This window comes from Nanchangia anserum, assembly GCF_015240065.1.
GTDB classification, from domain to species: domain Bacteria; phylum Actinomycetota; class Actinomycetes; order Actinomycetales; family Actinomycetaceae; genus Nanchangia; species Nanchangia anserum.
Genome location: NZ_CP060506.1, coordinates 1,777,534 through 1,834,713, shown reverse-complemented (window position 1 = coordinate 1,834,713; position 57,180 = coordinate 1,777,534). Strand labels below are relative to the sequence as shown.

General features: G+C 69.2%; 48 protein-coding genes, 4 tRNA genes and 4 pseudogenes (2 of these 56 cut by a window edge). 23 read left to right on the top strand and 33 right to left on the bottom strand.

The genetic code is table 11. The features are described from left to right. Positions 1-865, top strand: partial view of a variant leucine-rich repeat-containing protein gene (locus H8R18_RS08575; protein WP_191071606.1) — the 3' portion only. Its footprint begins 311 nt before the window's first position; only the last 865 of its 1,176 coding nucleotides appear in the window; its start codon lies beyond the left edge, outside the window; the stop codon is at positions 863-865. Between the two features lie 75 nt (positions 866-940). Beyond that, on the top strand, positions 941-2,326 hold the full coding sequence (locus H8R18_RS08570) for a methyltransferase (protein WP_194189259.1): 1,386 nt from the start codon (positions 941-943) through the stop codon (positions 2,324-2,326). An 18-nt stretch (positions 2,327-2,344) separates the two neighbouring features. On the opposite strand, the gene H8R18_RS08565 is transcribed toward H8R18_RS08570, so the two are convergent. From H8R18_RS08565 to H8R18_RS08540, 6 genes are all read right to left on the bottom strand, one after another. Next, positions 2,345-2,665, bottom strand: a complete 321-nt coding sequence (locus tag H8R18_RS08565; protein ID WP_191071604.1) for a thioredoxin family protein — start codon at positions 2,663-2,665, stop codon at positions 2,345-2,347. 2 nt (positions 2,666-2,667) lie between these two features. After that, a complete protein-coding gene (gene trxA / locus H8R18_RS08560) occupies positions 2,668-2,991 on the bottom strand; it encodes a thioredoxin (RefSeq protein ID WP_191071603.1) in 324 nt (107 codons plus the stop codon). Between the two features lie 88 nt (positions 2,992-3,079). Then, positions 3,080-4,000, bottom strand: coding sequence for a thioredoxin-disulfide reductase (gene trxB / locus H8R18_RS08555; protein ID WP_191071602.1), 921 nt, complete (start codon positions 3,998-4,000; stop codon positions 3,080-3,082). A 21-nt stretch (positions 4,001-4,021) separates the two neighbouring features. Further along, the gene (locus tag H8R18_RS08550; protein ID WP_191071601.1) at positions 4,022-6,025 is read right to left on the bottom strand and encodes a protein kinase family protein; all 2,004 of its coding nucleotides are present in this window, start codon (positions 6,023-6,025) and stop codon (positions 4,022-4,024) included. Continuing rightward, positions 6,015-8,162, bottom strand: a complete 2,148-nt coding sequence (locus H8R18_RS08545; RefSeq protein WP_191071600.1) for a DUF6049 family protein — start codon at positions 8,160-8,162, stop codon at positions 6,015-6,017. The genes H8R18_RS08550 and H8R18_RS08545 overlap by 11 nt, the downstream gene beginning before the upstream one ends. Next, complete coding sequence (locus H8R18_RS08540) at positions 8,159-8,671, bottom strand: NUDIX hydrolase (protein WP_191071599.1); 513 nt, start codon at positions 8,669-8,671, stop codon at positions 8,159-8,161. Before H8R18_RS08540 ends, H8R18_RS08545 begins: the two co-directional genes overlap by 4 nt. 91 nt (positions 8,672-8,762) lie before the next feature. On the opposite strand from H8R18_RS08540, the gene H8R18_RS08535 reads away from it, so the two are divergent. Next, positions 8,763-10,226 (top strand): CCA tRNA nucleotidyltransferase, encoded by a 1,464-nt coding sequence (locus H8R18_RS08535; RefSeq protein WP_420826897.1) that lies wholly within the window; start codon positions 8,763-8,765, stop codon positions 10,224-10,226. 38 nt (positions 10,227-10,264) lie between these two features. Then, the gene (locus H8R18_RS08530; RefSeq protein WP_191071598.1) at positions 10,265-10,978 is read left to right on the top strand and encodes an SOS response-associated peptidase; all 714 of its coding nucleotides are present in this window, start codon (positions 10,265-10,267) and stop codon (positions 10,976-10,978) included. Here the strand turns inward: H8R18_RS08530 and H8R18_RS08525 are convergent. After that, a complete protein-coding gene (locus tag H8R18_RS08525) occupies positions 10,975-12,225 on the bottom strand; it encodes an ROK family protein (protein ID WP_223875120.1) in 1,251 nt (416 codons plus the stop codon). The genes H8R18_RS08530 and H8R18_RS08525 overlap by 4 nt on opposite strands. A gap of 85 nt (positions 12,226-12,310) precedes the next feature. Here H8R18_RS08525 and xylA point away from each other — a divergent pair, with 85 nt between their 5' ends. After that, positions 12,311-13,492 (top strand): xylose isomerase, encoded by a 1,182-nt coding sequence (gene xylA, locus H8R18_RS08520; protein ID WP_194189258.1) that lies wholly within the window; start codon positions 12,311-12,313, stop codon positions 13,490-13,492. A gap of 7 nt (positions 13,493-13,499) precedes the next feature. After that, on the top strand, positions 13,500-14,813 hold the full coding sequence (locus H8R18_RS08515) for a xylulokinase (protein WP_191071596.1): 1,314 nt from the start codon (positions 13,500-13,502) through the stop codon (positions 14,811-14,813). 7 nt (positions 14,814-14,820) lie between these two features. On the opposite strand, the gene H8R18_RS08510 is transcribed toward H8R18_RS08515, so the two are convergent. Beyond that, positions 14,821-15,750: a DUF808 domain-containing protein gene (locus tag H8R18_RS08510; RefSeq protein WP_191071595.1), complete on the bottom strand. Its 930-nt coding sequence runs from the start codon at positions 15,748-15,750 to the stop codon at positions 14,821-14,823. Between the two features lie 124 nt (positions 15,751-15,874). Between H8R18_RS08510 and H8R18_RS08505 the strand changes: the two are divergent. Together H8R18_RS08505 and H8R18_RS08500 are read left to right on the top strand one after the other, a co-directional pair. Next, positions 15,875-17,358 (top strand): annotated as a pseudogene (locus H8R18_RS08505) (carboxylesterase/lipase family protein). A 53-nt stretch (positions 17,359-17,411) separates the two neighbouring features. After that, a complete protein-coding gene (locus tag H8R18_RS08500; protein WP_191071593.1) occupies positions 17,412-17,981 on the top strand; it encodes an isochorismatase family protein in 570 nt (189 codons plus the stop codon). Between the two features lies 1 nt (position 17,982). Here the strand turns inward: H8R18_RS08500 and ppk2 are convergent, their stop codons facing one another. Then, positions 17,983-18,855, bottom strand: a complete 873-nt coding sequence (gene ppk2, locus H8R18_RS08495) for a polyphosphate kinase 2 (protein WP_191071592.1) — start codon at positions 18,853-18,855, stop codon at positions 17,983-17,985. Positions 18,856-18,962: 107 nt separating this feature from the next. Between ppk2 and udk the strand changes: the two genes are divergently transcribed. After that, positions 18,963-19,664 carry a uridine kinase gene (gene udk / locus H8R18_RS08490; RefSeq protein ID WP_227712806.1) on the top strand — a complete coding sequence of 234 codons (702 nt, stop codon included), beginning with the start codon at positions 18,963-18,965 and terminating at the stop codon, positions 19,662-19,664. A 63-nt stretch (positions 19,665-19,727) separates the two neighbouring features. Here the strand turns inward: udk and H8R18_RS08485 are convergent. The 3 genes from H8R18_RS08485 to H8R18_RS08475 form a co-directional block, all read right to left on the bottom strand. Beyond that, positions 19,728-19,804 (bottom strand) — tRNA-Pro (locus H8R18_RS08485). A 47-nt stretch (positions 19,805-19,851) separates the two neighbouring features. Continuing rightward, on the bottom strand, positions 19,852-20,967 hold the full coding sequence (locus H8R18_RS08480; RefSeq protein ID WP_191071591.1) for a metallophosphoesterase: 1,116 nt from the start codon (positions 20,965-20,967) through the stop codon (positions 19,852-19,854). Then, positions 20,967-23,180, bottom strand: coding sequence for a transglycosylase domain-containing protein (locus tag H8R18_RS08475; RefSeq protein WP_191071590.1), 2,214 nt, complete (start codon positions 23,178-23,180; stop codon positions 20,967-20,969). Before H8R18_RS08475 ends, H8R18_RS08480 begins: the two co-directional genes overlap by 1 nt. Positions 23,181-23,340: 160 nt before the next feature. Between H8R18_RS08475 and H8R18_RS08470 the strand changes: the two genes are divergently transcribed. Genes H8R18_RS08470 through H8R18_RS08460 form a run of 3 tightly spaced genes read left to right on the top strand, consistent with a single transcriptional unit; the run spans position 23,341 to position 24,443 of the window. Then, positions 23,341-23,673 (top strand): WhiB family transcriptional regulator, encoded by a 333-nt coding sequence (locus tag H8R18_RS08470; RefSeq protein WP_191071589.1) that lies wholly within the window; start codon positions 23,341-23,343, stop codon positions 23,671-23,673. A 42-nt stretch (positions 23,674-23,715) separates the two neighbouring features. After that, complete coding sequence (locus H8R18_RS08465) at positions 23,716-23,877, top strand: Sp36 family protein (RefSeq protein WP_191071588.1); 162 nt, start codon at positions 23,716-23,718, stop codon at positions 23,875-23,877. A gap of 2 nt (positions 23,878-23,879) precedes the next feature. Continuing rightward, positions 23,880-24,443 carry a RidA family protein gene (locus H8R18_RS08460; RefSeq protein ID WP_191071587.1) on the top strand — a complete coding sequence of 188 codons (564 nt, stop codon included), beginning with the start codon at positions 23,880-23,882 and terminating at the stop codon, positions 24,441-24,443. Positions 24,444-24,502: 59 nt separating this feature from the next. On the opposite strand, the gene H8R18_RS08455 is transcribed toward H8R18_RS08460, so the two are convergent. From H8R18_RS08455 to pflB, 15 genes and pseudogenes are all read right to left on the bottom strand, one after another. Then, positions 24,503-25,192 (bottom strand): Crp/Fnr family transcriptional regulator, encoded by a 690-nt coding sequence (locus H8R18_RS08455; RefSeq protein ID WP_191071586.1) that lies wholly within the window; start codon positions 25,190-25,192, stop codon positions 24,503-24,505. A gap of 131 nt (positions 25,193-25,323) precedes the next feature. Continuing rightward, positions 25,324-25,662, bottom strand: a complete 339-nt coding sequence (locus H8R18_RS09665; protein ID WP_265087373.1) for a biotin transporter BioY — start codon at positions 25,660-25,662, stop codon at positions 25,324-25,326. 23 nt (positions 25,663-25,685) lie between these two features. Further along, positions 25,686-25,856 (bottom strand): annotated as a pseudogene (locus tag H8R18_RS09660) (biotin transporter BioY); the annotation flags it as partial. A gap of 62 nt (positions 25,857-25,918) precedes the next feature. Beyond that, positions 25,919-26,374 carry a holo-ACP synthase gene (locus H8R18_RS08445; protein WP_194189256.1) on the bottom strand — a complete coding sequence of 152 codons (456 nt, stop codon included), beginning with the start codon at positions 26,372-26,374 and terminating at the stop codon, positions 25,919-25,921. After that, positions 26,371-28,716: a beta-ketoacyl synthase N-terminal-like domain-containing protein gene (locus tag H8R18_RS09400; protein WP_227712805.1), complete on the bottom strand. Its 2,346-nt coding sequence runs from the start codon at positions 28,714-28,716 to the stop codon at positions 26,371-26,373. Before H8R18_RS09400 ends, H8R18_RS08445 begins: the two co-directional genes overlap by 4 nt. 1,703 nt (positions 28,717-30,419) lie before the next feature. Further along, entirely contained in the window at positions 30,420-31,973 is a 1,554-nt protein-coding gene (locus H8R18_RS09395; protein WP_265087418.1) for an acyltransferase domain-containing protein, read from the bottom strand. A gap of 598 nt (positions 31,974-32,571) precedes the next feature. Next, the gene (locus H8R18_RS09800) at positions 32,572-32,841 is read right to left on the bottom strand and encodes a hypothetical protein (protein WP_476738964.1); all 270 of its coding nucleotides are present in this window, start codon (positions 32,839-32,841) and stop codon (positions 32,572-32,574) included. A 143-nt stretch (positions 32,842-32,984) separates the two neighbouring features. Next, a pseudogene (locus H8R18_RS09385) lies at positions 32,985-34,130 on the bottom strand (fatty acid synthase subunit beta domain-containing protein); the annotation flags it as partial. A 1,424-nt stretch (positions 34,131-35,554) separates the two neighbouring features. Continuing rightward, positions 35,555-37,134: pseudogene (locus H8R18_RS08435) on the bottom strand (acyl-CoA carboxylase subunit beta). Between the two features lie 18 nt (positions 37,135-37,152). Continuing rightward, positions 37,153-38,928, bottom strand: a complete 1,776-nt coding sequence (locus tag H8R18_RS08430; protein WP_191071581.1) for an acetyl/propionyl/methylcrotonyl-CoA carboxylase subunit alpha — start codon at positions 38,926-38,928, stop codon at positions 37,153-37,155. Beyond that, positions 38,925-39,674, bottom strand: coding sequence for a biotin--[acetyl-CoA-carboxylase] ligase (locus H8R18_RS08425; protein WP_191071580.1), 750 nt, complete (start codon positions 39,672-39,674; stop codon positions 38,925-38,927). The genes H8R18_RS08430 and H8R18_RS08425 overlap by 4 nt, the downstream gene beginning before the upstream one ends. Before the next feature lie 163 nt (positions 39,675-39,837). Then, positions 39,838-40,662 carry a TetR/AcrR family transcriptional regulator gene (locus H8R18_RS08420; protein ID WP_191071579.1) on the bottom strand — a complete coding sequence of 275 codons (825 nt, stop codon included), beginning with the start codon at positions 40,660-40,662 and terminating at the stop codon, positions 39,838-39,840. Between the two features lie 51 nt (positions 40,663-40,713). Further along, complete coding sequence (gene pflA, locus H8R18_RS08415) at positions 40,714-41,613, bottom strand: pyruvate formate-lyase-activating protein (RefSeq protein ID WP_191071578.1); 900 nt, start codon at positions 41,611-41,613, stop codon at positions 40,714-40,716. 61 nt (positions 41,614-41,674) lie between these two features. Further along, entirely contained in the window at positions 41,675-41,926 is a 252-nt protein-coding gene (gene grcA2 / locus H8R18_RS08410) for an autonomous glycyl radical cofactor GrcA2 (protein ID WP_191071577.1), read from the bottom strand. Between the two features lie 58 nt (positions 41,927-41,984). Further along, complete coding sequence (gene pflB / locus H8R18_RS08405; RefSeq protein WP_191071576.1) at positions 41,985-44,087, bottom strand: formate C-acetyltransferase; 2,103 nt, start codon at positions 44,085-44,087, stop codon at positions 41,985-41,987. Between the two features lie 385 nt (positions 44,088-44,472). Between pflB and H8R18_RS08400 the strand changes: the two genes are divergently transcribed. The 9 genes from H8R18_RS08400 (at position 44,473) to H8R18_RS08360 (ending at position 50,038) form a co-directional block, all read left to right on the top strand. After that, a tRNA-Glu gene (locus H8R18_RS08400) sits at positions 44,473-44,548 on the top strand. Between the two features lie 28 nt (positions 44,549-44,576). Further along, a tRNA-Asp gene (locus H8R18_RS08395) sits at positions 44,577-44,653 on the top strand. Positions 44,654-44,674: 21 nt separating this feature from the next. After that, positions 44,675-44,747 (top strand) — tRNA-Phe (locus tag H8R18_RS08390). Between the two features lie 67 nt (positions 44,748-44,814). Next, positions 44,815-45,621, top strand: a complete 807-nt coding sequence (locus H8R18_RS08385; protein WP_191071575.1) for an ABC transporter ATP-binding protein — start codon at positions 44,815-44,817, stop codon at positions 45,619-45,621. Then, the gene (locus tag H8R18_RS08380; RefSeq protein ID WP_194189255.1) at positions 45,618-47,276 is read left to right on the top strand and encodes an FtsX-like permease family protein; all 1,659 of its coding nucleotides are present in this window, start codon (positions 45,618-45,620) and stop codon (positions 47,274-47,276) included. Before H8R18_RS08385 ends, H8R18_RS08380 begins: the two co-directional genes overlap by 4 nt. After that, on the top strand, positions 47,237-48,142 hold the full coding sequence (locus H8R18_RS08375; RefSeq protein WP_194189254.1) for an ABC transporter permease: 906 nt from the start codon (positions 47,237-47,239) through the stop codon (positions 48,140-48,142). Before H8R18_RS08380 ends, H8R18_RS08375 begins: the two co-directional genes overlap by 40 nt. An 85-nt stretch (positions 48,143-48,227) precedes the next feature. Continuing rightward, positions 48,228-49,364 carry a phage holin family protein gene (locus tag H8R18_RS08370; RefSeq protein WP_191071573.1) on the top strand — a complete coding sequence of 379 codons (1,137 nt, stop codon included), beginning with the start codon at positions 48,228-48,230 and terminating at the stop codon, positions 49,362-49,364. Beyond that, entirely contained in the window at positions 49,361-49,678 is a 318-nt protein-coding gene (locus H8R18_RS08365; RefSeq protein WP_191071572.1) for a DUF3618 domain-containing protein, read from the top strand. The genes H8R18_RS08370 and H8R18_RS08365 overlap by 4 nt, the downstream gene beginning before the upstream one ends. A gap of 159 nt (positions 49,679-49,837) precedes the next feature. Continuing rightward, positions 49,838-50,038, top strand: coding sequence for a DUF3073 domain-containing protein (locus tag H8R18_RS08360; RefSeq protein ID WP_191071571.1), 201 nt, complete (start codon positions 49,838-49,840; stop codon positions 50,036-50,038). A gap of 57 nt (positions 50,039-50,095) precedes the next feature. Here H8R18_RS08360 and H8R18_RS08355 read toward each other — a convergent pair whose 3' ends face one another. The 6 genes from H8R18_RS08355 to H8R18_RS08330 are packed head-to-tail and all read right to left on the bottom strand — an operon-like array spanning position 50,096 to position 55,406. Next, the gene (locus tag H8R18_RS08355) at positions 50,096-50,911 is read right to left on the bottom strand and encodes a hypothetical protein (RefSeq protein WP_191071570.1); all 816 of its coding nucleotides are present in this window, start codon (positions 50,909-50,911) and stop codon (positions 50,096-50,098) included. After that, positions 50,908-51,909 carry a vWA domain-containing protein gene (locus H8R18_RS08350; protein WP_191071569.1) on the bottom strand — a complete coding sequence of 334 codons (1,002 nt, stop codon included), beginning with the start codon at positions 51,907-51,909 and terminating at the stop codon, positions 50,908-50,910. Before H8R18_RS08350 ends, H8R18_RS08355 begins: the two co-directional genes overlap by 4 nt. Further along, entirely contained in the window at positions 51,906-52,925 is a 1,020-nt protein-coding gene (locus tag H8R18_RS08345; protein ID WP_191071568.1) for a vWA domain-containing protein, read from the bottom strand. Before H8R18_RS08345 ends, H8R18_RS08350 begins: the two co-directional genes overlap by 4 nt. Beyond that, the gene (locus H8R18_RS08340) at positions 52,922-53,506 is read right to left on the bottom strand and encodes a hypothetical protein (protein ID WP_191071567.1); all 585 of its coding nucleotides are present in this window, start codon (positions 53,504-53,506) and stop codon (positions 52,922-52,924) included. The genes H8R18_RS08345 and H8R18_RS08340 overlap by 4 nt, the downstream gene beginning before the upstream one ends. After that, positions 53,503-54,375: a DUF58 domain-containing protein gene (locus tag H8R18_RS08335; RefSeq protein WP_191071566.1), complete on the bottom strand. Its 873-nt coding sequence runs from the start codon at positions 54,373-54,375 to the stop codon at positions 53,503-53,505. Before H8R18_RS08335 ends, H8R18_RS08340 begins: the two co-directional genes overlap by 4 nt. Continuing rightward, a complete protein-coding gene (locus H8R18_RS08330; RefSeq protein ID WP_338089193.1) occupies positions 54,375-55,406 on the bottom strand; it encodes an AAA family ATPase in 1,032 nt (343 codons plus the stop codon). The genes H8R18_RS08335 and H8R18_RS08330 overlap by 1 nt, the downstream gene beginning before the upstream one ends. Positions 55,407-55,542: 136 nt before the next feature. On the opposite strand from H8R18_RS08330, the gene purD reads away from it, so the two are divergent. Together purD and H8R18_RS08320 are read left to right on the top strand one after the other, a co-directional pair. Next, positions 55,543-56,805: a phosphoribosylamine--glycine ligase gene (gene purD / locus H8R18_RS08325; protein ID WP_191071564.1), complete on the top strand. Its 1,263-nt coding sequence runs from the start codon at positions 55,543-55,545 to the stop codon at positions 56,803-56,805. 45 nt (positions 56,806-56,850) lie between these two features. After that, a protein-coding gene (locus H8R18_RS08320) for a hypothetical protein (RefSeq protein WP_191071563.1) crosses the window boundary here: on the top strand, positions 56,851-57,180 show its 5' end (the start). 534 nt of this gene lie beyond the right edge of the window; the window shows 330 of its 864 coding nt (coding positions 1-330); the start codon lies at positions 56,851-56,853; its stop codon lies beyond the right edge, outside the window.

Genomic DNA, 57,180 nt, shown 5'->3' with positions numbered 1-57,180 from the left:
GGCCGAGGAAACGGACTCACCCGCGGCCCCGGAGGACGCCGCGACCGAGAGCCTGGCCAGCGAGCCCGAGCCGGTTAATGCCGATGACATCCAGGCCACCCAGGCCATCGCCCCCGTGAGTGTTCCCGATCCCACCCCAGCACAGGGCTTCGAGCAGCCCCCGGCGATCGCCCCGGCGGGGCAGGGGCCGCAGCAGGGATACGGCTACGTTCCTCAGAATCAGCAGGGCTACGTCCCGCAGCAGCCCTATGCCGCGCCGGCCTATGCACAGCAGCCTTACGCGCAGCCGCAGGCGAAGAAACCGATGGGACTCATCCTGTTGGCTATCCTGCTTGCGCTCGTGCTCATCGGCCTGATTGCCACGTATTTCCTCGTGTTTGCCAAGGATGGTTCGTCGCCCGAGGCGGCACCGACGGTCTCGTCCTCCCAATCCGGTCGCGAGGGGCCCAGCACCCCCGCCACGAGCGAGACCCCCGAGGAGACCACCGAGACGCCCTCGGAACAGGCACCCCGCTACCCGGCTCCCGCGGGTGCGGCGCAGTCGCGGAATTTCCACATGCCGTCGAACAACATCAACTGCCAGATCGATGACGACAACACGCGCTGCACGATCTTCGAGCAGGACTTCACCTCGTGCGGCGGGGATCCGGTGACCGTCACTCTGTCCGAAGACGGGGTGTCGCAGACGTGCTCGACCGGTCGCGCCGTCGAGTCCGGCTCGGGCGGGGTCCTCGTCTACGACACGTCGACGACGTACAGCGACTTCGCGTGCACGTCGACGCCCTCCGGGGTCAAGTGCTGGGATACTCGTTCCGGCCGCGGCTTCACGCTGGCGCGCCAGGGTGCGGCGACCACTCAGGAATAGCCCGCACGTGTCCGGCCGTGACTATGCCCGCTTAGCCGAGGCCTTTCGCCGGGCCGGCTGGGTGCCCGATGGCGGGTGCCTGGCGCTGGCGTCACCGGGCGAGCGAGTGCGCGCCGACCTGGACGCGCGCGCCCACGCGGGGTCCTGACCCGGCTGTTCGAACTTGGCCACGACGTCGACGCGGCTGCGCTTCGCGAAGCCCTGGGCGAGGACGCACTGGCGGCGGCACGCGCGGTGGGAGTCGTCGAGGATGCCGGGGCGGGACGCGTCCGCTGCCCGGGCGTCATCGCTCGCGTCGGCAAGGGGCCCGATGGGCTGTGGCTCATGGGGGATCGCGATCTCGCGACCTCGCGCGGTGCGCTGGGCGGTGACCACGTGAGCGCACTCACCCACGCCAGCCTGACCCTCCATCGTCTTCTCGGAACGACGGCGCGCGGGCGCGTCCTCGACCTCGGGTGCGGTTCCGGCGTGCACGCTCTGTGGGCTGCCCGCCACGCCACCCACGTTGTCGCCACCGACGTGAGCGAGCGAGCGCTGGCGATCACGCGAGCGAATGCCCGGCTAAACGGCCTCGACGTCGAGACCCGCTCCGGATCCCTGTACGAGCCGGTTGCCGGTGAGCGCTTCGACGTCGTGTGCTCGAACGCCCCGTTCGTCATCACGCCCCCGAGCGCGGGCGAGCGGCTGGTCTACCGCGACGCGGGCTTCCCGGGCGACACATTCGTCCGCGATCTCGTGCGCGGCCTGGCCGACCACCTCAATGAGGGCGGGCGCGGCTACGTCCTCGCCAACTGGTTTATCACCGACACCGATGCGCCGAGCGCCGGCGTAGAGGGCTGGTTGACCGACCAGCCGGTCGACGCGTGGATTCTCGGTCGCGACCAGATGGATGCTGCCTCCTATGCGGCCCACTGGGTGCGCGACGCAGGCTACGAGGGGCCGCACGCGCACGAGCGGGCTCGGGCGTGGGCGCGGTGGCTCGAGGAACAGGGGATCGCCGCAATCGGGATGGGCATCATCGCCGTGCGGCGCGTGGGAAGCGCACGGCGCGGAGCCATCCGCACGGACTGGGCTCACGCCGGTCAGCCGCTGCCGCACCCCGAGCAGATCGAGCGCGTGTGGACGGGCATCGCCGCGCTGAGCGACGCCGACGATGCGAGCCTCGACGCCGCACGTCCGCGACCCATCGTCGAGCTGAAGGAGTCGCGCGTCCTCGCCCTGGGAACCGGGCGGGCCGACACGCACACCCTCGTGCCCGCCCCGGCCGATGCGGCACTGGGGCAGGTGGTGACAAACGCGCCGGCGCTGGCGGTTCTCGGCGCCCTCGACGGCGACTTGACGCTGCGTCAGGCTGCCGTCGCCGTCGCGACGCTCATGGATCTCGACGCGCAGGCCGTGACCGATGCGGCCCGTGACCTGCTGCGCGAGGTCGTCGCGCGGGGGATGTACGTCCTGGACTAGCCCCCGCCTCCGACGGCATCAGCTGGCGTCGGCGATGGCCTGAAGCAGCGCCTTCTTCGTCTGCGACCCGCGGATGACGTGTTGCGTGCCGCCGGCAAAGAGCACGTAGGACGGAATCGTCGCGATCCCAAAGGTCTCGCGCGCCGTCGGGTTGTCATCGACATTGAGGCCGAGGACCTCGACCTCGTCAGCGTGTTCCTTCGCCAGCTCCTCGACGATCGGCATGTTCCTCATGCAGTACCCGCACCACGGTGCCCACAGGTCGACGAGGACGGGCTTGTCGGCGGCGGCGACGCGGGCGTCGAGCTCGTCGAGCATGATCGGTTCGAGATTCGACATGACTACTTCGCCATCTTCTCGAACTCGGCGACGAGCGCGGCCTTGGGGCGCGCACCCAGCAGCGACGCGACCTCCTCGCCGTCGCGGAAGAACATGAAGCGCGGAATCGACGTAACGCCGTACTTGGCGGCGGTCGCCGGGTTCTCGTCGACGTTGAGCATGTAGACCTTGGCGGTGCCGTCGACCTCGTCGGAGATCTCCTCGATGACGGGGCTCATCTGGCGGCACGGCGGGCACCACGGCGCCCAGAAATCGACGAGAACGGGCACGTCGGATGCAAGGACGCGTTCGGCGAAGTCGGCATCGGTAACCGGTTCGGCGGCCATGAGTTTCCTCCTGACGTAGACAACGCCTCCATTGTCACCCGCCCCGGGCGTTAGTGCCACCGCATCGACGGGCGACGGCAGCGAGCGGCTAGCGCAGGCTGCGTTCGGCGTCAATCGCCGCGCGCGCCCCCGTTCCAGCCGCCGTGATCGCCTGGCGGTACGTGTGATCGACGAGGTCGCCGCACGCGTAGACCCCCTCAAGGCTCGTGCGCGTCGAGGGCTCGTCGACGATGACGTACCCCGCGTCGTCGGTCTCGACCTGCCCGGCGACGAGGCCGGAGCGCGGATCGTGGCCGATGGCAATGAACACGGCGGTCGCATCGAGCGTGCGCAGCGAATCGTCACCGGTGTCACGCAGCGTCACCGATTCGACCCTGTCCTCACCGTTGATCGAGTCCACTGTCGAATTCCACGCGACCTCGATCTTGTCGTGGTCGAGCGCGCGCTGGGCCATGATCTGCGAGGCCCGGAAGGAGTCGCGGCGGTGGATGATCGTCACCTTCGAGGCGAAGTTCGTGAGGAACAGGGCCTCTTCCATCGCCGAGTCGCCACCGCCCACGACGGCGATGTGCTGGTCCTTGAAGAAGAACCCGTCGCAGGTCGCGCAATAGGACACGCCCTTACCCGACAGCCGCTCCTCGCCGTCGACGCCGAGGTGGCGGTAAGCCGACCCCATCGCCAGGATGACGCGCTTGGCCTGGTAGGTGCCGTCGTCGGTGCGGATCGTCTTGACGTCGCCGGCGAGGTCGAGTTCCGTCGCCGACTCCATGCGCACGTCCGCGCCGAACTTCTTCGCCTGCTCGGCGAGCTTGTCCATGAGGTCCGGCCCCTGGATGCCTTCGGGGAAGCCGGGGAAGTTCTCGACCTCGGTCGTCGTCATGAGGGCACCGCCGTAGTCGATCTCGCCGGCGAGGACGCACGGGGCGAGGCCGGCGCGGGCCGCGTAGATGGCGGCGGTGTAGCCGGCGGGGCCGGAGCCGACGATGACGACGTCGTGGAGCGATGACATGGGGCACGATCCTTTCGGGCGCTACTTGACGGTGATACCGGACAACGCCAGACGGAACTTCGAGGTCTGGGTATCGGTCGGAAGTTGAGGTACCCACACGATAACGCGGTCAACGGTGATCGGCTTGTCGAGGTGCAGCGTCGTCTCGGGAGTTTGCAGCGGTCCCTCGGCGGCCGCCGGGGCGTCGGGGGCTTCCTCGGGTGTGCCCGTCTTGATCTGGACGAGACCGCCGGTCGATGACCCCGTCAGCGTCACGTCGGACACCGTTGCCGTCTCCTTGAGGGTGATGACGAGGCCGATTCCGCGCTTCATCCCGTAGGTGTCGGACACGTAGGTGCGCGAGTACCACGCCGAGGAGGCATCACCATCGGTGAGGTTCGCGAGCATCTCGGGGTGCTCGTTGCCGTCCCCGTCGGGGTCGGCGATCGTGATCTCGGCGATCTCGGGGGCCACCGTCGCCTCGGGCTGCGGTGTTGGCGAGGCCTGCGGCGAGGCGGTGCGCGTGGGGGTGGCGGCGGCCTGCGGCTTGGGCAGCGGCCACGCGAGCACGACGATCGCCAACAGGAAGGCGACGGCCATGCCGATCGCGGATGCGCGCAGGATGAAACGCTGGGGGTCGACGAGGCGGCGCTGGCGCGGCGGCAGGATCGAGGTCGACACCGGCGCGCCGAAGTAGTAGCCGAAGAACCGGGCAATCCGGCTCCTCAGGCGCGAGCGCGCGGGTGCGGGCGCAACCGGGGCGGGCTTCGTCGGATCGAGGTGCATGTTCTCGAGTTCGACCAGCGGGATCTGGGAGGTCTCGAGGGACGCCTGGTCGCCCTCCTGTGCGGATGCGGGGGGCTCGGCGGCGGGTGCGGCCTCGTCGAGAGCCTTGGTGGCGCCAGGCAAATCGTCGCCGTCGACTGGCGCATCGACTGCCGGCGGCGGGGGAAGCGGAGGCGTCGCCGAGGCCGGGACCGCGCGGGCGACGTCCGTGGCCTCGGAGTCCGCGGAATCGGCGTCGACGTCGTCGAGCTCATCGAAGATCCGCACGCCCTCGGCCCCCTCGCTGCCCCGGGTGTCGAGCGCCTCGGTAACCGGGGCCTGCTCCTGCTCCTCGGCTGGATCGTCGGCGAGGGTGGCCGGCGGGGTGTCGCGAAGGATCGCTTCGAGTTCGGCGCGCGCCTCGCTCAGCGACATGGCGCCGGTGATCTGGGCAGGATCGTCACCCTGCGAGGCCGAGTCGACGCTGCGCAGGGGGTGGCGGGTCGCCGGCGGCAGGGGCAGGTGGATTCCGTCGGCGTCCTCGTTCTCGGCCGCGGTCGCCGAGCCGGGGGCGTCGGGCGTGGTCTCGCTTTCCGGCGTTTCTTCGGCGTCGTCACCGGCCGTGTCGGTGGCGCTGTTCTCAGGTACCGCGAGCTGCTGGGCGATCGCCTGACACACGCTCGGGTAGGTGAGTTCGCTCGCCGTCAACGCGACGGCGTCAAGGGCGACGCCAGCGTCGGGATTGAGCGTCGACGGCGGTACGGGGGCACCATCGGAGCGCGGGATCGACGGGGTTCCCAGCGGACCGGGTTCGTAGGAGGAGGCCGTGAGGAGGAAATAGAGCAGTTCGACACATGCCGAGCCGTCGAGGCGCATCGCGTCCTCGCGCGCGCTTTCCGAGTTGTCAAGGGTGAGGGCGTCTTCGAGCAGAACGATCGCGCCCTCGGGGCTCATCCGGATCGAGGACGTCGACAGGTTACCGTGGGCACCGCCGCGCTCGTGAAGGCCGGCGAGCGCCTGGGCGATCTGTCCGAGCAGCCGCTCGACCTCGGCCGCTTCCAGGCCGTCGCTGACGTAGTCACCGAGCGACTGCCCGGTGGCGGCTTCGAGGACAACCGAATCGCCCTCCTCGACCTCGAGGACCCGCTGAACGCCGGGAATCCGGGAATCGGCGAGCGACGTCATGAGGGTCCACCACGCCTCGGCCGTTCCCGTCGGGTGCGCGCGGACGCCGCGTTCGGTCGGCGTGAGCTGAGCGACTAGCCGTTCCTCAGCTGTCATGGCGCGCCTCCTCATCCTCGGGGCTAGGGTCGTCAGTCGTATCGGGGGCAATTGTGCCACTCCCCTCCGGGCGGGTCGAGCCTTCGCGGGCCGCGTCGGAGGTGCTATCCATGCGTCGGCCCCGCGAGATCGATCGGATGACCCCGGCGACGAGCAGGACGACGACGACCGCGGCACCGACGAGGAGGAAGCGATCCTCTAAGCCGCGGTGTGCGCGCAACACGACGACCTCGGTCGAACTAATGGATTCCCCGCTGGGTGAGCGCAACGCTACGACGGCGCGTGCGTCGCCGTTCGCGCGCACCTCAACGGGGACTTGCACCGTCACCGACGAACGCCCGGCGATGCGCGTTCGCGTCGCCGTCGTCGTGACGATGGAGGATGCGGCCTGCACGTCGACGACGACCGTGGCCGGGTAGGGCAGGTCGTTTGTCACCTGGACGGGAATGTCGGCGGTACGCGAAATGATGTTGACCGAGGGCGCGGTCTTCGTGCGCACTCCCGTGCTCACGCGCAGCGATTGGGCGGTGAGGCGTTCGGCCAGGGTGTCGCGTTGGGCGGTGGAGAGCGAGCGTGACAGGGCGAACGCGCGTTGCGACAGCAGCGGGCGCGTGATGAGCGAGGCGTGCTCGGCAACCTCGTCGACGCGCCCGAGTGCCCGCGACGCCTCGGTCAACGCCGAGCTGAGCGACGCGTTGCGCTGGGGTGCGGCATCCTCACGAGCCTCGACCTGCTCGCGCGCGGTCGAGGCGTCCGTGACCTCACCGATGGTCGCCGGCCGTACCCACGCCGTATCGAACAGGGCGTCAATGCGCTGGGGCGTCGATGCCGAGGCCAGCGCGCGAGCCGGGAGCGTGACGACGACGAGCCGCGGGGCATTGGGCAGCTCGGCGTTGTGCTGGGCGAGCAGCGCGGCGACGTACTGGCGCGAGCGCAGCTCGTCAGCGGGCGTGGAGGCTTCGCGTGCGAGGGCCGCGCTCAGGGCGCTATCGGAGACGAGGACGTCGCGATTGCCCACTCGCGAGCGGGCGTCGGGAATGTAGGTGTGGCGCTGCGAGATGACCGCCGAGTCGGGGACGATGGGCAGAACCGAGGAATCGGGATCGAGCGCACCTGGTGTCGCCGAGGAAGCGATGTCGAATGACGGTCCCCACGCCATTGAGGGGGTGGCATCGCGCATCGCCTGGGTGAGGGTGCGTGCGGCGGTCAGGGCGTCCTCGCCGCCCGAGGCCGCGGTCACCCCGCGGTCGGGAGCGCCCCACTGCCCGAGTGAGACCGTGGCGCCGGCCGCATTCGCCGCCGCGAGGGCATCTTGGGCCTGTGGATCCAGCGCCAGGTCAGCGCTGCGACGCACCGCGAAGCTGCCGGTCACCAGCGGCGAGGTTTGCGAGATGAGGGCGGGATCGACGATGTAGGCCATGCCGTCGCGCGCCTGAGTGAGCCCCGACAGCACCTCGTCGACGCCGTCGGCGGGGGAGCGCTCGGGGTGGACCGGCAGGAAATCCTCGGTGAGGATCCCCTCGCCGGCCCCGTGCGCGGTCGTGAAGCGCGTGAGGGTCTGGGCCGTGGCGGTGGCGTCGGCGACGATAAACACCGGGGTGCGCTGGTAGGCGGAGGATCCCGTGTCAATAAGGAGGAACGTCTGCGTCGTCGCGGTGACGGCTTCCCCGTCGTCGCCGACGGCCTGCATCGTCACCCGCAGCGGGTGGGCGCCGAAGCGGGTGAGCGCCGCGGCGGGCAGCGCCGACAGCGGCGCGGTGATCGTCACCTCGGTGTTCGCGTGGGCCTTGAGCGAGGTAACGCCGACGCGGCCGAGGTGCCACAGGCTGGATTCGCGGCGCGAGTGGCCGTCTTGCCACGCGATGATGTCGTCGCGCTGATACATCGCCAGCGTGGATACGTCTAAGCTCACCGACACGTCGTGAAGCTCGTGCGCGCCGGGATTGGTCACGGTTACGCGCACGGACAGCGTTTGCGACGACGACGTCGCCGTCGCGGGGGTGAGTTCGGTGATCGTCACGTCGGGGTCGGCGGTGTCCTCGGTGGCGGCCGCTGCGGGCGTGCGCGAGGCCGGGCCCACCAGGGCCGCGACGGCGAGGAGGACGGCGAGGACAGCCGTGGCCAGCCGGGCCCTCATGTGCGCCTCCGCAGGAGCTGGCGAGCCAGATGGGCGACCTTGCGCTCGTTGGGGTAGACGAGGATCGTCTCGGCCTCCGACAGCGGGAACCACGCCGCCTCTTCGGCCTCTTGATCGGGGTCGCCCTCGACGGTGATCGTTCCCGAGACGTATTCCATGAGGTAGTGGTGGACGACCTTGTGGACCCAGCGGCCCGCCCCGGAAAACGAATACGAGATCGTGGCAAGCGGGACGATGATCCGCCCGGTGATTCCCGTTTCCTCAAAGACCTCGCGAATGGCCGTGTCCGCGGTCGTCTCGCGTCCCTCGACGTGGCCCTTGGGCAGGCACCACTCGATGGAGCCATGCCGGTTGCGCCGGGCGATGAGGGCGACATAGGCGCGGCCGTTGTGGACCTTGATGACGACGCCACCCGCCGAGGTCTCGTCGACGACGGGCAGGCGCGTCAACGTGCGGTGCGCACGCGGGCGCCGACGGCGTCGGCGAGGGTAGTCGGGGTGGTCGCTCATGTATCCAGCCTAGGCGGTTTTCGCCATTGCCAGCGACGCGCACGGCCCCGAGGTTCCCCGATGCGCGCCAAACGTGGCACGCTAGGGGGCGATGACGACGACACCGACCCCCACGATGCCCCAGCAGGCGGCGCAGGCGATGGCGAACCTCCTAGACGCCGTGGCCGCGCTGCCTCCCCAGATCGGCGAGATCGCCGAGCGGTTCACGTCGGCGGGCCACGAGCTTGCCCTCGTCGGCGGCCCCGTGCGGGACGCGTGTCTGGGCGTCGTCCCCCACGACTTCGACCTGGCGACGTCGGCCCGGCCCGACGAGACCGAGCGGCTGCTGCGCGAGTGCGGGGCGAACACGTGGGACATGGGCCGAGCCTTCGGCACGATCGGTGGGCACCTCGGCGGCGTGAGCGTCGAGATCACGACGTACCGCAGCGACGACTACGACGCGGCCTCGCGCAAGCCGCAGGTGGCCTTCGGCGACACCCTTGAGGGCGATCTGACCCGACGCGACTTCACCGTCAACGCGATGGCCCTGCGCCTGCCCGACTACACCCTCGTCGACCCCCACAACGGCCTCGCGCACCTGCTCGCCCGCGAGCTGCGCACCCCCGTCTCGGCGCACCAGTCTTTCGACGACGACCCCCTGCGCATCATGCGGGCGGTGCGCTTTACCTCGCAGCTGGGCTGCGAGGTGTCCGAGGAGGTGCTCTCGGCGATGGTCGCCATGGCCGAGCGGCTGAGCATCGTCTCGGCCGAGCGCCTGCGCGGCGAGCTGGAGCGACTGCTACTGTGCCCGAAACCGCGCTCGGGTCTCGAACTCATGGTCTACACCGGCGTCGCCGACTACGTCCTGCCCGAGCTCGTCGCCCTCCAGGACACCGTCGACGCCCAGCACCGCCACAAGGACGTCTACGAGCACTCCCTGACCGTCCTTGATCAGGCGATCGACCTCGAGACCGACGAGGACGGCCCGGTGCCCGGCCCCGATCTCGTCTTGCGCATCGCCGCCCTCATGCACGACTGTGGCAAACCGCGGACCCGCCGGTTTGAGCGCGACGGGACGGTGACGTTCCACCACCACGAGATCGTCGGGGCCAAAATGATGCGTCAGCGCATGAGGAAGCTGACTTTCGACAAGCAGACGATCAAGGCCGTCTACACCCTCATTTCCCTGCACGGCCGTTTTCATGGTTATGGCGAACAGTCGTGGACGGATTCGGCGGTCCGCCGTTACGTGGCGGATGCCGGCGACCAGCTGGAGCGGCTGCACCGGCTGACCCGCGCCGACTGCACGACGGGCAATCGCCGCAAGGCGCAGCGGCTCTCGCACGCCTACGACGACCTCGAGGCGCGCATCGCCGAGATTGCCGAACGCGAGGAGTTGGCGAAGATCCGCCCCGACCTCGACGGCACCCAGATCATGGAGATTCTCGGCATTGCCCCCGGGCGCGAGGTCGGCGAGGCCTACCGGATGCTCCTCCAGGCCCGCATGGACGAGGGTCCCCTGGGTGAGGAGGAGGCAACCCGGCGGTTGAAGCTGTGGTGGCAGCAGCGCTCCTAACCCGCGTGTCGCGGCGGTGCCGTCGCTAGGGTGGGTGCATGTGCGGCCGCTACGCGCTCGGGCAAGGCGAGGAACACCTGGTCACGCTCTTTGACGTCGATCAGGTCATCGACCGCGGCTTTTCCGGGTCGTGGAACATCGCCCCCAGCCACGGCGTCCCCGTCATCATGGAGCGCTATGAGGTTCCCGATGCACCTCGGCCCTCCCAGCGCGGTGAGGTTCATCGCCAGCTGCGCTGCCTCGAGTGGGGGCTGATCGCCCATTGGAGCAGGGACGATTCGCATCCCATGATTAACGCCCGCGCCGAGACCATCACTGAGAAACCGACATTCCGCTCCGCCGCGCGCAAGCGCCGCTGCCTCGTCCCGGCAACCGGCTACTACGAGTGGCAGCCGTGCCCGCAGGGAAAAGAACCGTGGTTCTTCAGCGCCGGTCCCGACGATCCCGTCATGGCGTTTGCCGGAGTGTATGAGGCGTGGCGGTCCGGTCCCGATCAGCCGTGGCGACGCACGGTCGCGATCCTCACCCGCCCCGCGGCCGACGCCCACGGCCACATCCACGACCGGTCCCCGCTCATCGTTCCCGCCTCGCGTTTTGCGGACTGGTTGGCCCCGGACCCGCTCGAAGGTGCCGACGTGCGTCGCCTCATCGTGTCGCTGCCCGAGCCGCGCCTCACCCCGCGCCGGGTGTCGCGAGCCGTCGGTTCCGTTGCCAACAACTCCCCCGACCTCGTCACGGGGATCGAGCCCTAGGCGGGGTCGGCGAGTTCGGCCAGGGGATCGTCGACGAGGCGCTGGAGAACCCTGTGGGCTGCTCCTGTCGCCGCCAAGTTCGCGCTGTGAGTGCGCACCCGCAGTTGCGGGGTGGACCATTCCGCGTGGGGCACGCGCCGGTACAGCTCTGCACGCGCGGGCGGAACCAGCCAGGAGGCCAGCTCTGCGATGTTGCCCCCGAGGATGGCCGCGGGGATATCGAGAATGTTGATGACCGCGGCCAAGGCGCGCCCGAGCGCCTTCCCTCCCTCGGTGAGGGCGCGCCGTGCTTGCTGTGAGCCGCGATGTGCCGCCGCGTCAATGTCTTCGGCGTGCGCATCGGGTGCCAGCCCCGCTGCCGCGGCGAGAGCGCGCAAACCGAGGTACGACTCCAAGCAGCCGGTCGCGCCGCAGCCGCAGCGTGGGCCCTCAGGATTGACGCAGATGTGGCCGATTTCCCCGGACCAGCCGTGGGCGCCGTCAACGGGCGCGTGAGAGAGGACGAGGCCCGCGCCGATGCCGACCTCGCCGGAGACATAGATGAACGACTCCGTCTCGGCCGCGACGCCGGGACGCGGATGAGCGAGCGCGTAGGCGGCGAGGTCGGCCTCATTGGCGATAAGTGCGGGACCCAGTGCCTCGAGCGGGGCGGTGATCTCGGCTAGAGGGATATGACGCCATCCGAGGTTGGGTGCGATGGCCACTTCGGTGGGGGAGATGAGGCCCGGCAGGGCGAGGCCGCACCCCAGATAGCGTGGGACGGGCGCGCCGGTGCCGAGATCCGTGCACGCGCGTGCGAGGGCCCGTTCGCGCGTGGTCTGCGCAAGGTCCGCGAGAGCGGCGAGGGCGTCGGCGGGCCGGCGGGTCACGGGCGTGGGCGCAATATCTTCGGCGATGACGGTCCCGGCTAGGTCGATGACACGGGCGCGCAGGGAATTGACGTTGATCTCGAGGCCGAGGGCGAGGACGGCACCCGGCCGGGCGCGCACGGCGATGCCCGGCCTGCCGCGCCCGCTCGCGGGTGCCGGAGTCTCGCTGACGAGACCGGCCCGGGCAAAGTCGTCCACGAATTTGGACACCGTCGCCTTCGTCGACCCCACCGCGGTGGCGATGCGCGCCCGGGAAATCCCGTCGTCGGCGGCGAGGATCGCGTGCAGCACGGCTGCCGCGTTCGTCGCGCGCACCGCAGAGCCCGTGACGCTCGCGCGAGAGCGCGGGACGAGGACGGAGGAGGGGCGGGGCATCATGGGGTTGACTATAGCCAGCTCGCTAAATAGTTTAGGATGTAAACGAAATGCGTGATGTGCAGCAACGATGCTCGAGGAGACCGTGATGACACGCACCCCAACCCCGCACGACAAGTTCTCGTTTGGCCTGTGGACCGTCGGCTGGAACGCCGTCGACCCGTTTGGTGCCGCCACGCGCGAGGTGCTCGATCCGTGGGAGTATACGGCGAAACTTGCCGAGCTCGGGGCGTGGGGCATCACCTTCCATGACAACGACGTCTTCGATTTTGATGCCAGTGACACCGAGCGCGCCGACCGCGTCGGTAAGGTCAAGCAAGCGGCCGATGCCGCCGGGCTGAAGATCGAAATGGTCACGACAAACACGTTCACCCACCCCGTTTTCAAGGATGGGGGCCTGACGAATAACGACCGGTCGATTCGCCGCTTTGGGTTGCGCAAAATCCTGCGTAACGTCGACCTCGCCGCCGAAATGGGTGCGGATGTGTTCGTCATGTGGGGCGGGAGCGAAGGTGCCGAATACGACTCATCGAAGGACCTCAACGCAGCGTTCGACCGCTACCGCGAGGGGCTCGACACCGTTGCGGCCTACATCAAACAGCGCGGTTACGACCTGCGGATCGGGCTGGAGCCGAAACCGAACGAACCGCGTGGCGACATCTTCTTGCCCACCGTCGGTCACGCCCTTGCTCTCATCGCCGAGCTCGACAACGGCGATATCGTCGGCCTCAACCCCGAGGTTGGCCACGAGCAGATGGCTAACCTCAACTACACCCATGCCCTCGGTCAGGCCCTCAATGCCGGCAAGCTGTTCCACATCGATCTCAACGGCCAATCGGGTCTGAAATACGACCAGGACAAGTGTTTCGGGCACGGCGATCTGCCCTCGGCGTTCTTCACCGTCGACCTGCTGGAAAACGGTTTTCCCGGTGGCGGTCCCCGCTACGAGGGGCCGCGTCACTTCGACTACAAGCCTTCGCGCACCGAGGGAATCGGCGGGGTGTGGGACTCCGCGAAGGCAAACATGGAGATGTACCTTATGCTCGCGGAAAAGGCGCGCGCATTCCGCGCGGATCCCGTGACCCGCGAACTCATGGAGGCCGCCTCCATTCCCGAACTCGCCGTCTCCACCCTGGCCGAGGGCGAAACGCTGGACGATTTCCTCGCCGACGAGGCCTCGTTTGAGAACTTCGACGCGGAGGCCGCCGGGGCGCGCGAATACCGCTTCGTCGAGCTGTACCAGCACGCGATGCGCCACCTGATTGGCTAGGGGCATCATGGCAACGAAGCGGTACTACGTCGCGGGCGTCGATTCGTCGACGCAGTCGTGCAAGGTCGTCATCTGCGACCCCGCAACGGGGGAGGTCGTACGGCAGGGGCGCGCGTCCCATCCCGATGGTACGCAGGTCCACCCCGATCACTGGTGGGAGGCGTTCCTCGCCGCCGCCGAGGCCGCAGGCGGACTCGATGACGTCGCGGCCCTCAGCGTGGGCGGGCAACAGCATGGACTGGTGTGCCTCGACGCCGACGGCAACGTCATTCGTCCCGCCCTGCTGTGGAACGACACCCGCTCGGCCCCGGCGGCGCAACGGTTGCGCGAGGACATGGGGGAACAGTGGTGGGCACGAGAGACCGGCTGCGTGCCGGTCGCCTCGTTCACGCTGACGAAACTCGCCTGGCTGGCCGAACACGAACCCGACTCACTCTCCCGCCTCGCCGCCGTTTGCCTGCCCCACGACTGGTTGACGTGGAAAATCCAGGGGGCACCCGGGCTGGACGCGCTCGTCACCGATCGCTCCGATGCCTCAGGAACGTGCTACGTCGGCACCGACGCGAGGACATATCGCCGCGACATTCTCGCGCGCGTCCTCGGCGAGGACGTCGCTCGCTCTCTCATTCTTCCCCGCATCCTCGGCCCCCGAGAGGTCGCCGGCTACGGTGGCACGCAACAGGGGTGGGGCGACATCGTCATCGGCCCCGGCTGCGGCGACAACGCAGGAGCTGCACTCGGCCTCGGCCTCGGTGTCGGTGACGCCATGGTGTCGTTGGGAACGTCCGGAGTCGTTGCGGCGGTCTCGGCCGATCCCGTCTGTGACCCCTCGGGCCTCGTCGCGGGCTTCGCCGACGCCACGGGTGCCTGGCTGCCGTTGGCGTGCACCCTCAACGCCTCGCGAATCATCGATGCGATGGCGCGGATCCTGGGCGTCGACTACGACACGTTCGACGAGTTGGCGCTCAGCGTCACCGACGCCGCCGGGCTGCGCCTCGAGCCGTATTTCGAGGGCGAACGCACCCCGAATCTCCCGGATGCCACGGCCACGCTGTCGGGAATGACGCTGGCCAATTCCGATCCCGCGCACGTGGCTCGTGCGGGTGTCGATGGGCTGCTATCCCTCATGCGCGTGGCCCTTGACGCCGTGCGCGACCTGGGCGCTCCCATCGATCGGGTTGCCCTCGTCGGCGGTGGGGCGAAGTCACGCGCCGTGCGTGAACTCGCGCCTGTGGTCTGGGATGCCGAGGTGACGATCCCCGAGCCGGGTGAATACGTGGCCCTAGGAGCCGCCCGTCAGGCCGCCAGCGTGCGCGGCTAAGTCGTCCTCAGGAACCGCGCACGCGGGAGATGACGTGTGCGATCCCGACGAGGACGCTTCCCCACACGGCACCGATGACGAGCGAGCACGCGGTGTTGACGCACCAGGCGAGGAACCCGCCGACCCCGCCAATGCCGGCGACGTATCCCTCGAGGTGGTGGACGAGATCGTGAGGGGCGTGCCACCCCAGGTCCGCGCTCGACGTCAGCAGGATGTGTCCGCCGACCCACACCATCGCGAACGTCCCAATGATCCCGATTGCCGCGAGCACCCGCGGCATGGCCGCGACCAAGACCCGCCCGAGGCGCCGCGCCCACGGGTTGTGGCGCTTCGCCAGGTGGGCACCGACGTCGTCCATCTTCACGAACACGGCCACGACGCCGTAGACGAGGAACGTGATGGTGAAGGCGACGAAGATGAGGATGATCGCCCGTGCCAGCAGCCCCTCGCGGGCCACCTCGTTGAGGGCGATCACCATGATCTCAGCCGACAAGATGAGGTCGGTGCGCACGGCCGAGTGCACGACCTCGTCCTCGGCGTCACCTCCCTGGGCCAGGCGCGGCGTCTCGTGGCCGGCGGAGGGATGGATCTTCTCCCAGACCTTTTCCATGCCCTCAAACGAGAGGTAACAGCCGCCGAGAATGAGGATGACGGGGATGAGGAAGGGCGCCCATTCGCTGAGGATCAGCGCAATCGGCAAAATAATGAGCAGCTTGTTGCGCAGCGATCCCCGCGTGATCCGCTTGATGATGGGCAGCTCGCGCTCGGGCTTGATCCCGCTCAGGTACTGCGGCGTCACCGCCGTATCGTCGACGACGACCCCGGCCGCCTTCGCCGAGGCCCGCCCCGCGGCCGCAGCCACGTCGTCGGCGCTCACGGCGGCCATGCGCGCCAGTGTCGCGATATCGTCGAGCAGAGCCACGAGTCCGCCGGCCACGCCCACCTCCTGCGTCCGGTATGCGTATTGGGCCTCACGCTACCAGCCTCGTCGTGCCTCGCAGCACCCGAATCCGCCATGAGGCGGGCGACGTGGGCGAAAATGGTCACAGGAGGACACAATCGTGGTGCATATCGTCGAAGAAGAACCCGTCGTCATCGACCATCTGAGGTTGCGCGGTCTCGAACGCAGCCTCGGGACGGGCACCGCGCGGTCGTGGAAATTCTGGTCGCTGCCCGTCAGCGCCCCGCCCGTTGGCCCGCTGCGCTTCGCCGCCCCGCAACCGGCGCCCGAATGGTCGGGCATCCGCGAGGCCACCCGCCCGGGACCGACCCCGCAGCGGCGACCGCTGGCCGAGGTGACCGGCATCCCCGAGCCCTCCTACCCGGGCGAGGACACCCTGACGGCAACGGTGTGCACGCCGAGCCTCGACCCCAGCGCGCGTCTGCCCGTCCTCGTGTGGATTCACGGAGGCGGCTACAAGGGCGGGTCCCCGGCGTCGCCGTGGTACGACGGGGCCGCCTTCACCCGCGACGGCATCGTCACGGTCGCCCTGTCCTACCGACTGGGATTCGAGGGCTTCGGGGCCATTCCGGGTGCCCGACAAACCGGGGACTCCTCGACCAGATCGCTGGATTGGAATGGGTGCGCCGCTCGATCACGGCCTTTGGCGGCGATCCCGACGCCGTCACCATCGCCGGGCAGTCGGCGGGTGGGGGATCGGTGCTCGCCTTGGCCGCGTCGCCCGCGGCGCGCGGACTTTTCCGCGGAGTCATCGCCGTCTCGCCCGCTTTCGCTCCGGCGTCGGCTGCCGAGGCCCGCGAACTCACCGACCGCCTCGCCGCGATCGTCGGCGTGCACAACGACCGTGAGGCCTGGCAGGGCGTTGACGAGGAGGTAATCCTCGACGCCGCGGCCCAGCTCGAGGGAGAGCTGGCGCCGAGCGGGCTGACACCCGAAGACCGAGGCGCCGCGCTCATCGACGTCGACTACGGCACCTCGCGATCCTTCGGCCCCAGCGTCGAGGACGGGATTATCCCGGAGAACTGGATTGCTGACCTGGCCGACGTTCCCCTCATGATCGGCTCGACCGCCCACGAATTCACCTCGTTCGGCCATGTCCTCGTTCCACCCGATGGCCAAGACAGGATCGACGCCACCGTGCGCGAGCGCCTGGGCACCGTCGCAGATCTCATCGAGCGCGATCTCGCGGGCACGGCCGAGGCCGGCTTCATCGCCGGACAGCTGCTGACGATCGGGATCTTCCGCGGCCCGGTCGTCGACGTCGCCGACGCCCATGAGCGCACGTGGGTCTACGACTACCGCGTGCCCGATACCCGCACGGGCCTGGCCGAGCACTGCATGGACGTGCCCGCGATCTTCGACTGCCTCGACCATCCCCACGTCGCCCACACCTGTGGCCCCGACGTCTACCCCGACGTTGCCGCCGACATTCACGCCGCGTGGGTGCGATTCATCCGCGAGGGCGAGCCCGGGTGGCAGCCATGGAATCGCGATGGGCGTGCGCGTGTGTGGCGCCCCGATGGGGGAGAGGTCGCCGCGGCCTACGCCACCGAGCGTGCCCTGCGCGAGCGACAGGCGCGCTAGATGCGTCGGTTAGGCTGGTCCCACGTGCGGCATCGTCGTGTCGAGGAGGACTCATGACCCGTGCACTCATTCTCGTAGACCTACAGCCGACTTTTTGCGAAGGCGGCGAACTCGCAACCGCCGGCGCGAACGCCGTGGCCGAGGCGTGTGCCGAATACGCTCGCAGCCATCGCGACGATTACGCGCTGGTCGCCACGACGCAGGACTGGCACATCGATCCCGGCGACCACTTCTCCGATACCCCCGATTTTGTCGACACGTGGCCGCCGCACGGCATCGCGGACTCGCCGAACGCCCAGCTGCACCCGGCCCTCGACGGGTTTAACCCGGACGTGTCGGTGAAGAAGGGGCACTACGCCGCGTCATACTCCGGTTTCGACGGGGTCGACGAGGACGGCCGTCACCTCGCCGACATCCTGCGCGAGGCCGGCGTGGACGCCGTCGACGTCATCGGGCTGGTGCTCTCGCACTGCGTCGCCCAGACGGCGCTCGACGCCCAGCGCCTCGGCTTTGCTACGCGCGTCTTCACCGACCTGTCGGTTCCCGTCAGCCAAGAATTGGGCGACGCCGCCTGCGAGCAGATGCGTCGAGGCGGCGTCGAGGTTGGACGGGTAGCGTCGTAAGCTACTTTTTCTTCTTGCTGCCGGTGCGCTTCTTCGCGTCGGCGAGGATCGTCGCGGCGTGATCGGGAACGTAACCGGACACCGAGACGGGCGGGCGCACGTAGCCCGTCGAGGGCGGGCGCTCCGGCAGCGTGATCGGATCTGCCTCGGGCACGTCGTGATAGGGCAGGGAATCGAGCAGGTGGGCGATCATGTTCAGGCGCGCCTGCTTCTTCGAGTCCGACAACACGTGGTGCCACGGGGCGGTGGGCGTGTCCGTGTGGACCATCATGTCGTCCTTGGCGCGCGAATAATCTTCCCACCGGGTGATGGATTCGAGGTCCATCGGCGAGAGCTTCCACTGGCGCAGCGGGTCGTCGAGGCGCTTTTGGAACCGCTCGAATTGGACGTCGTCGGACACCGAGAACCAATACTTGCGCAGGTAAATGCCGTCTTCGACGAGCATGTTTTCAAAAATCGGGCACTGACGCATGAAGCGCTGGACCTCTTCGGGGCTACAGAATCCCATGACCTTCTCGACGCCGGCCCGGTTGTACCACGAGCGGTCGAACAGAACCATCTCCCCGGCCGCGGGCAGGTGCTGGATGTAGCGCTGGAAATACCACTGGGATTCTTCGCGCTCGGTCGGGCGCGGCAGTGCGACGACGCGGGCGACGCGCGGCGAGAGATATTCCGTGACCCGCTTGATCGTGCCGCCCTTTCCGGCGGCGTCGCGGCCCTCAAAGATGATGACGACGCGGGCGCCGGTGGTCTTGACCCAACGTTGCAGTTTGACGAGCTCGCCTTGGAGGCGGCGAAGCTCTTTTTCGTAAACGTCGTTGGGAATCTTCAGCGCTTGGGGGCGCTCGAGTTGCGCGTCGGGGGTGGCGGGCACGATGGTCTCCTCACAGGTCGTCACTGACGTGATGGCGCCAGTCTAGAAAATGCCGCCCGAGCGCGTGGGCGTATCGCCGATGAGGTCGACAGTGGCATCGAGGAGGGGTGCGGCGCGGTAGTCTCGGGGAGGCGGATGCGCCTGGGGCGCGAGCGAAGGATGAGGAGGGCACCGTGCGGCCGACGATCATTGGTATTGCCGGGGGAACATGTTCGGGCAAGTCGACGTTGACCCGGGCGCTGTCGGAGCGTTTCGTCGACCAGACGGCGGTGATGCTGCACGACAACTACTACCGCTCCCGCCCCGACCTGCCCCTGGCCGAGCGGGCAGCGCTGAACTACGACGAGCCCGCGGCGTTCGAGACGAGTCTGCTGATTTCCCACCTCCGCGCGCTCCTGGCCGGTGAGTGCGTCGAGATGCCGACGTATGACTACGTCCACCACGACCGGGCCGAACCGACGATCACCATTCGCCCGCGCCCCGTCATCATCGTTGAGGGCATCCTCGTCCTCACCGAGCAGGAGCTGTGCGACGTGTGCGATATCAAGATCTTTGTCGACACCGACGCGGACGTGCGCCTGCTTCGCCGCATCCGCCGCGATGCGGTTGAGCGCGGGCGGTCGCTGGAGTCCGTCGAACGCCAGTACCTCCAGACGGTCAAGCCCATGCATGAGCTCTACGTCGAACCCTCCAAGCGCCGCGCCGACATCATCGTTCCCGAGGGTGGCAGCAACCTCGTCGCCCTCGACATGCTCACGCATCGGATCCAGCGGATCATCGAGGACCACGCCGCTCCCGGCGCGAGTTAGCGCGGCGCGCGCCGGCGGCGAGTAGAGAGGGTGAGATGGCGATAGCGATCGCCGTGTCAGTCGTGGTCGGGGTGACAGGATTTGAACCTGCGGCCTCTTCGTCCCGAACGAAGCGCGCTACCAAGCTGCGCCACACCCCGTGAAGCAACGCGTCCCAGTATAGGCCAGCGCGCGCCGGCAACATAATTCACGCGCGCGCGGGTGAGGTGGCGTTGGCAACACTCACATAGAGCATCGTCGTTTCCGGTCGGCAAAACAGCCGGAACGGAGCGTATTTCGATGTGCCGAGTCCGCGCGAGACGTGCAGCCACGTCGAGCGGCCCACCTGGTCCGACAGGTCGCGTCCCGGACGGACGATCCCGTGATCCGTGTGTGGCTTGGGAGCGGCGACATCGCCGATGTGCCAGCGTGACAGCCCGCCCGATGCCTCGAGCGGGGCATCGCAATTGTTGACCAGGGCACGCCCGACCGGCAGACACACCTGGCCGCCGTGGGTGTGTCCGGCGAGGACGAGGTCGGCCCCGTGGGCGGTGAATTCGTCGACGACGCGGGCGTAGGGGGCGTGCGTGATGCCGATGCGCAGGTCGGCTGCGGTCCAGTCGGGACCGTCGCGCACGACGGCGTCGTAGTTGATGTGGGGGTCGTCGACGCCCGACAGCGACAGCCGAAGCCGTGGTTCGGCACCGACGTCATCGACCTGACCGGGCAGGCGCGGAGCGATATCGAGCACGGCCCCACCGTTGCGCAGGTCCGCCCACCCCAGGGTGTCGGTGAGGAATGCCGCCAGCTCGCGGTGGGGCAGATCGGGAACGTGGCGCGAGCGCGTCCGCGGCTTCGCATCGGCGTGTGCTCGGGCGCTCACGCGGCAGTTGTGCAGGCGACGCGCGACGTTGCGGGCAGCAGGCCCCGCGTAGCGCAGCGGCAGCGAGAAAACCCCGGAATAGTAGTCGTTCGAGCCGAACACGAACGCCCCGGGAATCCCCGTCAGCGGCGTCAACGCCTCGATGAGGGGGGCCAGCCCCTGAGCTTCGCACAGGTTGTCGCCGGTGAGGACGACGAGGTCGGGCTGGAGCCGCGCGAGCGAGCTCAGCCAGGCGACCTCCCAGCGCGAGTGCCGCCACATGTGAACGTCGGAAATGTGGAGGATGCGCAGGCGCACGCCGGCATCGCTGGCGGCCGGAACCTCGACGGTGCGCTGGATAGGGGCGCGCGCCTCGGCCAGCGCACCGATCGCCACGCCCGCTCCCAAGCCCACGGTCGCGCCCGCGGTACCGACCAGGACCCGTCCCCACGAGGCCGCCATCAGTCGTCGCCTCCCTCGGAGTCCTCGCCGTCCTGCTTCTCCTGCTCCTGGGCCTGCCGTTCGGATTCCTCGCGGGCCTGCTGGGCACGCTTGCGCGCGATGGCGGCGTCGCCGCGGGAGGACGATCCCCCGAGGTTAACCGAGGAGAAGTCGCGCACCTCCATGTTCGCGGTGGCGGCAGCCATGTAGTTACGCCATGCGGCGGACGGGATGGTCGAGCCGAAGACCACCCGGTAGTAGCGCCCGCCGATCCACACGTTCGTCAGCGGTGCCGATCCCTCGGAGTGTCCGACCCACACGGCGGTCGCCAACTGGGGCACGCCGCCGACGAGCCACGCGGCCTCGGCCTCGTCGGTCGTGCCCGTCTTCGTCATCGCCGGACGCCCGATCGCTGTCTGCCCGCCGTAGCTTTGATACGTCATGTTGAGCACGCGCGTGACCTTCTGAGCCGTCTCGGGCTTGACCGTCTGGTGGCACGTCGCGTCGGGGACCTTCAGCGCCTTGCCGTCGCGGTCTTCGACGGCCGAGATAGCGATCGGCGTGCAGTAGGTGCCGTCGTTGATGAAGGTCGCATAGGCGTTTGCCATCGACAGCGGCGGAACCGAGCCCGAACCGAGGATCGCGGCCGGCGTGAAGGGAATCTTGCCCTTGGCCGTTCCCCACCACGTGCCGTCGCCGGGCACGGCGCCGGTGTCCTTGGCCATCCTCATGATCGAGCACAGATCCAGCTCGGAGGCCATGGACGCGAAACCTGAGTTCAGCGACTTCTGGGTCGCCGTGATGACCGAGGTGGCGGCCGTCGACATCGAGTTGGAGTTCTTGAACGACCACGACGACGATGCCGCTTCGGGGCACGTCGAGGTGAATTCGCTCTGGTCGTAGCTGGAGCGTCCACCCACCGACGCGTACGCCGACTTTCCGGCATCCAGCCACGCCGCGAGGGTGAAGATCTTGTACGACGACCCCGTCTGGTAGCCGGCGCCACCGCCGTGTTCCTTGTCGACCGCGAACGAGACCTCGGTGGCCGTCGGATCCTTGTCGACGGCAACGCCGAACGTCGTGTTTTGAGCCAGGGCGATGATCTTGCCGGTGCCCGGCTCGATCGAGGCCAGCGCGATCTTCGTGTTCGAGGGATCGTTCTTCGGCACCTGCTCCTCAATGGCCTTTTGCGCGGCCTGCTGGGCGTTCGGGTCCAGCGTCGTGTGGATGGTCAGCCCGCCGCGCAGCAGGAGGTTGCGGCGCTGCTGAAGGGTCTTGCCGTAGATCTCGTTGTTGTAGATCTCGTTGACGACGTAGGAGCAGAAATACCCGGCCGACCCCGCCGCCGCGCAGCCTTGCGGTTCGTCGGAGGGCTTGAGCATGTCGGGGACCGAAATGGCCCGGGCCTCGTCGTATTCGGCCTGGGTGATGTCGCCGTAGCCGAGCATGGCCGACAGGACGAGATCGCGACGCTTTTGGGCCTCATCGGGGAAACGCAGCGGGTCATAGGCCGAAGGCGATTGGGTAAGTCCGGCCAGCAGCGCGCCCTCGGCGAGGGTCAAGTCCTTGGCGGGTTTGGAGAAATAGTGCTGTGAGGCCGCCTCGACGCCATAAACCGACGGTCCGAAGGGAGCGATATTTAAATATCCGGCGAGAATTTCATCTTTGGAATACTTCTTCTCGACCGACGTCGCGTATTTGGCCTCGCGCAGCTTGCGCTGAATCGTCGGGGCCTTCGCATCACGCACCGCCTGATCGTCGCCCGATTGCAACCCGATCTCGATGAGGGTGTTCTTGACGTACTGCTGGGTCAGCGTCGACGCGCCCTGCATGGACCCGCCCGCGAGGTTATTCGCGACGGCGCGCAGATTGCCCTCGAGGTCGACGCCGTGATGGTCGTAGAACCGATGGTCCTCGATTGCGACGATCGCCTTGCGCACCCACGGCGACATGTCGTCGAGGCTGACGACCCGGCGGTTTTGCGCATAAAAGTGCGCGATCGTCGAGCCGTCTGCCGCAAGCACGACGGACTGCTCCGACGGGGGAACCGGCTCGAACTCGTCCGGCAACTCGTTAAACGTCGCGGTGCCCGCGCGCGAGATCATCCCGAGTGTGCCCACCGCCGGGATTGCCAGGCCGGCAAACAGCACGGCCATCGCGACGATGAGCAGACCGATGGCCGTGAGCAGGCGAGTGAGTTCGCCGCGGGGCAGCGTGCGCGGAGTCTTCGGCATGGCCACAGTCTACGTGCCTGCTGCGCGGCGTGCCGATCCCGCAACACGACGCGTCGACGCGGTCAAAATGTGGCCGCTTTCATCATCATGTTTTGGCATTTTGCAGCGGCTCGGATATGGTCGAAGTCGAGCGTCAGGTAGCGCTTACAAGGAGAGAACCATGAGTGTCAATGATGACCAAACGTGGGCGGCACGCGCACTATGCGCGCAGGACGAGCCCGATGCCTTGTTCGTTCAAGGAGCCGCACAACGCCAGGTACGCACCCGCTGTTTTGCCTGCGAAGTTCGCCTCGAATGCCTCGCCGATGCCCTGCAGTCGCAGGCCAATTTCGGTGTGTGGGGCGGCCTGACCGAGCGCGAGCGCCGCGCGATGCTGCGTCACTACCCCCACATCACCGACTGGTACGAGTGGCTGTCGACGTCGTCGGATGAGCTTGCTCAAGAGATTCGCACGCCCGGTGCCCCGCGCGTGCTCGCCCATACGCGTCGTTAGGGAGCTCTGGTCGGCGCAGCGTCGCGCCGATAGGATCACCCCATGACGACATGGGAATACGCAACGATTCCGTTGCTTACGCACAACACCAAGCAGATTCTCGACACCTGGGGCGAGGACGGGTGGGAGCTCGTCACCGTCATTCCCGGTCCGAATGGTCCCGAGAACCTCGTGGCCTACCTCAAGCGGAAGCGAGACAACTAATTATGGAATCACCCCACACCCAGCAGCGCGTGCGCCCGTCCGAGGCGCTGGAAAAGCTCGGCCTGAGCCTGCCCGAGGTTCCCGTGCCGCTCGCCGCCTACACCCCGGCCGCCATCGCCGACGGCCGGTGGCCCGAGCCCGGCGACGACTACGTCATCGCCACCTCCGGACAGCTGCCCTTCGATGACAACGGCGATCTGGCAGCCCTGGGTCACGTCGGTCCGGGCGACCACGACGTCAGCGCCGACACCGCCTACCAGTGCGCCCGGTTGAGCGCGCTCGGCGCGATCGCCGCGGCGGCTCAGGTCGCCGGCGGGGTCGACAACCTGCTCGCGGTCGTCAAGGTCACGGCGTTCATCGCCTCGCGTCCCGACTTCACTGATCAGGCCCAGGTCGCCAACGGCGCGTCCGAGCTGTTCGGCGAGGTGTTTGGTCAGCCGGGCCTGGATCCCTCGGGTAACCCCTACCCGAAGGCCCACGTGCGCTCGGCTATCGGCGTGGCGGTCCTGCCGCTGAACGCCCCCATCGAGATCGAGGTCGAGTTCCTGGCTCGCAAGAACGCTTAGGACTCAACGGATACGCCGGGGCCCCGCAGGATATCCTGCGGGGCCCCGGCGTATCCGTGTTAGCGGGCGCGGCGGCGCAGCCCCTCGACGTCGAGCAGGGTGACGGCGCGACCCTCGAGGTGAATCCACCCGCGCGAGACGAAGTGGGCCAGTGACTTGTTGACCGTTTCGCGCGAGGCGCCGACCAGCTGGGCCAGCTCCTCCTGGGTGAGCTCGTGAGGAACGTGGAGGGCCCCCGACTCCGTGTGCGAGCCGAAGCGCTCGGCCAGGTCCAGCAGCGCCTTCGCGACGCGCCCGGGCACGTCGGCAAACACGAGGTCGGCCAGCGCGTCGTTCGTGCGGCGCAGGCGCTGGGCCAGGGCCTTGAGCATCTCTTGGGCCAGCGAGGGATTCTCCTCAATGAACGCCATGAGGTCGGAGTGATCGAGGTAGTAGAGCTTGCACGGCGAGATGGCCGTGGCCGTCGTTGAGCGCGGCCCCGGATCGAACAGCGTGAGCTCGCCGAGGACCTCGCGCGGCCCCAACACGGCGAGGAGGTTCTCACGGCCGTCGCGCTGCTCTTGGTGTCCGAGCTTGATCTTGCCGTCGACGACGACGTAGAGGCGGTCGCCCTGGTCGCCCTCGTCGAAGAGGTTCTCGCCGCGGCGCAGGCTCGCCTCGCCCATCATGTGGGCCAGCTGCTCCTGGGCGTGGCGAGGCAGGCTCTCAAACAACGGAACCTTCGTCAAGAACGTGGCGTCAACTGCCATGAAAACACTCCTCACTGCCAGCAAAATGGAAGGCGTCCCCTCTATTGTGCACTATTTGTGAGGTAGCACACCAGCAGATAGCGCGGCGGGGGATATCCGGATGAGAAAACCCTACCGCCTCGCGCGCTGTCTCAACGCCGGATTGCCGCCCATGCCGCCGGCAGCGCGACGCCGCCGATCGCGGCCTTGATGATGCCGCCGAGGATGAACGGGGTGACGCCCGCGGCCATCAGCTGACCAAACGACAGGGTGGTCCCCAGCCCCGCCATGACGACCCACAGGTAGGGCACCCCGATGAGGAAGGGAATCGTCGAGGCGAGGGCACAGGCCGCCAGCGAGCGCCACAGGCTGCGATCCCACCGCCGCTCGCAGGCACGCCCGAGGAAATAGGCGGCGGGAATGAAGCCGATGATGTAGCCGAACGCCGGGTCGCCACCGAGGCGAGCGAGCCGGTCATTCCGGAAAACCACGGCAGTCCCGCCAGGCCCAGCACCATGTAGGTCGTCAGCGCGGCGGCGCCGCGCTTTGAGCCGAGGACGCCGGCGACGAGGAGGACGCCGAGGGTCTGGCCGGTCACCGGCACGGGCCACAGCGGAATCGCCACCTGGGCGAGGATGCCGACGAGCGCGGCGCCGGCAAAGACCAGACCCGCCTGGCGGATCATGTCGCTCGTGCGCGTGAGGCGGCGAGGCACGAAGTGGTCGGCAAGAACGGGATAGGCAGTGCTCATGATGGATCCTTACGTGTTGTCCACCCGAAACCGGGTGGGGTATCGGCACTCATGACGACGCTCGCCAGGGCGAGCGGGCCATCGTGGGACAACGACAGATGCCACCTCACGGGGCCCCACCGATCGGTGAGGCTGTTCAGCGCGGCCGCGAGGTCGCCGGTGATAGACAGCTGGGGCCGGCCCCACCGATCGGTGATGACACCGAGGTGGGACCAGTCCAGCTGATCGGGTGCCAGGGGAGGGGCTGCGGGGGCGCATGCCTGACACCACGCCTTGACGGCCGCCTCTTTCGCGGCCCAGCGGGCAGCGAAAGAGGCATCCGGGTTCGCGCGGCGCACCGATTCGGCGCGCTCGCGCGCGGTGAAGACGTCGCCGAATCGCGACCCCGGCGCCGCCAACTGGGCGGCGAAGGAGGCGATGTCGACGATGTCGACGCCGTGCCCGATGATCACGCGTCCACCCGGGCGACGAGACGACCCGTCGCATCGAGGCGCGCATCGGGGGAGAGGAGAACCGCGGCTTCGGCCTCGGTGAGGGCATCCCCACTGAGGTCACCGAAGCGCCGATCCGTGACCGGGCTGAACAGTGCCTCACCACCGCACATGGCGTCGAGACGCCGCGTGTGGCCGGCGCGCAGGCGAGACAGCGCGCGTTCGCGCCACGCCTTGGCCACCTTCTCGCCGCGACTATCGGCCAGGGCCTGCTCGAAGGCGCTCGGGTGCGCGAGCACGACGAGGGCCCCGACGTGGCCGAAGCCGAGCGAGGTCAAGACGCCCGCGCGGATCGGCTGGGCCGGGCGCAACGGGGCGCGTAGCCACAGCAGCGGCATGTACTCGCGCATCTGCGGGTCCAGGCAGTCCAGCGCGCGGTTGCCGGGAATCACCTGGTGGGTGAACATCTCGGTCAATCCGGCGACCTGGAACAGCGCGGCCCCACCCTTGGCGTGCCCCGTCACGGTCTTCTGGGACACGACGTAGAGGGGATTGCCGACCTCGCGCTCGAGGGCGCGAGCCAGGCGGGCGTGCGCGTTCGCCTCGTTCGGGTCGTTGGCGCGCGTCGACGTGTCGTGCTTGGAGACCACGGCGATGTCCGACGCGGTGAGCCCGAGGCCGGCGAGATCGCGGGCCAGTTGCGAGTTGGTGCCGCCGCGGCCCGCCGCCACCACGCCCAGGCCGGGCGCGGGAATCGACTGGTGGGCCCCGTCGCCGAACGAGCGCGCGTAGGCGACGACGCCGTAGACGGGCAGACCTAGGTCGGCCGCGATGTCACCGCGGGTGAGCAGCACCGTGCCGCCGCCGGCCGCCTCGAGGAAGCCGCCTCGACGCCGGTCCCCGGCGCGCGAGAAGTAGCGCGACTCGATGCCGCGCTCGGCCAGCTCAGAGGAGCGAGCCGTCGCGTTCATGTCGCCGAAGCCCGTCAGCGACTCGACCGAGATGTCGTCGATACCGCCGGCCACGACGAACGACGACTTGCCCAGGCGGATCTTGTCGACGCCCTCTTCGATGGACACCGCCGCGGTCGCGCACGCGCCCACCGGGTGGATCATCTGGCCGTACCCGCCGATGTAGGCCTGCATCGTGTGCGCGGCAACGACGTTGGGCAGGGCTTCCTGCAAGATGTCGGCCGGGCGATCCTCGCCGAGGAACCGGTCGAGGAAGACCTTGCGCAGCGACATCATGCCGCCGATCCCCGTACCCTGCGTCGTCGAGACGTCGGCCGGGTGGCAGGCCTGAAGCAGCTCGGTCGGGCTGAAGCCGGACGAGATGAAGGCCTCCACGGCGGTGACGAGATTCCACTGGGCGATGCGATCGAGCCCCGAGGCCATCGCCGGCGTGATTCCCCAGCGCGTCGGGTCGAAATCGGTGGGAATCTGCCCGCCGACCGTGCGCGTGAGCGTCGCGCGCTTGGGCACCCGCACCTTGGCGCCGGCCGCCTTGCGCACGTACCACGTGCCCTCGTCGCACCAGATCTCGGTGTGCGTGCCGTCGGCGGCGAGGTAGTCGCGCGCCTCGGCCTCGTCGGCCACCGCGAACGTCTGCTCGCTGGGCAGGTACACCGTCGCGACGTCGATCGAGGCGGCATCGCGCAGATGCTCGTCATCGGCGAGGGGACGGATCCCGCACCGCGCGATGACCTCGTCGCGGAAGCGGTCGGCGATCTCGGTCTCGGGCACCGGGGTGCCCTCAGCGTCGACCCACCCGGCCGGCTGAGAATCCTGCCAGGTGATGAGGCCCATGCCCCACGCCAGCTCCATAATGCCGGCCGCCGTCAGCTCGACCTCGGCACCGAATTCCGCGCTGTGACGGGTCCGGCCGGTTCCCCATGCGCTGACCTCACCCAGGCCGACGATGACGACCTGTTCGGCCAGCGGGGTCGAGACCTCGCTCCACTCCAGGCGCGTGGCGAGCGTCGGGGCGCAAAGCGTCGGCAGGGCCGGCACCGTCGCCACCTTCTCGGCCTCGGTCTCGGTCGGTGTCGACTGGGCCTGGGCGCGAACCTCGCGAGCCATCGCCGCCAGGTCGATCCCCGCCTCGGCCAGGCCGCCGGTGAAGTCGGCCTGTAGCGGCGCGCTCGCGGCGCGCTCGCGGGCCTCGTCGTCGGCGAGGTCGAGGAGGCGGCGCGAGAGGTCCTCGGGGGCCATGACGTCGATGCCCGCGGCCTTGGCCGCCGGAATCAGCGCGTCGTTGGCGCCCATGAGCGAGGTTCCCGACACCCAACCGATCTGCGGGTGCGCGAGCGTGATGAACTGCGGCCAGCCGGCCTCGTGTGTGCCACTTCTCGCACACGGCGTCAAAGGCGGCCTTGACCTCGCCGTAGGCGCCGTCGCCGCCGAAGATGCCGCGGTTGGGCGAGCCGGGAAGGACGACGTGGACGCGGCGCGGATCGGCCTGTGCGCCGGCCAGTGCAGCGAGGCGATCGATCGTGCGCTCGACCGAGAACAGCAGCAGGCGCGCCTGAGCGAGCGCGTCGGCCGGGTCCTCACCCGTGCGTCCGCGCACCCCGCCGGCCGCGAACGGGAAGACGACGTCAGGCACGCACGCGGGCTTGACGAGGTCGGTCGAGGCGCCGTGGGTCTCGGTGTAGTCCGAGCCGATCCACTCGACGAGGGCGTCGACGTCGGCGAAGGAGGCGAGGTTGGCCGGGACGAGCCACAGGCTGGCGGTCATCGCCGCGTGGTCGCGGTAGAGCGCCTTCGCCCAGGCCAGGCGCGCCGGCGTGATCGAGCTGGCGGTGGCGATGACGGTCGCGCCCTCGGCGAGGAGGTCGGCGAGCACCGCGCCGGCGATCGAGCGCGGAGCTGCCCCGGTGACGAGGGCGACCTGCCCCGCGAACCGTCCCGCCGCCGGGGTCATCGCCTCGCGGGCGACGGTCGTCAAGACGTCGCGGCGGGCCGCGTCATCGGTGTGGGCGGCGTACCATGTGGCGAGGTCGGCCAGCGACTGCCCGCCGCCGACAAAGCGCGCGGGATCGACGTCGGCCGCGGCGATGTCGCCGGCGGCAACGTGGGCCAGATCCTCGCGGGCACTCGCCCACCGGTCATCGAGCAGCACGCACCGGCGCGCATCGAAGGCCGGGGCCACCGACGCCAGCCAGCCGGCGCCGAGTTCGGCGTCGACGCGAGCGGCGAGGGTGTGCGCCTCGGCATCGGCGCTGGGCTGGGTCGGCGCCGCTTCGGCACCCAGGGCGCGCAGCATGGCGCGGGCCTGTTCGGCAAGGAGTCCGTTCTCGCCCATCAGCTCCTCGCGCAGGGCGGCCAGCTCGCGCGAATCGACGACCCCGCCGGATTCGCCGCCGGCATCGCTTGCCAGGCTGACGCCGAGGGAGGCCGCGACGGCCTCGATGGCGGCGTCGAGCAGCGCGGTCGCCTCGGCGCGCGACGCCGTGACGTCGGGCAGCGACCCCAACTCGGCACCGCGCGAGGACGTTCCCGAGCGCGTCGCCAAGAACACGTGGGCAAGGACTCGCGGACCCCAGCCGGCCGGCAGGCCGCGGGTGTCGGTGATATAGGAGCTGGCGTTGGCCACGGTCAGACCAGCGCCGCCAACGACCTGGCGCACCCGGGCGCTCACGGCGTCGTCGAGGACGGGCCCGAAGGCGCGATACCCCGGGGCGACCTGGGCGATCGAAGCCGACAGCTCGGCGATCGTCGCCTCGGCCGCACCCTCGATCGTCGGCACGCCGAGTTCGGCGGCCAGATCCATGAGCACCTGGTTGCGCTTCGAGGACACCCCGTTGGTCAGCGTGTCGATCGTGTCGTCATCGCCGATCTCGTCCAACGTCAGCGACGTGTGGTGGGCCAGCAGGACCCGCACGGCTTCGGCACCGCTCAGGGGAGCATCGACGAGGTCCCCGCCGACCTGCGCAGGTGCCGCGGGTGCGGTCGGTGCAGTCGGAGCCGGGGCGGCGGGCGCCTCGGCGCTCTCGGCGGGGGCGGCCTCGGGAGCCGGCGCGTCCTCCGGCGTGGCCTCGGGGGCTGCCGGGGGCGTCAGCCGCTCGCTATCGGCGACCCGCTCGGCGTCGCGCTCGGTGTTGAGGACCTCGACCATCCGGTCGGCGAAGTCGGGCAGCGCGAGCGTCTTCTCGGCCAGGCCGGCAAGCGTCGGGGCGCTGGCGAGGCCGACCTCGACGACGCGCTCGACCGCGCACCGATCGGCGCGCATGAGCAGATCCTGCGTCTCGATCCACCGCCGGCGAGGCGAACTGCCAGGCCAGCAGCTCGATGAGGAGCGTGCGGGCAACCGCGGTGCGGCCATCGCGCGCGATCGCCGCCTCGACGCCGACCTCGACGAGATCAGCCGCCGCCTGCGAGGGCGCGACCTCGCAGATCGCGCGGGCGAAGTCGTCGCTCAGCTCGAAGGGGCGGGCGACGAGGTTGGGGATGTAGCGTCCCTCGAGGACGTCGACATCGATGTCGTGCGGCATGAGCTCGGCCAGTGTGTCGCGGAAGGCCGGCACACCCGAGCGCAGCCGCGAGGAGTGGAACGGCACGTCGATGCCGGGAATGAGCAGGAAGCTGCGGCGACCCCCCGCGGCGCGGGCGCGCTCGGAGATGTCGGTCTCGAGGGCGCGCAAGCCCGCCAGCGTGCCGGCGACGGTGTACTGGGCACCGAGAAGGTTCTCGTTGACGACCTCGAGGAACTCCCCGCTGGTCTCAGCCACCTCGGCGACGTAGTCGCGCACGCGCTCGGGCGCGATACCGCACTGGTTCGGGCGGATCGCGGCCATCGCGTAGCCGGACACGCCCTCGCTGTCGCGCTCGACGAGCGAGTGCATGGCAGAACCGCGCTGGTAGACGAGGTCGATGACGGCCTCGAGCGGGAAGATATCCGCGCACGCGGCCAGCGCGTTGTATTCGCCCAGCGAGTGACCGGCGAAGTAGGCGTTCGGCGTGAACGTCGCATCGGCGCGCAGCTGCTGGGTCTGGGCGTAGGCGAGGGTCGCCAGCGCCACCTGGGTGAACTGGGTGAGGTTGAGGACGCCCTCGCGGTGACGCACGGTCTCGTTGCCCACGCGGATCTGCTTGGGGTTGTCGCGCACGATCTGGAGGATCGAGAAGCCCAGCGACGAGCGGGTGTGCGCGTCGGCGCGATCCCAGATTTCGCGGGTGAGCGGGGTCAGGTGATCCAGTCCCATGCCCGCGCGCTGGATGCCCTGGCCGGGGTAGACGTAGGCGGTGCGCGGGGCGTCGATGAGGGCGCGCCCGCGCGAGACGACCTCGTCGCCGATCGTCGCCGTCACGGCGATGACGCGCTGCCCGGCAGCTGTGCGGCCCAGGCGCTCGGCGGTCAAGGTGATTTCGTCACCGAGGTTGACCATGCCGAACATCTCGTACGACCACGCGAGGATGCGCGCCGGCTGCTGAGTGCCCTCGATGATGCCGACGCCGGGGACGACCGCGCCACCGGGCGCATCGGCCGCCAGCAGGTGCTGGGCGGTGGCGGAGAGCCACATGCCGTGGACGAGCGGAGCGTCGAGGCCAGCCAGGCGGGCGGCCGCGTAGGAGGTGTGGATGGGGTTGAAGTCGCCCGAGGCGTTGGCAAACGCCGTCATGCCCGAGGGCGCGACGACGCGGGCGCGGCGCCAGAACGAGCGCGGCGTGTCGATGATCTCGGCCCCGCGGGTGAAGTCCGGGCTGGGCTCGGGCGGCAGATCGGTCGTCGCACGCCCGCGGATCGCGAAGCGTTCCGTCAGGTACGCGAACGGTTCATCGCCCGCGAGCAGATCGACGGTGACGGTGACGACGCGCCCCGCCGAAGACTCGGCGACGTCGGCGCAGCGGCCCCGCGTGGTCACCCTCGTGCCCCACGCCGGCTGATCGGCGACGAGCGTGAGCGTGTGATCAAGGTGAACGGCGTTGACCAGGCCCTCGATGACGGGGATGCCGTCGCGCTTGGCGGTCCCCAGCGCCTGGTAAATCGTCGGCCAGCACGCGCCGACGAGGGCGTCGGGGACCTGACGCGCGAGGTGGGCGCGCAGGGCCGAGCCCGTGGCGCGCGCGTGCGTGAGTCCCATCTGCTCGCTCATGGTGAAGGACGAGGTGACGAGCCCCCACGCGTCGTCGGGCGTCACGGGCGGCATCGCCGTCAGCGGGTCGCCGCTGGGCGAGGTCGTCCGATGCCGGCGGCACCGCCGAGCAGGTCGTAGGCCGTCACCGACATGCGGGCCATGTCGACGACGGGGTAGCCACCGGCCTGGCAGCCCGCCGGAACGGTGACGGGAACGTCGACGAGCGCACGGCGTGGGCGTCGACGCCAGCCAGGTCATCCCACGAGGTGTCACAGCACACCCGCAGCACCCAGCCGTCGGCTTCGCGCTCGATCCGGCACGCCTGCCCCAGCGCGAGTGCCGGGTTCGCGACGAGGGTGCCGTTCCACTCCAGGTGGGTGGCCTGGCGCAGGAAGCCTCCTCGTCGGCGCACGAGCCCAGGCGCGAGAAGACCGACGTCGCGCGGGTCCCCGCCGCGGTCAGCTCCTCGGCGAGCGCGTCCTCCCACCGGGTGAACATGTCGCCGACGGGCTCGTTGATCCGGTCGATGCCGGCAACCGACACGGGGCCGGGGATGACGCGCACGGCGTCGGCCGGGAAGCGCGGATCCTCGGACTGCCACAGGGTGTCCGTTCCCCACCAGCGAGCCAGATCGCCGTCGTCGAGGATGGGCACGAACGGCATCGGCTTGGGGTGCTTGCGACACAGAGTCGGGAACCACCGCTGATCCGGCGGGGCGACGCGCTCGGTGTGGGCGCTCGGGTAGGCCTCGAGCAGGCGGGCGAGCGCCGCCGGCGCATCGGCGACGTCGTCAATGGAAGCGAACAGGGTCTCGATCTCGCCCGTCTCCTGGGGGTTCAGGCGGGCCTCGATGCGCTGAAAGACGTCGAGGATGCGGTCCGACCACGTCCAATCCGTCACCGGGTGGGTGAGCGAGACGAGGCGTTCGGCCCACTCGGCGTACGTCATCTCGCCCAGGTCACCGAAGTACGGCTTCGCCGTGCGCGCCAGCGCCTCGATCAGCTCATCGCGACGCGCGGCGATCGCCTCGCGGTCCCCGCCCAGGGACCGAATGAGGCGGGAGGCGCGCGCCGAGGAATTGTCGATCTCGTACATGTCGGCGTCCAGGTGCGACAGGCCCGACGTCATCCCGCCCTTCGACTCGCCGCGACCGAGCCACCCGGTCGGGTCGTCGATGCCCGGGGTATCGCGCAGCAACTCCTTGACCTGAGGCGACGTGCGCGCCTCGGCGGTCGCCATCGCGGCCGTGCCGATCATGACGGCATCGACCGGCATAGGCCGCCGCCCCCACGCGAGCGCCCACCGCCCAGTCAGGTAGTCGGCGGCGCGTTCGGGAGTCCCGATGCCGCCGCCAACGGCGATGACGAGATTTGAGGTGCGCCGCAGATCCGCGTATGTCTCCAGCAGGAGATTGTCGAGGTTGACCCACGAGTGGTGTCCGCCGGCGTGGCCGTCCTCGATCTGGATGATGAGGTCAATGTCGGAGTGGGCGCGGGCGATGTCGATGACCGCGCGAATCTGCTCGGTCGTCCCCGGCTTGAACGCGAGATAGGTGAAGCCGTCGGCGCGCAGCTCGTTGATGAGGGCGTCGGCCTCGTCGGGCTCGGGAATCCCCGCGGCGATGGTCACGGCGTGGAACGGGGCGCCCTGGCGGCGCGCCTTGGGAACGATCTTCGTCACGCCGAACTGGAGGTTCCACATGAAGCGGTCGAAGAACATGGCGTTGAAGCCGACGGCGCGCCCCGGCTCGAGCAGCTCGCGCAGTCCGGCCAGGTGGGTGGAGAACACGTCATCGGAATATTGCCCGCCACCGGCAAGCTCGCTCCAGATGCCGGCGTTCGCGGCCGCGGCGACGATCTCGGGCGTCACCGTCGTTGGCGTCATCCCGGGAAGCATGAGCGGCGACAAGCCCGTCAGGCGCGAAAACGCCGTGTCGAGGACGGTGCGCCCGCTCGGCAGCGTCGCGAGCTTCGGGGCGAAGTCCGCGTAATCGATGCGCTCGGGCAGGTCCCATCCCGGCGTGTCGCACGTCAGCAGCGCATCGGGGCAGCCGGCGTCGATGATCGCCGCGCCGGTGCCCTCCAGCAGCGGAGCGCTCAGCCGCACGAGCGTGTCCGAGGGACCGACATTGACGAACCAGCCGGCACCGGCATCAATCGCCTCGGTGATCTGGTGATCCCAGCGATCCGGCTCGACGAGGATAGCCCGGGCCACGGCCTCGGCCTCACGCGCACTGATTGCCTCCGTCAGCTGCGGGCAGGCGGCGAACCACGCGCGCACCCGCTCGAGGGCACCGTCAAGCAGCGCCGAGTGGAACGGGGCGTCGGTCGGTAGGAAGTCGAAGACCGGCGTCAGCGGGGCACCGCCGTAGCGGCGGGCATCCAGGCCCGCGGTGTAGGCGTCCACCTGCGCCTGGACGGCGCGGCGCAGCGCGAGCAGATCGCGCGGACGCCCGGACCACACGCGTGCGTTCGGCCCGTTGACGACGGCCTCGCTCACGCTCTCGTCAGCCAGCGACGCGACGAGGGTCGGGTCGACGCCGCGGATCGACAGCATCGGCGTGGCCCCCGCGCTCGCGCTCGCGTCGGCCTGTAGGGCCCCCGCATCGGCACCGGCACCGACGAGCAGCGCGACGCCGATCCACGCGGCCACGGCCTCGTCATCGCCGTCGAGAAGTGCCTGTGCGGCACGCGCCCCGAGGATGCCCTGGGAGTGCCCGAGCACGGCAAGCGGGCGATCGTGGGCGGGGTCGAGCCCCGAATCCATGAGCGCGCGCGTGAGCATGAGCTGGGTCAGCGTGATCGCCGGGACGCTCACTCCCACGCTGGTGCGCTCGGGAGCCTCGCCGCCGCGCACGAGCTGAGCAAGTGCATCGCGCGCGCCGGGCGAGGCGAGTTCGCACTCGCGGGCAACCGGCGCGATGAGAGCCGTGGCGCGTTCAAGCGCGGCCTGGGCCACCTCGGCGAGGGCGGGGTCGGCAATCGTGTCGGCGAGAACCGGCTGCCACCGCGATCCCTGGCCGGCCAGCAGCAGGGCGTAGGGGGCGTCGAGCGAAGCGAGAGGCGAAGAGGGCATTGAGGCAGACTCCTTGACAAACCAAACGACGGACAACGATTACGAGGTCGTTACAGGGGCGGGTTCGGACGGACCCGCGGGCTGCGCGCCGGGCGGGGCTTGGCCGCGGTCACCCGCAGCGCATCGATGATGGCCCAGCGGGTTTCGCCCGGATCGACGAGACCGTCGAGCTCTCCCGTTTGCAGGGCACGATCGGGCGAGATCTCGCTGGCGCGCCACTGCTCGATGTAGTGGGCGCGCTGGGCCGCGACGTCGACGCCGGGCGCTCGGCGGCGGCCAGGGACTTGCCGTGGAGGATGTCGACGGCTCCCTCGGCCCCCATGACGGCGATTTCGGCGCCCGGCCACGCCAGCGCGACGTCGGCACCAAGCGACTTCGAGCCCATGACGATGTAGGCCCCGCCATAGGCCTTGCGGACGATGACGGTGACGAGGGGCACGGACGCGGAGGCGTAGGCCGTGATGAGCTTGGCCCCGCGGCGGATGATGCCCGCGCGCTCCTGCTCGGAGCCGGGGCGATAGCCGGGAACGTCGACGAGGGTCACGACGGGCAGGCCGAACGTGTCGCACAGGGTGACGAAGCGGGCGGCCTTCTCGGAGGCGGCGACGTCGAGGGTGCCGGCGTCGACGTTGGGCTGGTTGGCGACGATGCCGACCGCGCGCCCGTCGATGCAGGCGAAGCCGACGACGACCGAGGCGGCGAAGTGCTCGTGGATCTCGACGAACTCGCCGTAGTCGACGAGCGCCTCGATGACGTCGCGCATGTCGTAGGCCTGCTTGGCGCCTTCGGGAACGAGGTCGCCGACGCGGCGGGCGTGGGCCTCGCCGATGTCGTCACCGTCGAAGGCGTAGCGCGGGGCGGCCTCGCCGCAGTGCGAGGGCAGGTAGCTGAGCACGGCGCGGGCCGCATCCAGCGATTCGCGCTCGCCGTCGATCACCATGTGGGCGACGCCGGAGACCGAGCCGTGCATGTCGGCGCCGCCGAGGTCGGCGGAGCTGATCTTTTCGCCCGTCGCCGCCTGGACGACCTTGGGGCCGGTGACGAACATGTAGGAGGCCTCGCGCTCCATGATGACGATGTCGGTGAGCGCGGGACCGTAGACGGCCCCGCCCGCGCACGGGCCGAGCACCACCGAGATCTGCGGGATGACCCCGGAGGCTTCGGTCGCCAGCGCGAAAATCTGGCCGTAGCGCGCCAGCGAGGTCACGCCGTCCTGGATGCGGGCGCCGCCGGAGTCGAGGAGGGCGAACAGCGGCAGGCGTCGGTCGATGGCCTGGCGCATGAGGCGGGCGATCTTCTCGCCCTCAATGTCGCCGAGCGAGCCGCCGCGCACCGAGAAATCCTGCGCGTACACGGCGACCTCGCGCCCACCGATGCGTCCGAAGCCCGTGATGACGCCCGAGCCGAGGAAGTCGGCCGGAGTCGCGGCGCCGGCGAAGCGGTCGGTCTCGCGCAGCGAGCCCTCGTCGAGGAGGTGGTCAAGGCGTTCGCGTGCCGTCATGCGTCCGCGCGGGTGCTGGCGCTCGCGCGCCCGCTTCTCCGCTTCGGCCGCCAGTTCGTCGCTGCGGCGAGCGAACTCGGCGCGGGTGAGCGTGGGCGATGACAAGGGCAGGACGTGGGCGGTCGACATGGTGTCCTCCTTCGTGAACTAGGCGGTCTCGTCGGGCGTGATCGTGGCGAGGAGGTCACCGCCGGCAACCGAATCACCGGCCGAGACGCGCAGCTCGGTGAGCGTGCCGGTGACCTGGGCGTGCAGGGGTTTCTCCATCTTCATGGCTTCGAGGACGACGATGAGATCGCCCTCGGCGACGTGGCTTCCCTCGTCGACGGCGACGCGGGTGACGGCGGCCGCCAGCGGGGCGACAATCCGGGTCGGATCGTCGGAAGACGCGGCCGGGGTCGAGCGGCGGGCAGCGCGCAGGGGTTGGCGCTCGCGCGGGCTAGTCGATGCCGCCGGCGTGGCGGCAAACAGCGCGGGCGGCAGGGCGATGCTGACGCGGCGGCCATCGATCTCGACGGTGAATTCGCGCAGCTCCTCGGGGGTACTCGGTGCCGCGGCGGCGGGAGCGTCGTCGCCGACGAGGCTGTCGAGGAGGCCGGAGTCGGCCAGCCACGTCGTGAAGACGCGCGGGGTCTCGGAGGCAAAGTCGGGGTGGGCGAGGATGGCGTCGATGAGCGGAACCGACGTCGGGATCCCCGTCGCGCGGAACTCGCGCACGGCCTCGCGCGTGCGCGCGATGGCCTCGGCGCGGGTCGGGGCCGAGACGATGATCTTGCCGATAAGCGAGTCGTAGGCCGTCGTGATGTCGTCGCCGGGGCGCAGGTAGGTGTCGATGCGGACTCCCGGGCCGCCCGGCCACTCAAGGGTGTCCACTCGCCCCGCGCTCGGCATGAGGCCCGCTGCCGGATCCTCGCTGGTGACGCGGATTTCGATGGCGTGGCCGCGCGGGTCACCCGGGCGCGACAGCTCCAGGCCCGAGGCGATCCGCAGCTGCTCGGCGACGAGGTCGATCCCGCACACCTCTTCGGACACCGTGTGTTCGACCTGTAGGCGCGGGTTGACCTCGAGGAAGTAGAAGTCGCGTTCGGGGGTGAACAGGAACTCGCACGTGCCCACGCCGACGTAGCCGGCGGCCTCGAACAGCGCGCGCGACCAGCGTTCGAGGTCGGCCAGCTCGGCCTGCGTCAGGCCCGGGGCGGGGGCCTCCTCGACGACCTTTTGGTTGCGGCGCTGAACCGTGCAGTCGCGCGTGCCGACGAGGCAGAAGGTGCCGTGGCTATCGCGCATCCCCTGGGTTTCGATGTGGCGCGCGCCGGTCAGACACCGCTCGACGAACGTCACGTCGAGGCTGGTCGGGTCGGCATCGGCGAGGAAGCGACGCGCCGCCTCGGCGTCATCGAGGCGGGTGATGCCGACGCCACCACCCGAGTCGGCGCGCTTGGTCACGAGCGGATAGCCGGCGGACGCGCCCAGGTCGAGCAGCGTCTTTTCGGGGTTATCGCGCTCGCCGAGAGCACCCGTGATCCCGGGGATGACGGGGACGCCACAGCCGGTCGCCAGGGCGCGCGCGGAAATCTTGTCGCCGAGCGCGGCGATCGCCTCGGGGGCGGGGCCAATCCACGTCAGGCCGGCGTCGATGACGGCCCGGGCGAAGTCGGCGTTTTCTGACAGGAACCCGTAGCCAGGGTGAATGGCCGCAGCGCCCGAGCGCTTCGCGAGGTCGAGCAGACCGTCGGGGTTGACGTAGGTGGCCACGGCATCGAGTCCGTCGAGGGCGAGGGCCTCATCGGCCAGTCGCGCCGCCAGCGAATCGCGGTCGGAGGGGGCGTAGGGCACGATGGAGCGCACTCCCAGGCGACGGGTGGTGCGTACGACGCGGGCGGCGATCTCGCCGCGGTTGGCGATAAGGACGGACTCGATCACGCGGTCTCACACTCCTTCGGCGTCAGGGCCAGGTCGGCCGCCGTCACGGTGACGCGCCCGGCCTCGGTATCGAGAATCAGCGCGGCGGTCTCGGTGATCCCCGCGATATGCCCGCGAACGGTCGTGCCGTCGGCCAGGCTGGCGCGGGCGGGGCTGCCGATGCCGGCCAGGGCGTCGAGATAGGCGGCGCGGGTGGTCGTGGGTGACTCGGCGAGGAGCTCGGTCAGCTCGGTGCGCACGGCGTCGAGAAGTTGGGCGCGGGCGTCACCGGGGAACCACGCGGCAGGAACGGCGCCGGCCTCTGCGGGCGCGTGGGCGGGGACGGTGCCGATGTTGACGCCGATACCGACGAGGACCCGGTGCATCCCGCCGGCAACGTCGACGTGTTCGCTGAGGATGCCGGCGACCTTGCGTGCGTCGATGAGGACGTCGTTCGGCCACTTCACCGAGATCTCGCCCTCGTCGCCGCGACCCGGGGCAGTGGCGAGGGAGCGGGCGAGCGCCAGGCCAGCGCGCGCGGACACCCAGGGCAGGCCGGCTGAGTCGGTCACAACGAGCAGAGACGTCAGCAGGCTCGTCCCGGCGTCGTCGGCCCACGTGCGCTGGTAGCGGCCGCGTCCGGCCCGCTGATGAGCGGCAACAACGCCCCACAGGGGAGCGGGCGTGCCCAGGTCCGCGAGGCGGGCACGCGCATAGCTCTGCGTCGAGTCGACCTCGTCGACCCACTCGGTGTGCCACTGCGACATCTGCTCACCTCCCGCACATCCGGTCTCGTGCCTTCATCGTCGAAGGGGCACGAAATGTGAGCAAATACGTACATGTCATACGTGGATGTCGATACGAAACTGCATCGATCGAGGTCGCGCGGTGCCGCGCACGCCCACGCGGGGGCGATGGTATGGGGCGGGCCTACTCGGTCACGTCGTGACGAAGCCGGCGCCGCCGCGGTGCCGACGCCGCAAACAGCAGCAACACGAGGGTCTCGATGATGTCGCGCGAGAACGACCCGGCCACCCCCGTCTCGTCGGGATCGGGCGGGGCCTCGCCCTCGAGGTCCTCGGGCTCGGTCAGGGCGTAGCTGAGGTCGGTGATCCCCAGCGCGGCCGCGCGCGCGTGCAGCTCGGCGAGCTCGCGCTCATGGTGGCGCCTGGCCGCGTCGCGCCACTCGTGGATCGCCGCGCCGCGAAGAATGATGGCGATGGCCGAGTGGACGATCGGGCGCACCGGCGTCGTCAGCTCGCGTCCGGCCGCGTGCAACACCGAGACGACGACTTCGGACATCTTGTCGATGAACGCCTTGTTGACCCCGCTCAGGTCGACGCCCCACGCGGGGTCGCGCACGGCCCGCGTCATCAGCTCGGTGTGGATGAGGTAAAGCGACGTGCCAAAACCGATCGAGTCGATGGCCTCGAAAAGGAAACGGCGAATCGCCTCGATCTGTTCGGACTCGGGGGCCTTGGGCTTGACCCGCTCCCCGCGGGTGCGCCACCGCTCGCACAGCTGGGTAAAGGTGTCGGCCAGGCGGGTGTATTCCTCCTCGGCCAGGGCGGCGAAGAGTTCCTCCTTCGTCGAGAAGTTCGAGTAGAACGCGCCGCGGGTGAAGCCCGCGCGGTGACAGATCTTCTCGACCGAGCAGTTCTCGGCACCCTCGGTGACGATGACGTCGCGGCACGCGGCGATCAACCGATCCTGGGTATCCAGCCGAGAATTGGCTCGAGCCTCTTTCCTCCTCACCCGGCCCATTTTAGGCCATCGTTGCCGTCGGCCCGGGCTGGCGGGAATGAATTAATAGACCTCGAAGCCGCGGGCGCGGAAAATGTCGCGCGCGGCCTCGGCCTCCTCCTTCGACGGGGGCATGGTCTCGGAGAGCTCGTAGGCGATCCCGAGCCGCTCCCACTTGTCCTCACCCATCTTGTGGAACGGCAGCACCTCGACCCGCTCGACCGTGCCGCTCCAGCGCGCGGCAATATCCGCGGCGGCCTCAATGTTTGCCGGGTCGTCGGTGAGGCCGGGAACGAGGACGAAGCGAATCCACTTCTTGACCCCGGCCGCGTGCAGCCGGTCGCCGAACGCGATTGTCGGGGCCAGCTCCTTGCCCGTCACGCGCTGATACGTCTCGGGGATCCCCGACTTGATGTCCAGCAGTACGAGGTCGATGTTGCTCAGCTCGTCGTCGGGAATCGACGCACCCAGGAAGCCGCACGAGTCGACGGTCGTGTGGACGCCGCGGGCGTGGACCTCGCGCAGGAGGTTACGCAGGAACATCGACTGCAACATGGGTTCGCCGCCCGAGAACGTCACGCCGCCCCCGGTCGCGTCGTAAATGGTCTTGTACCGCATGATGCGGTCGATGGCGTCGGACAGGAGGATCGGGTGGCCGTCGCGCGTCTTCCACGTGTCGGGATTGTGACAGTACAGGCAGCGCAGCTGGCAGCCGGCGAAGAACATCGTCAACCGGGTGCCGGGGCCGTCGACGGCGGTGACGAGTTCCCACGAGTGCACCGACCCCAGCTCGCCCAGGCGCACGCTGACGACGTGGTCGTGGTGGCTCATGAGGGGCGCGTCGGGAATCCCGGCCAGGCCGGTTCCGCGCAGCCGGGGAACGGCCTCCTCCAACGGTTCGGGGCGATATTCGCCCGTCGTCCCGTCGGCACTGATCCTCGGGGTTGGCAAAGACTCAGCCACGTTTCCTCCCTAAAACGATGCGCCGGGAGCGCATGAGCTCCCGGCGCATCGTCACGTTGTCTTAGCGGCCCTCGTGGAAGGTACGCGAGATGACGTCGAGCTGCTGCTCGCGGGTGAGGCGAACGAAGTTCACCGCGTAGCCCGACACGCGCACGGTCAGCTGCGGGTACTTCTCGGGGTTCTCCATCGCGTCTTCCAGCGTCTCACGGTTGAGGACGTTGATGTTCGCGTGGTACAGGCCCTTCACGCCGCCGGCTTCAGCGCGCGAGGCCTTCATCGACGCCAGACGCTCATCGAAGGTTTTGATCGCCATGATTACTCCTTGTGGGTTGTGCGGGCGGATGCCCGCTGGGGCGTGACAAGAGGGGGAGTTACCCCTTCTTGATGAAGCCGGCATCCATGATGCCAACCAGGTTCGTGATCTGCTCGTCCTCGGTGCGACCCAGCGACGAGGGCACGATCGTGTTCGTCAGCGAGATGCCGTCGAGGGCGTCGTTGTAGTCGAGCTTGCCGACGCTGAGCATCGACGCGAGCATCCCGTGGGTGTCCATCCCGTTCTCGGGGTTGGCGCCCGGGGCGAACGGCGTGCCCGCCTCGTGACCCGACGGGAACGCGCCCGTGGCCTTGCCGTAGACGACGTTCGAGGTGATCGTCAGCACCGACTGCGTAGGAATCGCGTCGCGGTACATGGGGATCGCCTTGATCTTCGACATGATCGTGTGCACGATCGTCGCGGCGATGTCGTCGGCGCGGTCGTCGTCGTTGCCGTAGACCGGGAACTCGCCCTCGGTCACGTAGTCGACGACGAGGCCGGTCTCGTCGCGCACCGGCGTCACCTTCGCGTACTTGATGGCCGACAGCGAGTCGGCGACGATCGACAGGCCCGCGATGCCGCAGCCCATCGTGCGTACGATTTCGGAGTCGTGCAGCGCCATCTCCATGGCCTCGTACGCGTAGCGGTCGTGGCAGTAGTGGATGATGTTCAACGCCTCAACGTAGGTCGCGACGACCCAGTCGAGCATCTGCTCATACCGGTTCCACACGTCGTCGAAGTCGAGGGGACCGTCGCCCTCGACCGGCTCGTGACCGGGGACGATCTGCTTGCCCGAGACCTCGTCGCGCCCGCCGTTGATCGCGTACAGCAGGGCCTTCGCCGCGTTCACGCGGGCACCGAAGAACTGCATCTGCTTGCCCACGCGCATCGGCGAGACGCAGCAGGCGATGGCCGCGTCGTCGCCCCAGCGCTCGCGAATCTGCTCGTCGGCCTCGTACTGGACCGACGAGGTCTCGATCGAGACGCGCGCGCAGAACTTCTTGTAGCCCTCGGGCAGACGCGGCGACCAGAAGATCGTGATGTTCGGTTCCGGCGCCGGGCCGAGGTTCATGAGGGTCTGGAGCAGGCGGAACGACGTCTTGGTGACGAGCGTGCGCCCGTCCTCGCCGAAGCCGGCGTCCGACCACGTGGCCCAGTAGGGGTCACCCGAGAAGATCTGGTCGTAGGCGATCGTGCGCAGGAAGCGGACGATGCGCAGCTTGATGACGAGAGCGTCAATGATCTCCTGCGCCTCTTCCTCGGTGAGGATGCCGCGGGCGAAATCGCGCTCGAAGTAGCAGTCGAAGAATCCCGACAGGCGCCCGATCGACATGGCGGCGCCGTCCTGGGACTTCACCGAGGCCAGGTAGCCGAAGTACGTCCACTGGACGGCTTCCTTCGCCGTGGTGGCCGGACCCGAGATGTCGAAGCCGTAGCCGGCCGCCATCGCCTTGAGCTTCTTCAGCGCCTTGATCTGCTCGGAGTGTTCCTCGCGGTAGCGGCACCAGTGCTCGGAGAACGGCTTGTCGGCAACCGCGTCCTTGTCCTTCTGCTTCTCCTCGATGAGCTTGTCCACGCCGTAGAGCGCGACGCGGCGGTAGTCACCGATGATGCGCCCGCGCCCGTAGGCGTCTGGCAGGCCGGTGATGATGTGGGAGGAGCGGGCCGCGCGGATGCGGGGGGTGTAGATATCGAAGACCGCGTCGTTGTGGGTCTTGCGGTACTTCGTGAAGATCGTCCGGATGTCCGGATCGGCCTCTTTGCCCGCCTCCTTGATGGCGGTCTCGACCATGCGCCACCCGCCGTTGGGCATCATGGCGCGCTTGAGGGGCACGTCGGTCTGGAGGCCGACGATGACGTCGTCCTCGTCGCAGATATAGCCGGCCGGGAAGGCGTCGACGTCGGCCGGAATCTTCGTGTCCACGTCGTACACGCGCTTTTCGCGCTCGACCGCGAGGTAGTTCTTATCCAGGGTCTCCCACAGGCGCAGAGTCTTGTCCGTGGGGCCGGAGAGGAACGAATCGTCGCCCTCGTAGGGGGTGTAGTTGCGCTGGATGAAGTCGCGCACATCGATGTGGTCGGTCCAGGTGCCCGGGGTGAAGCCCTCCCACGCCGAAGTGGTGGCCTCGGCCTCGGGGGCCGGAGTCGTCTCGGTCGACACTGTCGTGTTCTCCTTGTCGTCGGACCATCGGGCGGGTGAGCCCGGGGCGCTCGGCGGTGGTGCCACCGTTGCGCCACTCTTTGAGTCGCCTCTAATTTATGTCGACCCCGGTTTCTTCTCGACGGCGCGCACAGTGGCGGCGACCACAACCGGCGTCACCGCGCGGAAAGAGGCGCCTGTAATCCCCGACATATGGGCCCAAAGGCCCATGCCTCGCTAAGGCGCCGAGACGGCACGTGGAGGGGCCTCGCGAGGGCTATCTCGGAGGGCCGCCGGCGCACGTCAGCGAGTGTGGGCACCGTCACGCCGTCAGGATTTTGCGTCCGTGGTCGCGGTGTGGAATAGTTTCTGCTTGTCAACGGGACGAACGTGGACCGAATGACGGGCCCCCATCGTCTAGCGGCCTAGGACACCGCCCTTTCACGGCGGCGGCACGGGTTCGAATCCCGTTGGGGGTACCATCCACCCCGGTGGATGACAAATTGCATAGGCCCTGTGGCGCAGTTGGTTAGCGCGCCGCCCTGTCACGGCGGAGGTCGCGGGTTCAAGTCCCGTCAGGGTCGCCAGTTGGTCGGAAGGCCGACGCAGGCTCTGTAGCTCAGTTGGTAGAGCGTCCGACTGAAAATCGGAAGGTCACCGGATCGACGCCGGTCGGAGCCACGACCACCCTCGCACGGCGTGCGGGGGTTTTCTTTTTACCCTCATTCGGCACGGGTAGGGTTGGGGCATGGCACCACGGTCGACGTCGCAACGTACCGCCCCCGAACTCCACGCACCCCATCCCCTGCCTGATCCCGTCATGGCCGTGAGGCGGCTGACGAAGATCTACGGCAGCGGCGACATGGCGGTGCGCGCCCTCGATGAGATCAACGTCGACATCGAGCGCGGTCGCTTCACGGCGATCATGGGGCCGTCCGGATCGGGCAAGTCGACGTTCATGCACTGCCTGGCCGGCTTCGAGTCGATCACGTCGGGGTCGGTGCGCCTCGACGACGTCGAGATCGCTGGGATGAGCCAGCGGGCGCTGACGAAGCTGCGGCGCAACCGGGTGGGCTTTATCTTCCAGTCGTTCAACCTCATTCCGACGCTGAGCGCGGCCGAGAACATTCGCCTTCCCCAGGACATCGCCCACGCGAAGGTCGACGAGGATCGCTTCGCCGCCGTCGTCGATGCGCTGAATCTGCGCGACCGGCTGAGCCACCGCCCCGCCGAGCTCTCGGGCGGGCAGCAGCAGCGGGTCGCCTGCGCCCGCGCGCTCATGCAGAACCCGACGGTGCTCTTCGCCGACGAACCCACCGGAAACCTCGATTCGCGCTCGACCGAACAGGTGCTGAGCTACCTGCGTCGCGCCGTCGACGACTTCGGGCAGACCGTCGTCATGGTCACCCACGAAGCCCAGGCCGCGGCCTATGCCGACACCGTGCTGTTCCTCACCGACGGTCGCGTCGTCGCCCAGCTCGACGACCCGAGTCAGGGTGACGTCCTGGATGCGTTGGCGGCTCTGGATCCTCACGCGGGGGAGGAGCGCGCATGAGGCGCGTCGTCTGGCGCGGCCTACGCGCCAACTGGGGCCGCTTCCTGTTGACGCTGTTGGCCGTCATGCTCGGCGTCGCGTTCCTTTCGGGCACGCTGGCGCTGCGCGGCGTCCTCGCCAGCTCCTTCGAGGCGACGCTCGGGTCGTTCTACACCTACCCCGTCTACGTTCACGGCCCTTCCGACGGCTCGGCCGCAACGTCGTATGCGCCGCTGAGCGAGGAGCAGGTTGGCGAGGTCAGTCGCGTCGAGGGGGTCGCCAGCGCGGATCCCATCTACTCGACGAATCTGCCGATCCTCGGCCCCGACAAGCAACCACTCGGGGTCGCCGGGTCGTCGCTCGTCATCATCGGCACCCGCGAGGGGGCCACGCCGTGGCCCAAGATCGTTCGCGGTCACGCCCCGCACGGTAACGGCGAGATCGGCCTCGAGGCCTCGGCCGCCGAGCGGCTGGGCGTCAGGGTCGGCGACACCCTCTATCGGGTCTCGGGCACCGACCTCGTTCCCATGAGCGTGACCGGACTCTACGACTACGAGACCCCGGTGTCGCTCATCGCTGTCGGCATCACCGATCCCGCCTTCGCCAAGGAACTCATGGGGAATCCGGCCACGGCCGTCCAGGTCGGCGTGCTGCCGGCCGCCGGCCACACGGACGCCCAGGTCACCCGCGACATCCGAGCGGCACTGGGGGCAGACGTCACCGTTCAAACGCGCGAGCAGGTGAGTGACGAGGCCAACAAGCAGGTCAATCAGGCGCTCGGCTTCATCAACACGTTCCTGCTCGTCTTCGTCGCCATCGCCTTCTTCGTCGGCATCTTCATCATCGCCAACACGTTCCGCATGAGTGTGCGCGCCGAGCAGCGCCAATTCGCGACGCTGCGCGCCCTGGGCGCCTCCACCCGGCAGGTCTTTGCCGTCGTCGCCCTTCAGGGACTCATCATCGGGCTGGTCGGCTCCGTCGTCGGCGTCGGTCTGGGGGCGCTCCTCATCGCCGGACTCACCCGTCTGCTCGACAGCCAATTCGGCGTCGTGCTCGGCTCCGTCGCCATGCCGATGACAGTCGTCGTCACGTCCATCGTCGTCGGTATCGTCGTCACCTTCCTCGGTGCGGTGTTGCCGGCGCGTGAGGCCGCGCTGACTCCGCCGGTCGAGGCCATGCGTGCCCAGGAGGCGCACGAAAAGCCCCTGCGGTTGCGCGCGCTGCTGGGCGGGGCCATCACGTTGGCCGGGATCGGTGCCATCGTCGCGGTCGTCGCCTCGGACACGCCCAGCGGGGCCATGCTGGGTTGCGGTGTGGCCGCCCTCGTCGTCGGCGCCTTGATGATCGCCCCCGTGCTGGCCGGCCCCGTCATGTGGCTCCTCGCCATTCCCCTGCGCCTCGCCCGACCCCTGGGCCGGCTGTCTCTGCGCAACGCCCTGGCCAATCCCCGGCGCTCGGCCGCGACATCGGCGGCGCTCATGATCGGCGTCATGCTCGTCACCGCCGGATCCGTCGTGGCGGCGACCGTGCGCGAATCCACCCAAGACGTCGTCGACTCCCAGCTGCGCGCCGACCTCTTCGTGTCCTCGATCACCTCCCAGGCATCCCGGACGATCTCGTCGATGCCATTGCCACCATGGACGGGGTCGACGAGGTGGGCCGCGGCTTCCGGGTGACCTTCGCCGAGGCGAGCCGCAACGAGGCCACCCCCGAACGCACGATGGTCGCCGTGCTACCGAGCAACTACGCGTCGTTCCTCGACCTCAACGTCACCGACGGCTCGCTTACGCCGTTCCTCAACGACCGCGCAGGCACCGTCCTCGTCTCGCGCACCTACGCCGAGGCCAATGCCATCCACCCCGGGCAGCGCGTGCGCCTCGCCGGAGCCGCGGGACAACGCGACCTGCGCGTCGGCGCCATCATCGACTCGAGAATCCTCGTCGAACCTTTCGTCATTAGCACCGACACGATGACGGAGCTCGGCCTGCCCGATGCCCCCGTGTCGCCCCTCATGCTCACCGTCACCGACGAGGCCAAGGTCGCCACGGTCAAGCGGGCGATCGCCGACAAGCTCGAGCCGCTGCACACCTACCAGGTCCTCGACCGCGACGAATTCAAGGGACAGCTGGCCGACCAGGTCAACACCGTCTTGGGGATCCTCTATGCCCTGCTGGGACTCTCGATCGTCATCGCCGTGCTCGGCATCGTCAACACGTTGTCGCTGTCGATATCCGAGCGCGTGCGCGAGATCGGGCTGCTGCGCGCCGTGGGCATGTCGCGCTCCTCGGTCGCCACGATGGTCGTCATGGAATCGATCCTCATCTCCGTGTTTGGGGCGTTCCTCGGCCTCTGCCTGGGCACCTTTGTCGCCTTCGGCCTGTGCGACTACCTGAAGAGCCAGGGGCTGACCGACATGGTCTTGCCGTGGGGCACGCTCGTCACCCTGGCGATTGCCGCCATCGTCGTCGGGGCGCTCGCGGCGATTGCCCCCGCGCTCAAAGCCGTGCGATACCGGTTATTGGACGCGATCGCTCGCCACTAGCGGTCGTTTCGTTATTACACTGGCATGAGAACGCAAAATGCGAAAAACTATGACGAAAATGTCCTGGTGGTGAGGAGAATAATCAGTGGCTGACCACAGCAAACGCGACCGCGCTCACGAGGGTACGCACCGCTCGGTCCCGCAGGTGCCGCCGACCCCCGGTTTCCATCCTGCCCCCGGCAAGGAGACGGACACGGGATCGCACGCGACCATTCCGTCGACCCCGGGATTCCACGCGGTTCCGCGCGTGAATGAGGCCCCTGCCGCGGGGGTGAGCCGCGGGGGTGAGAACTCGCCGACCGCGCCGACCCCGCGCCAGCGCCCCGCCGCCGAAGGTCGACGTATCACGCGCCCGACGGCGCCCGCCTCTCGCCCCGCGGGTTCCCCGACGCCAGCTGCTCCGGCGACTCCGGCCGCCGCGACCCCCGCGGTTACCGCGCCGCAGCCTCAGCCGGCTCCGGCCACCGCCGCCACGCCGGTTGCTCCCGAACGTGCTCCCGCGACACCCGCGACCGGCGCGAAGGTGAAGCGCGCGTCGGTGTTGCCAAAGATTCGGCGCAAGGTCGACAGCCCGCGCGTGCCCAGCTATCGCCCGCTCGTTGATGACGAGCCGGCACCGGCACCCGCGGCACCGGCCCAGCCCGGTCCCAAGGCCACCCCGGCAGCGTCGACGCCCGCGCCCGCGCCGGCACCCGCGGCACCCGCGCCGGACTACCGTCCCCCGCAGCGTCCCGAAGCCGCCGCGCCGCGACCCGAGCCGCGCGAGCCCAAGAAGGACGCGCGCGCGCAGCGGCCTCGCCGCGACGCAGCTCCCACCGAGGCGGCGCGCAGCGCGGATCCGAAGCGCGCGGGCGTGGGGGTGCTGTTCTCGCAGCTGTCCGACCAGGTCCAGACCCTCGCCAAGGGCGAGGTGGCCCTGCTCAAGGCCAAAGTGCAGGGACTCGTCGCCAAGATCGGCACGGGGGTGGCGCTGCTCGTCGTTGCCCTCGTCCTCGCCCTGTACATGTTCGGCGTCGCCCTGCACGCGGCCGTGCTCGGGCTGGCTCACGTCATGCCGCACTGGGCCGCGGCCCTCGTCGTCGCCGGCATCCTGCTCGTCATCGTCATCATCCTTGCCCTCATCGGGGTGAGCATGGTGAAGAAGGGGCTGCGCGCGACGCCGAAGCCGCAAGAGGACATCAAGAAAGATATCAACGCCGTGAAGAAGGGAATCTCTCAGTGAGCGAGCAGATGTCGCAAGCCCAGATCGAGGAGCAGCTGCGCCACACGCGCGAAGAGATCACGGACACTCTCAACCAGCTGGTCGACCAGGTCGACCCGCGCCGTGCTGTGAAGCGCTCGAAGCAGCAGGCCCAGGCCGGTGCTCGCGAACTCGGCGATCAGGCGAAGGTGAAGGCCCGCGATCTCCAGGTCCAGGCGCAGCGCACGCTCGAGGACGCCAAGCACGGCGACAATCGGGCCCGTGCGATCCTCGCCGGTGCCGCGGCAGGGGCCGGTCTCGTGGGCTTCGCGCTCGTTCGTCGCCTTATCAAATAGTCGCCTCCACTGCCCGAAAAGTTCTGGGTTCGGGCATGCCTCGTCCTGGCGTAGGCAAATTGCCACTGTTCGCGGTACGGTTGGGGCATCGAAAAATTTCTAAACAGATGAGGGCGCACCTTCGCGTGCCGCCCGTGACACGTGGAGGGGGTCGACCCCATGGGGCGCGGCCGTCAGAAGGCTAAGCAGACGAAGGTTGCTCGCAAGCTGAAGTATTTCAGCCCCGAGACCGACTACGACGCGTTGCAGCGCGAGCTACAGGCGCAGCGCAAGCGCGAGAGCGGCGATGACGATGCTTGGCGGTACGAGGACGTTCCCTCGGCCACCGGCGATGACGACTGGTACGACGGCGGACGCTAGACGATCGCCGTCCCCACGTATCGATGAGCGCCCGGCCACAGGCCGGGCGCTCACGTATTACCAGTACCGTCCATCGGGCAGCTGCGGAGTCTCGGACTCTTCCGGAGATTGCTCCTCGCGTTCGTGTGCGTCGCGGTTGCGCTCGCGCAGTTTATTGCGGCGCTGTTCTTCGGCGCCGGTGTCCGTGTTCTGCGGCGACGGCGAGGTCTCGGGTGAGGTCGGCTGCGTCGGATGGTCCGTCGACGAATCCAACGGTGAGCCCTGCTCGCTCTTGGACGACTGGCGGTCGTGGGCGTCGTGCGCCTGCTGTCCCCTGTCCGTGTTTGCGCCGCTGGGGCCGGCGCACGGCTGCGACATGCGTGCGGCTTGCGCGTAGCTCGCCGTCGCGCCGCCAGTGTCGCCGGCGGCGGCCAGCGCGTCGCCCTGGCGTTCGATGCCGATCGACAGGTTGATGCGAACGAGGCACTCGGGGGAATTGACGTTGACGATGTAGTCCGTCCCATCGATCGTGTGTCGATCGGCGGTAGGAACGAGCCGGAACGCCTCCGTTAGCCGGTCGACGCCCTCGTCGGTGCGCCCCGCCATGAGCCGCGCCGTGCCGATGTTGTAGGGGGACCGCCACGGCTCCGGCCACGTCCGCGTCAACGCGTACTGGTCGCCGAAACCCGCCAGGGCGCGCCCAAACAGTCGCTCATTCGCGGCGTGGGATGAGGTGAGCGACCAGCCCCACAGGCCGCACAGCGCGATGCCGGCGATGCACACGAGTGCCACCAACGCGGTGACGATGCGCATCGCGATGCGCAGGGGCCGAGGGAGCTGGCGCACGTGTTCGCGCACGTCCGGCTGGCGGCGGGGTAGTCGAGGGCGTGTCATCGCTCGCCTCCCGTCGTCGGGGTGTGCAGCTGGCGGATCCGGTCGCGGCGGATGCGGGTGAACCGGGCTTGGGCGAAGATCTCCCAGGCGACGAGACCGACGAGGATCCACGTCAGGGGCCAGATGACATGGCGCGGGACGGTCGTCTCGACCGTGACAGTGTCACCGTCATCGCTCACGAGGCGGTGCAGCGCGCCCGTCAGCTCCTCCCCGGCTCCTCGGTTCACTGCCGGAATCCCCAGTTGGGAGGCGAGCTTCGCCATCGCCTCGGGATCCGCGTGCGAGACTGCGGCCGCTCCGGTCTCGGGATCGCGGATCTCATCGCCGAACTTTCCGCCCCCGAGGTAGGGCCGCATGGTTCCCCCCTGCCGGGTTCCGTACGTCGCCACGATTCCCTGGCTAAAGACGGCGTCGTCATAGTGCGAGGTGGCGAGCGAGGACGCGGTGCCCTCGCCATCGCTGAGGATGATGAGGGCGGCTCGTCCGGCGTCTTCGGTGGCCGAGCGCGCGTCGGAGTTGGCCATCGAGGCGGCGATGGACACGTCGGTGCCCGTGGCGTAGTAGGCGATCTCGGGCGTGAGCGCGTCGGCGTAGGCGACGACGGCGCCGGCGTCCGTCGTCCACGGCAGTTCCCGCTGCGCGCGCCCGGCCACGGTGATGATCTCGAAGCGCGCCCCCGACAGCGTCGACGCGATCTCGCGCATGTCGGCTCGCATAGCATCGAGGCGCGAGGTGCCGCCGGGCATATCTGCGGCGCTCATCGATGTCGTCTTGTCGACGACGATGACGACGTTGAGAGAAGAGACGAATGCGCTCGTGGCTTGGGGCAGCGACGGGGTGATCCCCATGATGAGGATGAGCACGGCCATCGCCGCGCGTCGTCCCCACACCCAGCGGGCGCGGCGGCCGTCGCGGACGGCCTGGGCGACGAGTATGACCACGGCCCAGGCGACAAAGGCGATGCACACGGGGGCCGGGATATTCCAGTCGAGGCTCATCGGCGCACCGCCCATCCCCATGCCAGGGTCGGCACGAAAAGCAGCGCGAGCCACTGGGTCAGCCCCCGGTCGTCGTCGTGGACGATCGGCGGGGGCGGATCGTCGACCTCGCCGGCGAGACTCGCCTCGATCTGGGCGAGGATCTCATCCGTGACGTCGGGATCGTCGGCGGCGAAGAACCGCCCACCCGCGCGTCGCGTTTCCGACTCCAGCTGATCGCGCGCCTGGGATACCTTGAGGTTCGCCCCCAAGTTGTCGTCGAGGCTGGAATATACGGTGAACAGGGTGATCGAGGCGTCGCGCACCTGGTCGATCGCCTGGGGCAGGGTGTAGATACCGTTGCCAATTTGGAGGTTGTCGGTGGCGAAGACGAGCGAGCGCGAGCGCTCATCGCGCGAGGGCGGGAACGCCTGCGCGCACGTCGCCAGCCCGTCGCCGACGAGCGAGGAGGAGTACTCGTCGTCGCTCGTCGTGGTCTCCAGGTAGTCGATGAGCTCGCCCGAGCCATAGACCTCGTGATCCTCGACGTGAACGGTGTCGAGAAGGTCCGACAGGTGCGCGAGTTGGCGGTGAACGAGGGCGTAGTCATCCGTAGGCGGGAAAACGGTCAGCGGGCGCGAATTCCACAGCACGAGGCCGACGCGTTCGCCGTTAAACTGCCGGGTCAGACGGGACATCGACTCGATGATGTCGCGGTCGAGGGGAAGCATCGACCCCGACACATCGAGGCAGAAGATGACGTCGCGCGTCGTCACCTTGGGGCGCTGGGCCTCGTGGTGAGAGGGAACGGTCGCGAGGGCGACGAGGATAGCAGCGATGATCGCCATCCCCATCCCAGCAAAGATGACCCGGCGCTTCCGGCGCGCGCGGATGCGCTGGACGATCGGCAGGGCCGCGACGTATCCCGAGTGGGCAACCCGCGTCGGCTCGCCCGCGTGGACACCGCCGCGGTGCCACCCGATGACGGCGGCGGCGACGAAGATCGCGAGGGCAAGGAGGGCAAGAACAGCGCTCATGGCCGCTCCTGCGGATGCTGGGCGTGGGGAGCCTCCCGCTGAGGGGCACGCCCAAACCGGTCGCGCCAGCGTGGGGCATCGGGAACGTCGGCCGCCTGTGTCGCGTTGTAGATGAGGGTGCGCACGCGCGTCAGGTTCTCCTCCAGATCGGCGCGGGAAAGGGCAGCGAAGCTCGGTTCCTGGCAGCGGGCAAGCGTGTCGCAAAAATCCGGCCAGATGTCCCCGAGCGCCCGGCGGATCTCGCCCAGCGTGGCGACCTCGAGGTTTTGCGTCGTCGCCCGGGTGCCCAGGGCGCGCAGAATCGCGGCGAGGCTGAGGTGGGTCTGGGAGAGCGACTGCTGTCCGGACACGGCCTCGGCGCGCACCTCGTCGACCTGGGAGAGCAGTAGGCGGCGCTCCTCGATCGAGATCTCGTGCAGGCTGCGCTGGCGCAGCAGCTGGCGTGGCGCGGGCGGAATGCGCATGACGATGCGCATCCACCCGGCGACGGCGGCAGAACCGAAGACGAGAACCATGCCGAGCCACAGGACCCACGCGCCGAACGGGGTCGTCGGAATGAGGTCACCGGCGGCGGCGATCATCGTGACCTCCCGCGAAAGAGCCCGTAAAACGCGTCGATGAGCCCCTCGGACGAGGCGACGTCGCGGTGCGGCACGGCGAGGGAATCCAGTCCTTCCTCGGCGCGCCTGCGCACCCCGGCGGCCCAGGCGCGCGCCTGCGCGGTGACCTCGCGGTGGGCAAGCAGGGTGTCGTCAAGCGGTCCCAGCTGCGCGTCGTAGACGTCGCTCCCCGCGAGGTCGGCCGGGTCTCGATCGGCGATCGTGAGGACGTAGACGCGGTGGCGTGCCCGCAGCCGGCGCAGCTCCTCGATCGCCTCGCCGGCTTGGACGATGTCGGTGAGGATGACGACGAGCCCGGGCCGACGCAGCATCCGGTTCGCGTGGGCGATGACGGCCCCCAGGTGCGACGGGGCCTGGTCGGGTCCGTAGGCTGCGCGCAGCGTGCGCAGGACCACCTCGGCGTGGGCGTTGCCCGAGCGCGGGGGCAGGTAGCGCCCCTGCGTTCGGGTGCCGAAGACGATCCCGAACGGGTCGGAACGCATCGCGGCGAGAAACGCGAGGATCGCGGCCGCCTCAGCGGCAATCGCCGACTTGGTTTCCCCGGACGGAGCCAGCGCGCTCATCTCGCGCCCCGTGTCGGCGATGACGAGGAGCGGAGCGTTCGTCGAGGTGAGGAACCGCCGCGACATGGGTTCCCCCGAGCGCGCGGTGGCCGCCCAGTCGATCCGCGACACGTCCTGGCCGGGTTGGTAGGGGGCGATCTGGTCGAAGTCGAAGCCGCGATCGGCCGCGAGGCTGTGATGGGCACCCTCGAGCGCCCGCACCGCCCTGCGCACGTGTGGCAGGGACAGGCGAGCGCGGACGGCGGCCAGCAGCGACGAGGACGGCATTAGGGGACCGGCACCACCTGGAAGACGGAGTCGATGATGGACTCCGGCGAGATCCCCTGGGCGATCGCGTCGTAGGTGCGCACGATGCGGTGGCGCAGCACGGCGTGGCGGGTCGCTGTGACGTCGTCGGGAATGACGTAGCTGCGCTGGGCGAGCAGGGCGTGAGCCTGGGCCGCGCGCATGAGCGCGAGGGACCCGCGCGGAGACGCGCCCATCCGCAGGTTGGCCATGAGGCCGGGAATGGGGGAGGGGCCGCCGCCGCGCGTGGTGTTGATGAGGTCGACGATGTAGGTCTGGATGCTCGGGTGAACGTAGACGCGTGCGCAGTAGCCCTGAAGGGTCGCGATGTCCTCGGTGGTGACGGTGCCCTCGGGCAGGTCCGCGTCGAAAGATCCGGCCGCGTGGGCGGCGACCACGGCGATCTCGTCGCTAGGCGTCGGGTAGGGCAGCACCGTCTTGAGCAAGAATCGGTCCATCTGGGCCTCGGGCAGGACGTAGGTGCCCTCTTCCTCGATGGGGTTTTGGGTCGCCATGACCATGAACGGCGCCGGCAACGGGTAGTCCGTGCCGCCGATGCTCACCTGGCGCTCCTCCATGGCCTGAAGCATGGCCGACTGGGTCTTTGCCGAGGAACGGTTGATCTCGTCGAGGAGGACGAAGTTCGCGTGGACCGGCCCCAGCTGCGTCGTCATATGCCCGGACGACATCGAGAAAATCTGGGTGCCGACGATGTCGGACGGCATGAGGTCGGGCGTGCACTGGATGCGGGCAAAGGACGCGTTGACGGACGCGAAGGTCTTCGCGGCGGTCGTCTTCGCGAGCCCCGGCACCGATTCGATGAGGATGTGGCCGCGGGCCATGAGCGTGATGAGGAGGGCCTGGGTCAGGTCGTCCTGGCCGATGATGCGCAGCCGCACGTGCGAGGTGATCTGGTCGATGATGTCGCCCGCGCGGGCCAGCTCGGTTGCATCGAGCGTAGCCGGGCTCGTGCCGGAGGGATCCTCGGGATGCGGGCGGGACGCGTGCGTCATGGCAGCTCCTGGACGTGTGTGACGAATGGCCTCAGTGTATAAGGCAATGCGGCCGCTCCCGGGCGCCGCGACGCCGGGTGCCTGCGTGTGGACACAGCCCCGCCCGCTCGCGCGCCCGATTGGTACGCTGGAGGGCGTGAAGACCCTCATTCTTGGTTCCGGGGGCCGCGAAGGTGCCCTTGTTCGAGCCCTGTCTGTCACCACTGCCCGGTCTGACCTATTCGCCGCTCCCGGAAACCCGGGGATGCGCGACGTCGCGACGCTGATTGATCTCGATCCTCTCGACGCAGACGCCGTCGCCGCGTGGTGTGGCGAGCACGACATCGACCTGTGCGTGATCGGCCCCGAGGCCCCGCTCGTCGCCGGTGTCGCCGACACGGTGCGTGCCGCCGGAATCGCCTGTTTCGGTCCCTCGCGCGCGGCCGCCCGCCTCGAGGCGTCGAAGGCGTTCGCCAAGGACGTCATGGAGTCCGCAGGCGTCGCGACCGCCGCCTGCCTCGTGTGTCGCAGCGAGGACGAGGTCGCCGCCGCACTCGATCGCTTCGGCGCCCCCTATGTCGTCAAGGACGACGGGTTGGCCGCCGGCAAGGGCGTCGTCGTTACCGAGGATCGCGACGGGGCGCTCGCCCACGGCCGCGCCTGCGTGGCCGGTGACGGGCAGGTCGTCGTCGAGGAGTTCCTCGACGGCCCCGAGGTGTCGCTGTTTTGTCTGTGCGACGGCCACACCGTCGTCCCGTTGAGCCCGGCGCAGGACTTCAAGCGGGTCTTCGACGGCCAGCGTGGCCCCAACACCGGCGGCATGGGTGCGTATGCGCCGCTGTCGTGGATCGACGCCGACCTGGTCGATCGCGTCGTTGCCGAGGTCGCCGAACCCGTCGTCGCCGAGATGGCTCGCCGTGGCACTCCCTTCACCGGACTGCTCTACTGCGGCCTGGCGCTGACAAGCCGGGGCGTGCGCGTCGTCGAATTCAACGTTCGCTTCGGTGACCCCGAGACCCAGGTCGTCCTGCCGCTCGAGGGCGAGCGCGTCGGCGAGCTGCTGTGGCGCGCGGCCACCGGCACCCTGGCCGACGCCCCGGCACGCGGCGACAACACCCCGGGTGCCGCCGTCACCGTCGTCATCACGAACGAGGGGTACCCCGGCCCCCTCACCCGACCGGGCGAGGTCATCGGCGGGCTCGACGAGGCCGCACAGGTCGAGGGTGTCTACGTCATCCACGCCGGCACGGCCGAGCGCGACGGCGAGATCATCGCGACGGGCGGGCGCGTCCTCAACATCGTCGCCACCGGTGACACGCTCGAGCAGGCACGCGAACGCGCCTACCGCGCCGTCGCCGCCATCGATGTGCCGGGGTCGCACTATCGCGGCGATATCGCCCGGGTTCAGGCCGAGGCGTAAGCGCGGCTACACTGGCCTAGACCCCGCAGGAAGGACGTGCCCGACGTGAACCCGACCGATCCGCAGCTGTCGTCTGATAAGGCGCTCGAGTCGCTGTTGGCGAGGACGCGCGCCGACATGACCTCGCGCGCGCTCGGCGACATGGACCGTGTCACCGAGGACCTCAATAACCTCCTGTATCGGGTGCGCGGAACGCGACGCACGGCATCGGCCCACACGGGCGGCGATGCGGCGGCATCGGCGGCGGCGCGCTCACTGCGCCCGCTGTTGGCTGGGGCCGACCTCCAGTTGCTCGGTGTTCCCGCGAGCATCGCCGGGCTGCGCCCGGGCAGCATGGACGACCTCGTCGAGTTCATCACCCCGTCCGAGGCGTTG

Excerpts from the sequence above, each read along its gene's own strand:
- H8R18_RS08385 (WP_191071575.1), top strand. The coding sequence starts at position 44,815 with ATGGCACCACGGTCGACGTCGCAACGTACCGCCCCCGAACTCCACGCA.
- H8R18_RS08545 (WP_191071600.1), bottom strand. The coding sequence starts at position 8,162 with ATGAGGGCCCGGCTGGCCACGGCTGTCCTCGCCGTCCTCCTCGCCGTC.
- H8R18_RS08530 (WP_191071598.1), top strand. The coding sequence starts at position 10,265 with ATGTGCGGCCGCTACGCGCTCGGGCAAGGCGAGGAACACCTGGTCACG.
- grcA2 (WP_191071577.1), bottom strand. The coding sequence starts at position 41,926 with ATGGCGATCAAAACCTTCGATGAGCGTCTGGCGTCGATGAAGGCCTCG.
- H8R18_RS08480 (WP_191071591.1), bottom strand. The coding sequence starts at position 20,967 with ATGGCGGCCTCGTGGGGACGGGTCCTGGTCGGTACCGCGGGCGCGACC.
- H8R18_RS08550 (WP_191071601.1), bottom strand. The coding sequence starts at position 6,025 with ATGACAGCTGAGGAACGGCTAGTCGCTCAGCTCACGCCGACCGAACGC.
- H8R18_RS08565 (WP_191071604.1), bottom strand. The coding sequence starts at position 2,665 with ATGTCGAATCTCGAACCGATCATGCTCGACGAGCTCGACGCCCGCGTC.
- H8R18_RS08535 (WP_420826897.1), top strand. The coding sequence starts at position 8,763 with ATGACGACGACACCGACCCCCACGATGCCCCAGCAGGCGGCGCAGGCG.
- H8R18_RS08345 (WP_191071568.1), bottom strand. The coding sequence starts at position 52,925 with ATGAGCGCTGTTCTTGCCCTCCTTGCCCTCGCGATCTTCGTCGCCGCC.
- H8R18_RS08465 (WP_191071588.1), top strand. The coding sequence starts at position 23,716 with ATGACGACATGGGAATACGCAACGATTCCGTTGCTTACGCACAACACC.
- H8R18_RS08475 (WP_191071590.1), bottom strand. The coding sequence starts at position 23,180 with ATGCCGAAGACTCCGCGCACGCTGCCCCGCGGCGAACTCACTCGCCTG.
- H8R18_RS08425 (WP_191071580.1), bottom strand. The coding sequence starts at position 39,674 with ATGTCGCAGTGGCACACCGAGTGGGTCGACGAGGTCGACTCGACGCAG.
- H8R18_RS08525 (WP_223875120.1), bottom strand. The coding sequence starts at position 12,225 with ATGATGCCCCGCCCCTCCTCCGTCCTCGTCCCGCGCTCTCGCGCGAGC.
- trxB (WP_191071602.1), bottom strand. The coding sequence starts at position 4,000 with ATGTCATCGCTCCACGACGTCGTCATCGTCGGCTCCGGCCCCGCCGGC.
- H8R18_RS08360 (WP_191071571.1), top strand. The coding sequence starts at position 49,838 with ATGGGGCGCGGCCGTCAGAAGGCTAAGCAGACGAAGGTTGCTCGCAAG.
- H8R18_RS09395 (WP_265087418.1), bottom strand. The coding sequence starts at position 31,973 with ATGACGGCGTTTGCCAACGCCTCGGGCGACTTCAACCCCATCCACACC.
- H8R18_RS08500 (WP_191071593.1), top strand. The coding sequence starts at position 17,412 with ATGACCCGTGCACTCATTCTCGTAGACCTACAGCCGACTTTTTGCGAA.
- H8R18_RS08335 (WP_191071566.1), bottom strand. The coding sequence starts at position 54,375 with ATGCCGTCCTCGTCGCTGCTGGCCGCCGTCCGCGCTCGCCTGTCCCTG.
- xylA (WP_194189258.1), top strand. The coding sequence starts at position 12,311 with ATGACACGCACCCCAACCCCGCACGACAAGTTCTCGTTTGGCCTGTGG.
- H8R18_RS08380 (WP_194189255.1), top strand. The coding sequence starts at position 45,618 with ATGAGGCGCGTCGTCTGGCGCGGCCTACGCGCCAACTGGGGCCGCTTC.
- H8R18_RS08540 (WP_191071599.1), bottom strand. The coding sequence starts at position 8,671 with ATGAGCGACCACCCCGACTACCCTCGCCGACGCCGTCGGCGCCCGCGT.
- H8R18_RS08355 (WP_191071570.1), bottom strand. The coding sequence starts at position 50,911 with ATGACACGCCCTCGACTACCCCGCCGCCAGCCGGACGTGCGCGAACAC.
- H8R18_RS08515 (WP_191071596.1), top strand. The coding sequence starts at position 13,500 with ATGGCAACGAAGCGGTACTACGTCGCGGGCGTCGATTCGTCGACGCAG.
- H8R18_RS08455 (WP_191071586.1), bottom strand. The coding sequence starts at position 25,192 with ATGGCAGTTGACGCCACGTTCTTGACGAAGGTTCCGTTGTTTGAGAGC.
- H8R18_RS08375 (WP_194189254.1), top strand. The coding sequence starts at position 47,237 with ATGGACGGGGTCGACGAGGTGGGCCGCGGCTTCCGGGTGACCTTCGCC.
- H8R18_RS08470 (WP_191071589.1), top strand. The coding sequence starts at position 23,341 with ATGAGTGTCAATGATGACCAAACGTGGGCGGCACGCGCACTATGCGCG.
- H8R18_RS08330 (WP_338089193.1), bottom strand. The coding sequence starts at position 55,406 with ATGACGCACGCGTCCCGCCCGCATCCCGAGGATCCCTCCGGCACGAGC.
- H8R18_RS08350 (WP_191071569.1), bottom strand. The coding sequence starts at position 51,909 with ATGAGCCTCGACTGGAATATCCCGGCCCCCGTGTGCATCGCCTTTGTC.
- trxA (WP_191071603.1), bottom strand. The coding sequence starts at position 2,991 with ATGGCCGCCGAACCGGTTACCGATGCCGACTTCGCCGAACGCGTCCTT.
- H8R18_RS08460 (WP_191071587.1), top strand. The coding sequence starts at position 23,880 with ATGGAATCACCCCACACCCAGCAGCGCGTGCGCCCGTCCGAGGCGCTG.
- H8R18_RS08340 (WP_191071567.1), bottom strand. The coding sequence starts at position 53,506 with ATGATCGCCGCCGCCGGTGACCTCATTCCGACGACCCCGTTCGGCGCG.